We start from the raw sequence: 45,289 nt of genomic DNA on the forward strand, positions 1-45,289 counted from the left end.
TACTCTACCGTTCCCAAGGACGGTACACTGAAGCAGAACCACTCTACATCAAAGCATTGGAACTAAGGCAACACCTGCTAGGAGAAGAGCATCCCTCTGTCGCCACTAGTTACAACAACTTGGCATTACTCTACCGTTCCCAAGGACGGTACACTGAAGCAGAACCACTCTACATCAAAGCTTTGGAACTATACCAACGCCTGCTAGGAGAAGAGCATCCCTCTGTCGCCACTAGTTACAACAACTTGGCTCTACTCTACGAATCCCAAGGACGGTACACTGAAGCAGAACCACTCTACATCAAAGCTTTGGAAATTGCTGAACGCAGCTTAGGGGAGAATCATCCCAACACAATCACTATCCGTGAAAATTTAGAATCCTTGGGTGAGCATCCCCAATCTTAGTACATGATTGCATAAGTTCACGCGCGAAAACTTAAACGAAAATTCTGCGTCACGAATGCGTTTAAAAACATTATGAATTCATGAAATGCTGTACTAAGACAGTTAGCAGTTATCAGTTACCAGTTACCAGTTATCAGTTACCAGTTACCAGTTACCAGTTAGCAGTTTTTTGGTCACTGTTCACTGTTCACTGCGGCTGGTACTGTTTTAAGAGCATTGTCCGTTGAATCTTGGCTCCACAGCAGCCGCATCATCGCATAATCACATTTTCCCACAGCGGTGCTATAGCGGTTCTCGTTTGAGTGCAATACAAATCTTGTGGGGTGGGCTTCTAGCCCGCCCAGATAATAGGACGGGCAGGATGCCCATCCCACAAGAATTTAAAACTGTATTCTATTCAATTGAGAACCGCTATAGTATCAATTAGCTTTATCATAAGAAGCGATCGCTTCTGGAGAAACTTTTTGTCAATACCAGCGATTGCCTCTGGCACTGCGCTTTGCGCAATCGCATCTTAACCTTCCTTTTTCTCGCAATGCATTTATTGTCCATATTGTCAATGCATAACTTCTATATCTAGTACTACGCCCCAAGTGAGCGGCATTTCTGTTTGTAGGCAGATATGTCTTTTTTGGAGTCAAGCCAAGGTTTGTGGACAGTAGCCTAAGGGCGATCGCCTTCAGATCTGATTTATAAAGTAAATCTAAAGAAGTCTGAAAAGATGCGATCGCGAAGACAGAGGAAAAACTTTTATTTATTGTCCATCTGTGGTTCCATTTTCATAAAATTGACTTTTGCACTCTTGTTTAATGGCGTTGCATATTTGCGGGATGAATGGAGATTTTTGTCCAAAACTAAAGATAGATTCTTTGCGTCTTTGCGCCTTTGCGCGAAACAAAATTCATCCCATTAATCAGCAACGCCTGTTTAATGATTCATCTCCTCTGGATAAGAAATAGTGGGAATTTGGGAAAGAGTCTCCAACCAAGGTGGAATAGGAGCAGACGTTCGTTCTTGTGCAGAAGCTATATATCTCAGTAAAGGTTCATGCTTCGACTTTAAAAGTTCTTGCAAATTATCTACAATCTCTTTCAAAGCTCTAGAAAACGAAGATTTTACCTGTTTGGTTAACTGACTCACGTACTGCACAAGATGCAACCCTGCACTTGCAGTTATTTCGTCTCGCAGCCGTAAAACAGCAACTTGGTGATTGAAAGGTCTTGGGGGAACAGAAAACTGTTTATCAGGACTCCAGTCAAAAATTTGACCATTCTGGTGCTTGTCGTCCTTGCGTGCGAGGGGAAATAAAGTGTCAGCATTGATAGGAGTCGCACTATTAGCAAGCCCGCTGTGCTGAATAATGAGGTTTTGCCATTTATTCGTGGGGTCAATAGCACGCAGCAGGTTTCTAAAAAAGCGGACTTGGCTTTTACCAAACTTTTGCTCAATTTGCTTTTCTTTTTCGGCTAGCAAAATTGTACTTAGTTTTTCCCGTTCTAGTTGTACATCAGCAGATAATTTGCCAAACAAATCGGTGACTGCTTCTGTCGTTTGTTCATGGGCGAACGCTTGCATTTCCTGAAGAGTGTTGACAAATGCCGTATAAAAATCATCGCTTTTCGTAGGAATCGAATCGTCAACTTCATCTTCTTCAAAAAAGCTTTCACTTTTTGTCAGGGAGATTGTGCCATTTTTGGTTCTGTCAAAAAGTAAACTCCACTCGCTCCAATCAAAAAAGATTTTATTAGTTAACTCATCCTTAACAATATCGCTCACTGCTACACTGTTGCGGTTCTTCAAAATCGGCTGTTTTTCTAAATCTTCTTGGAATCGTCTGTAGGTCGTAACTAAATTTTCAATTGCTTCGCGCAGCGTGAGAAAAGCAGGGTTTTCCACAACGGGTATGTAAGTCGGGATTTCCTCTAAAATATTTTTTAGGTTATTCTGCTCTTTTCGCAAACCCTCAGCAGCCCTTTGAGTGTCTTCTACAAGTTGCTTCATACCATGAAGAGCAACATGCTCTTTCAATAATGAGCGCAATCTACCAAGACCACCATCTTCAGCATAGTCGCTGAGTTGTTTGTGCAAGGTAGTAGAAGGAGGTAACATTTCACTCAATTGTTGCCATTTGCTTCGCAGTTCAGACTCGTCTGGTTTGTTGGGTTTATCCAAATCAGGTAAGAATTCTGTTGAGCAAACTTGCACTAGAGAAGAAAGTTCTGCTAATTTGGTCAACCCATAAAGTTGCGACAGCAAAACGATATTCTTTTTTTCCGTGGTCAAATTGTTAGCACTGGCGATAGTTAGTTTGAGAATGCTGAGGCGATCAAGAACAACTTCTTCTGAAAGAAAAATCTCATATAAAAGGTCATCAATGGCGCGTTCGTCGCTGCTTGAGAGGGGAATTTGATTGAAGCGCCCCACACCCACAATAATCCGGTCTCTCAGGTCTTGTCCCTTATCCCGTTCCAGCAGAGAGCGGATTTTTGCTGCGGTTGCGCCCCCAGGATATCGACCATTAAGCAGCAACAGGATAGTTTGGACATCTCGCAGTTCCCGCAAAGATAAAAAAGCATCCCTCACGCCAGAATCAGCAGCTCCCAATCCCGGAAAATCTAGGAGAATAAACTCATTTGTTCCTTGTAAAGAAGACAAATCCCAGATTTCTTTTGAAACCTCAACTGTGACATCTATGCGGCGAATCAGCGAGAAGCTATTTTGCAAGTCCTGAACTGAGGGTTGTGCTAAATTTTCCCAGCGTTTAGGAGGCGACGGTAAACGGTCAAAGCTGAGCTCTAAGATATTCATGGGCGGCTCTGCAAGCCTCAGCCCTTTATGAGCAGTCGTATTGTCAATCTCGTAACTTTTACCGCAGATATCTTCTGCGTAAACGCTGTAGGTACGGACGAAAACAACCAGTTCCCTCAGGAGCGAGCGTAATTCTAAGCTTTGGGGTTTCCATGCTTCCTCGCACCATCTTAAGATACCGTTAATGTCAACTTCTCTTTTGGGGTGTAAACTTTTGAGAGCCGCAAGCTGTGCTGAAGAAAGTTCTCCCATTTTTGCTCGTTGTTCGGCTTCCTCCAGCATGAAGCGCAAGCACTCTTTCACTCCTTCACTAGAAAGATATTCAACTTTAAACTTACCAAGCTTCGTTGTCTGAAAGTCTGGTTGTTGAACGAGGTGGATCGCAGTGACGTTCCCTGTAGTAGGGGTTTCACTGACTGGTAAAGCATCAGCGTAGCCAATCAAACTGCCTAAAAGTAAAGTTTTTCCACTACTGAACTCCCCCATGATACCGATTTTGACTGGCGAGGATGCAAGTTGCACCGTTCTTTCGGCAGACTGCTGTAGGCGTTGGATACTTTCATAAAGGCTACTCGGAACCCAACTGTCTTTGGGAGGTGGGTTCTGCGAAACCAACTCAAGGTTTTGGATGACAGATTCCCCATACTCTTTGTAGCGGCGCAATTTTTCGACTGCCATGTCACTTTTCATACAATTTCCTGATTCAGAACCAAAATGATTTTTTCGTACTTCGGTCACCTGAAACTCTAGCTGAATGTCCGTAAATACTAAATTTACAGCATCAACCACAGCGGTATCTTGTTTTTTTGTATCTAAAGATTAAAGTTTAGCAATTTCAGCAATTTGTTCGTTCCTAAATGGCAGTACCTAGAGGTAATTATAAAAGTTAATCTTACATCCGTAGGGAGCGTTAACGAAGTATAACGCATTATCTAGAAGTGGTACGCTGCGGATACTTTGTTAAGATGAATTACCATTACGAATAAGGCTATGACCCGAAATCGAAACCATGAGAGCGTTTGACCAAGAAAGAATCATCCGCTACTAATCATTCGTCAGAATGTTAAACGCGTTTTCTCCTTGCTGAATTAAGAGTTCAGCTTCGGTGAGAACTGGTTCCAAGCCCCCGAATTGATTCGTGGAAAAAAAGAAAGTCTTCCGCGTTGCCATACCCCCGGATTCCCCTTGTGGGGATATTCTGTAACTAGCGTTCTGTGTTCTGTGTTCTTCTTAAAAAAGCATTTTTTATACTCTGTTTAGAAAAAACAATAATCAACTCCTGACAAACTCCTATCATGTTGCACTAGTTTCTGTATTGGCAATCAATCAAAATATTGGTCATTCCCCAACTAATATGTATCATAAATAACAGAATCTTAATTCATATTTTTGCTTTTAATCAAATATTGAATACAACTACCAGATAGTATAACTACTTATGTTTTATTCGCCAATTGCTCTGTTAAAAAATTACGTGAAAAATTTGTAATACCAATTCTCCATGAAGATGCACTTAATATTTATTAAACGAACCGCCAAGACGAGCCAGCGCTGCAGGAGGGTTTCCAACGACAGTTACCTACGGCGGGAAACCCGCCTTCAGTACTGTCTCCTCCGCAGGCGACTGGCGTCGCCAAGCACGCCAAGAGTAAAAGAGCTAGTATTAAGTGCAAGTTTACAGAGAATTGGTATAAGTAGGTTTGTGGAATGAAAATGAACCATCGTAGGATGGGAAGCGCGATGACACGGAGTGTCCGCCATAGGCGATCGCGTAACCGATGCTGAGAAGCGGAATTGATGCGTTAGGGCTGCGCCTAACACATCCTACGTTTAATTATGTCCGCTTACTTATCTAATTCATGATTGAAAGGTCATTTATAAAGTAAATATTAAGTAGGGTGTCCTGCGGCTATCGCGCGGATTTGAGAGTTTGAGAGAGTGAAATAAGAGCCGTAACGCACCACTGTTAGGCGATGCCGTACTCTGGCTTTAACGCATCCTACAATTTAACGTTTACTTTATAAATCATCTCTGAGAAAAAAGGTTTCTAGCCTTTGAAAGCGTCAATCGAAAGAAGTACTAACAAATTCCCCCAAAGACAGACAGCAACTGCCGATTCAGTAAATACTATGAAGGCAAGAGCAGAGTTATTAAGGAATGTAAACAATGAAATCTGGTACCAACGACGCTACTCAATTACCTCCTGTTGCCAAGGCATACAACGGCGCTGATCGCAATGCCTGGATTTTTGGTTGGAATCCCCAACAGGAACTGTGGAATGGACGCTTAGCCATGATTGGCTTTGTGGCTTACCTATTTTGGGATTTGGCTGGCTACAGTGTAGTGCGTGATGTACTCCACCTCATTGGCTAAGCCTTCACTCACGATTTTATAACTTACGTGGAGAAGCAAAAAATAGGGCTTTGTAGAGGGTGTAGGGGCGCAATTCCTTGCGCCCTTGCGAGTATAGGGCAAAACCCCAAATTCTTCACATAAAGATAGAGTAGAAAAATGAAAAAGAATGACTTAGAATATTATGATTTGAATGCAGATAAATGGTGGAAGCAAGGCGAAACATTACATCTATCGAGCCATTTAAACAAGTCAAGATTTGAGTGGTTTAAAAGTTATATCCCATGTTGGCAAGGAATCAAAGTTTTAGACATTGGGTGTGGAGGTGGATTAGCGTGTGAATTTTTAGCCAAACAGAAAGCAAATGTATCAGGTATTGATTTATCTTTAAATTCAATCAAAGTTGCACAAGAACACGCAAGAGAAAGTCTCCTACAAATTGACTATCAATGTGGAGTCGCTGAACACCTTCCTTATAATGAAAACACATTTGATGTCGTTGTGTGTTTTGATGTTTTAGAGCATATTGAAGATTTGAGCAAAGTCATTTCAGAAGCTTACAGAGTTTTAAAGAAAAAAGGATTATTTTTCTTTGACACTATCAATAGAACTTTTCAATCTAAAGTGATAATGATTTGGCTTCTGGAATATGTTGTCAGACAAATACCATGCGGGCTTCACGACTGGAATAAGTTTATTAACCCCCAGGAATTGACTGATATCATGGAAAGCACTGGCTTTGGAGATATCGTCATCAAAGGATTTGACTTAACTGATGGGACTAACTTTAAAACTATCAGAGATATATTCTTGAAGGGTTTGAATAACCAAAGTCAGGACGAAAAAGCAGAATTCTTGAAAATCAGAATTAATGATGACACTTCTGTGTGCTACATTGGCAAAGCTGTTAAAGCATGATGCGAAGTAGGTCATTTAACAGTTACCAGTTACCAGTTATCAGTTATCAGTTATCAGTTTCATCGTTGGGGGAAACACCACACCAAGAGCACGAAAGCGTTGGTGTCAGTACAACCACACCAGCCCGAGAAAGCGTCACTGCGTAGGTAGCTGTTCACTGTTTTAACCACCCTGCAAAGCCGGTTTCTCAGTCATAATCTGCAAAACCTTGTACAAGTTGCCTAACCGAAGCTTGCTTTTGTAACAACAGAGGTTTTTTTCCTGAAAGTTTTTCTGTAAAATATTTGTAAAAATTTAATTTTTCTGTTAAACAAGTTAACATCGGATATTATTTCGCCGATGATGCTAATCTACCTTGAGGCAGAGCAAGGAACCTTCCTTGAGAATCTGCAAATTGTTCGGGGTCCGTATCTACAGGTAGGCACTGAGTCTAGCATAATTATCCGCTGGGCTACTAATGCTGCTGTTGATGGCAAAGTGTGGTATGGCACAAATTCAGACAGACTTGATTTAACGCAAAAAGAAACAACGATTACCTGTGACCACACTGTCAAACTTACTGGACTCACGCCAGACACGAAGTATTATTACGCAATTGGTACAACAACGGGTGTACAAGCGGGGGGGACAGAAGATTACTTTTTTGTCACTGCACCATCACAAAACGTAGCACCAGAAGAAGTTCGACCGCTACGTATCTTAGTTTTAGGAGATGCAGGACGTGGGAATGATATTGCAGCAAGCGTGCGCGATGGCTACCTGAAATTTACAGGGACTCGCCATACCGACCTTTGGCTGATGCTTGGCGACAATGCGTATGATACTGGTACTTATGAAGAGTATCAGCGGGGAATATTTGAGATGTATCCCCAATTCCTGCGTAGTAGTGTTCTTTGGACGGCGATCGGCAATCATGATGCTGGAAATGCTAATTCTCTATTGCAGACAGGACCATACTATGAGCTTTTCACAATGCCAACTCGTGGGGAAGCAGGAGGTGTACCGTCTGGAACCGCCGCATATTACTCATTTGACTACGGCAATATCCATTTTATTTGTTTAGATTCCTATGGTAGCGATGGCGCAGAGCGCCCGCCCCAAGGGGGCGAACGCACACGTCCACCCCAAGCAGGCGATCGCCCTTCGGACAGTTCCCAACAAGAGTATCGCACTCCCCAAGGTGCAATGTTAACCTGGTTAGCACGCGATGTTGCAGCAACCGACAAGGATTGGAAGATTGCTTTTTGGCATCATCCTCCCTACACTAAGGGATCACATGATTCAGATACAGAGATTGAGCTGATTGAAATCAGAGAGCATGCGCTTCCCATTTTAGAAGCAGCAGGTGTAGACCTTGTGTTGGGTGGTCACAGTCACTCCTACGAGCGCTCCTACCTTATTAATGGACATTATGGCACTTCCGACACCTTTACAGAAAAGATGAAAAAAGATGGAGGAAGTGGGCGAGAAGACGAATCAACACCTTACCAAAAACCTCTTGCGGCTTCGCACGCCGGGACAGTGTATATCGTTGCAGGTACATCTGCTTTAGCTGACCAGGTATCTCCGCATCCAGCAATGTATACGTCACTCAGTATTCCTGGGTCACTCGTGTTGGATGTACATGGGAAAAGGCTTGATGTCAAATTTATTGATGATCAAGGGGAGGTTCAGGATTATTTCACTATGAAAAAAACTATAGCTTAGTAGATGAACATAGATGCACACAGATAAATTATCTGCGTGCATCTGCGTGCAGATACGGTTTTAAATCGCACATTAAACGGATTTTTTCAAGAAAATTTGCCAATGAGTCATTAAACGTTAAATTTTGTGTACTCCAATAGTATTAAGTCGTTGTAAAAAATCTTTATGAACTTTTTTTCAAAAAATAAATATTCATTCATCTACCAGAGCAAGTTTGCAAAGTTTTTGCACTACATTTTATAATCAAGCTTAGCTAATATCCTTGCTTTTGGCATTTTTTGAGTAAAAAGCTGAGGTACTAGGAAAATAAGATTTTTGTAAACAAATGTTAAAAATATTACTCTAAATTGCTTCACTTCTTGCACTCATAGTATGAACTCAATAAACTCATCTTTTTATCTTACCCAATGTTTAATTTTTTCTTTACAATTATTTAAAATATAATGGGTTTTTTTACGTAATATTACTGATATAACATTCGATGACACTTGTCTACCATAAGTAAAATAGCCGGAGTATTGCTGTTTAACGGTAAAAACCGAAGGCTAGAAGTTGGGAACAACTGGGTGCAGCTTACCTGTTGGGTAACTTTTTATTAAAGGATATTACGTAATGCAGCCAGGATTTCCAAGCTTTGCGAATATTGCCGAAAGGTTAGCAGTGTTAAGCCAGCAACGAGCAACTGGAGAGCTGATTTTGTCGTCGGGCGATAACCAGTGGCATCTATATTTATTCTTGGGACGTTTGTTATATGCTACGGGAGGAGTTCACCGCGTTCGGCGTTGGCACAGAGCAGTGACGCAAGATTGCCCTAGCGTGAAATTTGATGCTCCTCATAGGCAAGAAGATGAACTATGGGAATATCATTTGCTTCAGGGAGGTATCAATCAAAATCAGTTGACCCTAACGCAGGCAAAAAGGATTATTAGCAAAATTGTTGATGAGGTTTTATTTACCCTAGTAGGTCATTCAAAGTTAAGAAGCTTTTGGTTGCCCAAAAAAGTACATCCAATTGCCTTAATAGAGGTAAAGCAATCGTTACAAGCAGCCGTTGATCTGTGCAAGCAATGGCAAAATATCGGTTTAGGAACGCTTTGCCCTGACATGGCACCGATTTTTAAGTTGCCCATGAATGAGCAAAATTTAACGACTTCTAAAACTTTCTTCACCCTCAGCCAACTCGCCAATGGTGAAAACACCATTTGGGATATTGCCTTACAGATGAGACAAAATTTGACAACCGTGGCAAGTGTCATACAGAATTTGGCTGACCAAGGTATTCTAGAACTCTTAACCATCCCAGACTTACCGACTCCAGTTGCAGGAGCGGTATCCTCGCCCTCATCCGCAAAACAAACCCCAGCTAATGGTGCTATTGATAATAGCAGAATACTGGTTGCGTCATCTCAACGCTTGTCAAAGCCTTTAACAGAAACTCATCCCCTCCTGACTCCACAGTTGACAAAATCCACTAAGGTTGAGGAATACGATTTCGTTCATCCGGTTCAAGCCACTCACTCTCAGTCAACCTTTAACTCTCCACCCGTAAACTTGCTTCAGCCTGAAGAAACTGGTTCGTTGATCGCCCACATTGATGACAGCGATAGCGATAGCCTGAAGATGGGTAACATTCTTGCTCAAGCGGGTTATCGGTTTCTTAATGTTCAAGACCCAGTCACAGCACTGCCGATATTGCTAGAGTACAAACCAAGCCTCATCTTTTTAGACTTGGTTATGCCGATCGCCAATGGATATGAAATTTGTACTCAAATTCGCCGCGTCTCGGCTTTCAAGAACACGCCTGTGATTATTCTTACGGGCAATGACGGTATAGTAGATAGGGTGCGTGCAAAAATGGTTGGCTCTTCTGGCTTTTTAGCAAAGCCCATCACCGCAGAGAAGGTACTCAAAATCCTACAAAAGCATCTACCAACTCCCAAGCCTGTCCAATTGGAAACTCTACAAACAGTTCAAGCTTAGTTTGTAAATGTTCTGATTGACATCCTTTGAGAGTTAACAAGCAGTCATGCATTATTCACTGAAAAAACAAATCTAAGACAAGCAAAACAAAGAATAGCATTCTTATTAACTAAGTCTCTTCTTTGATTGCTAATAGCTAGTATCATGAAAAATTAGCTAAAATCATTTTCCTTGATTTAATGAAAGTTCACGGATTTTCATTAATCTTGTAGAAGATTACTAAAAAATGAATAGTGTTGTATTACGGAAATATTTTTTATGACTACAGTCCTTTTAGTTGAAGATAGCTTAACAGAAATGCAAGTGTTAACGCTTTACCTCAAACAAGCAGGGATAACAGTGCTCACCGCTAAAAGCGTTGAGGAGGCACAGTTAAAACTGCAATTGCAGACACCAGATTTGGTGATGCTCGATGTCATTTTGCCAGGGCAAAGTGGGTTTGAATTGTGCCGTGAACTCAAGACTAATGCCAATACCAAGGGTATTCCAGTGGTGATATGTTCAACCAAAGGAACCGAAGCTGATAAACTCTGGGGTACGATGTTGGGAGCTGATGCTTATATACCTAAGCCAGTAAACCAGCAACACCTAGTTCAAACAATCCAGCAATTGACTTCAGGTTTCCAGCAGTGGAGTGGGCGCATAATTTAGTGTTTCGTAATTCTTTATCTTGTTAATCACATAGAAATTATTAATTAGGAATTATCGCTCTTGAATTTATGCAGACATTTCAATCTGTACTAGCAGTGGCTAGTCTTGACGCATTAGGACTAGACCCGATCCCCCCAGAAACCAACCTTTCTAAATTGCTTCGCTTTCCCCTTGGACTTCAAGAGAGTGCGCTATTACCTTTAGAGCAAATTGCAGAAATTATCCAGGTCAATTTAGCAGAAATTCTACCTGTTCCTGAAATGCCGAGTTGCGTTTTGGGAATTTGCAATTGGCGCACAGAAATGCTGTGGCTTTTAGACTTAAACCATCTTGTTGGTTATCCTCCATTGACTGCTGCGGGAACCCCTGTAGCGATCATCGTTACAGTCAACGAATATGCTGTAGGTCTAGTAGTACCGCAAGTTGATGACATTGAGTTACACGACTTGCAACAACTGCAGCGATCGGCACCGGGCTTATTTCCTCCCAAACTCCTACCTTTTGTTCTAGGCGCTTTGCCGAATGGCAGTACTGTTTTGGATGTCACAGGTATTACTCAGTATCATTTGTGGCAGATACACCGAACAGGAGTTTCTTGAAGTCTTATATCTTTTAAAAAGATTTTAAGAAGATTTTAAGAAGAACTCAGCTTGGGCAGAACGCAGAACACACGAGTTGGGTTCCCAGGGATGAAATTTGGGGAATTTAAGCTGCATAAAGAATTTTTCATGCCCCCGATATGGGCTTGCAAACTTACTGAGAAGCAAAACTTCACTCTCGATACTCAAATACGAAATTGTTTATTCTGCCTCCTGAGTTCTAAGTATTTTTCCGGTTATTTCAATAACCGCAGAAACCAAGTTGATCAACATAAGGATATAAACCCCAAGGATTTAGGTATGGTCTTACAGGATTTTGAGCAAAGCGAGCAAACACTCAATTCCCCATCGCAGAATGGCAATGGCAAAATAGTTGGGTTAAATCCACACCAAGCCTTGGAATTAGTGAGTGCCATCAAAGCAGACCTTGAACAGGTGGAATCGGTCAAACCAGAAGCTCACCAGAAAGTTCTCCATTTGGAAAAGTGGGTTCAAGAATTACAAACACAGTTTAAGGCTAATCTGGCTGTCGCTTGCGAACAAAACTTCAAGCACGAGCGGCAAAAGTTATTCACCATCGTCAGTCGGATGCGCCAAGCAGCAAATATTGACGCTCTGTTGAGAAGCACAGTAACTGAGGTTCGTAAGGTTTTACAAGTGGATCGGGCGCTGATCTTCCGTTTCCAATCAGAAAACCAGGGGACGGTGCTGGCAGAGTCGATGGTGGCTGGTTATACTCCCAGTTTGGGGGAGTCCTTGAGTGCGATCGCCCTTTGGGCGGCTCCCTCTGGGAGCATCGCCTTTTGGGCTGATTCCTCTGGGAGCATCGCCAATGGCTATGAAAATCAACTAAACTACCAGCAACAGCAAGTACTAGCTTTAGATGATATCCACGAAAAAGCTCTGAGTCCCTACCAACTGCAACTGCTCACACAGTTTCAGGTCAAAGCTAGCTTGAGTCTGCCAATTCTGATAGAAAGGACGGACACTTCTTTCAACAACGGTTCGCACACAGGAGTGTCCTCGCAAGTGTGGGGCTTGCTCGTGGTTCATCAATGCTCTGGTTCCCGTCAATGGCAAGAAGCTGAAATCAGCCTGCTTTCCCAGATTGTCACCGAACTGACTGTACTTCTACAGCCAGCAGAATTTCGCGCCCAACAGCAAAAACAGGCGCTGACCGAAAAAGTCATAGCCAAAGCGATAGAGAAGATCCGCCAGTCCTTGAACCTGGAGACAATCTTTAAGACAACGGCTAAAGAAGTCCGACAACTCCTGAACGCTGACCGAGTAGGGGTGTTTCGCTTTGATCCTGAATCCGGCTTTGATGATGGCGAATTTGTATCTGAAGATGTCACCTCAGGCTATAGTTCAGCGCTGGCTACAAAAGTTCACGATCACTGTTTTGGCGAACAGTATGCCGCTCACTACGCCAAAGGACAAATTCAGGCGGTTGCTGATATCTACAATGCAAACTTGAGCGATTGCCATATTGAGGTTCTGTCGCAGTTTCAAGTCCGGGCAAACTTGATTGTGCCGCTTCTTAAAGGAAGTGAACTGTGGGGATTGTTATGCATTCATCAATGCAGTAGCTCACGTGAATGGCAGCAGGATGAAATTGACTTTGCCAAGCAGATTGCAGCTCAGTTTAGCGTGGCGCTACAGCAGGCGGAGTACCTAGAGCAGCTACGGGAGCAATCCTCCGAGATCAGCAAAGTTGCAGAACGGGAGCGAGCGTTGGCGATCGTCTTCGACAAAATTCGGGCTTCCTTAGACATCAACACTATTTTCAAGACGACAATTCATGAAGTCCGAAATCTGTTAAAAGCAGAACGTGTGGTTATCTACCGCTTCGAGCCAGACTGGAGCGGGGAGTTTGTTGCAGAGTCAGTAGCAAGTGGCTGGACACCGCTGATGCGGGAACAATTTGACAATCCAAGCTTGCGAGAGAATGTCAGCGAGTGCAGTGCGAAAATCCTTGGTGACGGAAGAGAAAGAGTTGCAGACACCTATGTGCAACAAACTCAAGGGGGGCTGTTTTCTACGAAAGCAAACTTTCGGGTTGTCAGCGATATTTACAAAGCAGGGTTTTCATCTTGTTACATTGACACTTTAGAGCGGTATCAGGCTAGAGCTTATGTAATCGCTCCAATTATAAAAGGAGAAAAGCTGTGGGGTCTATTGGCTGCATATCAAAACTCTAGTCCCCGTGATTGGGAAGATGGTGAAATTAACCTTTTGATGCAAATTAGCAATCAACTGGGGATAGCCATACAGCAGGCGGAGTACCTGAAGCAACTACAGGACCAAGCCACCCAAATAGCCAAAGCCGCAGAGCGGGAACGAGCAGCAGCCAAGGTTATCGATAAGATTCGCCAGACATCAAATATTGAAACCATTTTCAGGACCACAACGCAGGAAGTCAGGAAACTTCTTGGCGTGGAGCGAGTAACGATTTATAAATTTCGTCCCGATTATTTCGGTGACTTTGTCGTAGAGTCGGAGTTTGGCGGATGGCCTAAATTAGCCGGCAGTGGTTGGGAAGACGCATATTTGAACGAACACCAAGGCGGCAGATTCCGGAACAATGAACCTTATGTTGTGGATGATATTTACAACGCCAACCTGACTGATTGTCATGTAGAAGCCTTGGAGGAGTTTGGAGTCAAATCCTGCGTAGTAGTTTCTATATTGCAAGGGCAGAAGCTCTGGGGTTTGTTGTCGGCATTTCAACACAGCGGACCACGGCACTGGGAAGACGGTGAAGTCAAGGTATTAGCTCAAATTGGCTCTCAACTAGGAGTCGCTTTGCAGCAGGCGGAGTATATTGAGGAACTCCGTGTGCAGTCACAACGATTAGCCAAGTCCGTCGAACAGGGAACAATTTATAGCAAATTGGTCTATAGACTCGGGTTAGCTCTGATTCAGGAAAATTTTTCACTTGATAACCTACTAAAAATGGCTGTTTCGGAATTACGCAGACAGCTAAAAACTGACCGGGTAGGTGTATACCGCTTTGATCCTAACTGGAGTGGTGAATTTGTGGTCGAGGATGTTGGTAGTGATTGGGTCAAAGTTGTGGGAACTGAGCTCGCTCGAGCCGAAGATACATATCTTCAGGAAACCAGCGGCGGTCGGTATCGTCGCAAAGAAACTCTCAGCGTAGACGATGTCCGAGCTTCTGGGCATCAGGAATGCCACATCCAAATGCTAGAACAATGGGGAACGAAGGCTTACATGATTGCGCCCATCTTTAAGGGCGAGCAACTCTGGGGTCTATTAGGAGCTTATCAAAATGATGGACCACGTCATTGGGAGCAGATAGATGTCAACTTGCTAGCTCAGGTAGGCGTGCAAATCGGTCTTGCTTTACAACAAGCAGAATACTTGGAGAAACTGAAAACTCAGGCACAGCAATTGACAGAAGCAAGCGCCAGGGAAAGAGCAGCAAAAGAGCAACTTCAACAAGAGGTTATGCAGTTGCTGTCGGCGGTGCAACCGGCACTGCAAGGGAACCTCACTGTCCGGGCTCCCGTGACAGAAGGAGAAGTTGGCACGATCGCCGACGCCTACAATATTACCTTGCAAAGTTTGCGAAAAATCGTCATGCAGGTGCAGACAGCTTCAAGGAAACTTGCTCAAACCTCTCAGGCAAGCGAATCTTCTGTCATTGGTTTATCAACCCAAGCACAGCAGCAGTTTCAGTCGCTAACTCATGCTTTGGAGCAAATCCAAACGATGGTCAATTCCACGAAAGCCGTAACAACAAACGCTCAACAGGTGGAACTGGCAGTTCAACAGGCAAATCAAACCATCCAGCAAGGAGATGCGGCGATGAACCGCACTGTGGACGGCATTCTTGACATCCGAGAGACAGTGGCGGAAACCAGTAAGCGCCTCAAGCGCTTCTCAGAATCTTCTCAAAAGGTTTCCAAGGTCGTGAATTTGATTAGCAACTTTACGACTCAGACTCAACTGCTTGCCTTGAACGCAGCAATTGAAGCGACCAGAGCCGGACAGTACGGACGCGGTTTTGCCGTTGTCGCTGATGAAGTGCGTTCTTTGGCGCGTCAGTCTGCTGAAGCCGCTACTGAGATAGAACTGCTGGTTCAGGAAATCCAAAAGGGCACAGCAGAGGTTTCCGTAGCAATGGAAAATGCCATTCAGCAAGTTGCAACAGGAACAACACAGGCACACGAAGCGCGTCAGAATCTGAACGACATCGTTGCAGCTACAACCCAAATTAGCCAACTCGTGGTGGGTATTACCCAAGCAACACAGGTACAGAGTCAGCAGATTGAATCAGTAACACAAACCATGACAGAGGTCGCAGCTATTGCTAACCAGACCAAAGAGGGTTCAATTGAAATTTCCACATCCTTTGAGGAACTTTTAACAATGGCTCAAAATCTCCAGGCTAGTGCTAACCAGTTCAAAGTCGATTGATTAATAGTTATTAGTCATTTGTCTTTTGTCTAAGTGCTAAGGGATTTCCAATTAAAAAAATTTCCAATTTGTAGTGACGTAGGAAATAATGGTGGGTTACCGAAGAAGAACTCAGAACTCAGTCGTCAGGAGTCAGAATGACGGAGTGTACGAAGCCGCGGCTTGCCTCGTTCCCAGCCTCAGGCTGGGAATGCATAACTTGAGGCTCTGCCTCCCAATTGAGCGTTACTAGCCGCGCCCACTGCATTTCCTGCTTAGACCACCGAAACGAGATTTTAGAAGGATTTTGGCTTAAGTTGACAGGCATGGCATCTTGCCCGCCCAGTTTATAGGGCGGGCAAGATGCCCACCCCACAAAATTGGATAATTTATTTTTTGGTACTCCCTAATAACTAATGACTAATAACTAATGACTAATAACTAATGACTAATGACTAATAACTTATGACTAACGACCCAAGCATTTACGAGCAAAGCTACCGCTACTTTCTCCAAGAAGCGCCGGAACTGCTGCAAGTTATAGAACAAGAACTGTTTAGCCTTCGAGAAAACTTCAGTATCAACAAAGTTTACACGTTGATGCGTGCGACTCACACCCTTAAAGGAGCAGCAGCCAGCATCGGTTTGGAAACGATTAATACCGTGGCTCACACGTTGGAAGATATTTTTAGAGCTATCTGCAAACCCGACTTGTCGATTGACCAAGAAATTGAAGCTCTACTCTTCAAGGCTTATGAGTGTTTATGCTTACCCTTAACGACTGAACTGACAGGAGGTTTGGTCAATGATACTGAGCTTCTCAACCAAAGTGCTGCTATTTTTGCCGAACTGCAAGAGAAGTTAGGAGACTGTTTTAGTCAGGAAGATCACATTCCCAGTTCCGAAGAATTGGGCTTTGACATGACGCAGTCTATCTTTGAAGTCGGAGTCACCCAAGGATTAGACCAGCTCGCTACTGCCATAGCTACTGGTGATCCCGAACAGATTGCCACTACGCTTAGGACTAAAGCAGAGGTTTTCCTTGGTTTAGCTGAATCTTTGAATTTACCAGGGTTCAAAGCTATAGCTCAGGCGGTGCTTGCTGCCTTAAACAACTATCCTGAGCAAGCCCTGGTTATTGCCCGCGTTGCTCTGGCAAACTTTCAAGAAGCACGAACAGCCGTGCTAAATGGCGACAGAAGTCAAGGCGGTCAACCATCCTTAGCATTACAACAACTGAGCGGACTACACCACAATTCACCCCAACAGTCCCAAGATGCACCCATCGATCCTCAAAAGTCAGTCACTCAAACTACACTTCACACTGAATTACATAGTGAAGAAGAATTACATAGTGAGGAACCAGCACCAAATGAGGAAATGACCAATGATCCAGATCTGTCCTCATCTCCCCATCTTTTGATCTCCCCACCTCCCCAATCTTCCATCTCCTCCTCAACTCGTACCGTACGAGTTAATGTTGAGCATTTAGAACAACTAAATTACTTGATCGGAGAATTGTTAACAAACCAAAATCGCCAATTTCTCCAGAACGAACAACTGTCGGCTACCGTTCGAGTACTCCTGACAAAACTACAGCAGCATCAACAGTTGCTGAATCAGTTACAGGATTTGTCTGATTGCCAGTTCAGTGTCCCAGAACAAGAGTGGTTGGTTAGCAATGGGCAGGATAATGGACGTTTTGATTCTCTAGAGCTATTTCAATCCCTAATAGGAGTTCATACAGTTAACCCCCTGCCCTCGTATAAACACCACATTCTGCCACGCCCGGTGTATGCAAGTCAACAAATGAAAACCTCCATAACGACTCGTTCTAAGGAGTTCCATAATCTCGTTCAGTCGCTTCTAGAAGACGTCGTGCAATTAGGAGAAGCTACCGACGCTATTGAAATGTTTGCTCGCCAGTCTCAAGAGACTTTAGAAAAACAACGTCGGTTGTTAACGAATACCCGTGATTCTCTAATGGAAGCCCGGATGTTGCCCTTGGGACATCTGTTTGAACGCTTTCCCCGTATTTTGCATCAGCTAGAAGTTATACACAAAAAGCAGGTAACTCTCAATTTCCGTGGAAGTGACGCCTTAGTTGACAAAGCAGTGGTTGAAAAACTGTATGACCCCGTGCTGCATCTGCTTCGCAATGCCTTTGACCACGGAATTGAATTGCCCACAAGCCGACAAAAACGGGGCAAGCCAGAGAAAGGTGAGATTGAAATTTGTGCCTACCATCAGGGCAGGTACTTGGTGATTGAAGTTCGCGATGATGGTCATGGATTAGATTTTGAAAAGATTCGTGCCAAGGCGGTAGAATGTCAACTTGTCTCACCAGAACAAGCTCGCAGTCTTAATGAAGCCCAGCTAACGGAGCTGATTTTTGAACCAGGCTTTTCTACAGCTTCTAGTGTCAATGAACTTTCCGGGCGAGGAATTGGTCTTGATGTGGTTCGCACTCATTTGCAAACAATTCGAGGTTCAGTTGCGGTTTATTCTCAACCCAATCAGGGCACAATGTTCAGACTGCAAATTCCCTTGGGCTTAACGATCGCCAACTTACTACTGTGTGAAGCAGCCGACCAAACCTACGCCTTGTTTGTCAATTCCATTGAGGAAATTCTTATTCCTACAGCACAGCAGATTCGCTCTTGGGAAGGAGGCAAAGTCCTCCGGTGGGGTAAGGGCGCTGCTATGAAACTTATTCCAATCTACCAACTTACCAAAGCCCTAAATTATTCCTCATCCGTCACTCAACCCTCAGTGTTTAAGACTAAGCACTCCCGTTCTAAAGAACAGGGGATGCCCGTTATTCTGATTCGTTGTCAGGATAAACTTGTTGGTCTAGAAGTAGACCAGCTCATTGGTGACCAAGAATTGGTTATCCGTCCCTTAGGAGCTATGATTGTACCACCTCGCTACATCTATGGGAGCAGTGTTCTACCTGATGGTCGCCTGGCATTGGTACTGGATGGATCAACATTGATGGAATCTTTGTCTGAACAGCAAACCGATCATCGTACCAATAGCAATTTAGCTAGTTCAACACCCGTCATCCTCACTTCCAGAATAGAGCAGCCGCGATTATTATCCTCAGCTCGTGCTGCGTTACCAGAATCACCAAATTCAGACTATGAGGAAAGACCAAAGATAACCATTCTCTTAGTGGATGATTCAATTACAGTACGCCAAACTCTGGCTTTAACCTTACAGAAAGCTGGCTACCAAGTCCTTCAGGCAAAAGATGGTTACGAAGCGATTGAACAACTTCGATACCATACAAACATCCAATTGGTATTTTGCGATATCGAGATGCCACGTATGAATGGGTTTGAGTTTCTGAAAAATCGTCAGCGAGACCGTGCTTTAGCTGATATTCCTGTAGTGATGGTCACTTCCCGAGGCAGTGAGAAGCACCGCCTACTTGCTTCCCAGTTGGGCGCAAACGCTTATATTACCAAACCTTATTTGGAGCATATGCTGTTGGAGACACTGGCAGATATCTTGCAAAAAAATACTGAAGTTGCTGCTAGGAGACGGTAATGTACGACGAGTCACAAACAGGCAAGTTTATTGTTTTTAAGATTGCAGATTATCTCCTAGCGCTTCCGATTAGCGATGTGCTGAAGGTGGTAAATTTTTCACCTGCAAACACTAAAAACCTAACAACAATGGGGCTAGTTCAGATAGGCAAGTACATGATTAAGGTTTTGGATTTGCATGAACAATTAGGCTTAGATGGTTTACATCACTGCGTCGATAACCCATCTTTTATGGTGGTTACACACGATTCCCAAGGGGAACTCTATGGAATTTCGGTAGATGAACCGCCCGATATTGTGGAATTACCACTCTTAACGATTCGCTCACTACCAAAATCTAGCAGTCATAGCAAACCTATGATGCAGATGGTCAGTCATGTCGCTGTCCTACCCCATAAAGAGGATATAAAAACAATATTTTTGCTGGATTTGAACAGAAATGTTGAGCGCAGTCCCAGCCATAATCTTTGATTTGGCTGGGGTAAGGGTTTCTTTTAAAAAGCCTTCGGGCATATATGGCGCGATCGCCCAAGGGGCGGCTCCAAGAGTGAGCATCGCTGCGAAGGCGGGCTTTGTACGTGCAAATCAAATCCACGTGACGTTCTCCCACCACTGATTCGGAGTACCGAATGAGCGTGGTGGCTTCTACAAGTCGCCTCGTAGAAATTTCCTGCTTCATTGGTCGTTACTCCAGATACCCCAAGGCAAGCCATACAGCAATATCCACGTTTCGATACCTCCACAGGCAGTTTAGAGACTCCTGACGCCCCACGGAGTCTTGTTATGAAGCGAATTTGTTATCAAATTCTATGTTTGTTATACGTTTCCCTACGTATGCCCTTCGGGCACGCTACGCGAACGCACTGTTCACCTGCTAAGCAGTCCGTTTGTGTCGAGTGGATGGTCGTCACCAATGTTTTTTGAGGAGCGCTAAGCTCTAATGTTACTATTCTAAACTTTTTTGTTCGTTTTATAGCAACAGCCAAGGTGGTTAGGACATCAACAGATGATAAAACCTAGACACAAAAAGACTTTTCACCCAGTCCCCAGTCCCCAGTCCCCTGCTATAAGTTCCCGGAGAGTGGAAACTCCTCAGCCATCCCACTCCCTTATTAACCTGACGGTTAACGGTATCGCGGAAGTCCCCACCCTCCACGAAGTAGGGTGGGGATGGACAGCGGTCAATGAAGAAGACATCCCCGACTGATTCAATCCGTAGGATTGAGAGGGAGGGGGATGACTGATGAGTTGACAGTTTTTGCGTTGGGAAGCGAATCTATATAATCTTCTATTACCGCAGTCATTGTTTTATCCGTGAGGACTGCATATTCTCTAAGTATATTAAGTCTCCGGTCTGACAGTCTTAGGTTGAAATATTTCTTTTTCATTGTCGTTATTATGTCGTTATTTCTTTTAATATAAGTATAGCGATAAAAAAAGAGGTATTTCAAGCAGTGGCAACAAGGCGAATGACGTTTCGGTTATACCCAACAAAGCGAATAGAGCAGTCTTTGAGGTATCATCGCAAGCTTCATAAAGAGTTGTTCAATGCTGCTGTATACAACCGATTTACACAGTATGAAAAGTTCAAGCATTCTGTTACCTATATCGAGCAACAGAATTCTTTACCAGCATTCAAAGAAGTTTGGACAGAGTACAAAGAAATAAACTCTCAAGCTTTGCAAGCAACATTGAAACGTGTTGATTTTGCATTTGAACGATGGTTCAAGGGATTAGGAAAGCGCCCAAAGTTTAAGTCTATTCGCCATTACTCAGGGTGGACTTATCCAGCTAAAACTGGTTATTCTGTTGAGTCTAATGGTGAAAACGGGTACTTGAACTTGTCTAAAATTGGGCGTATTCAAATGCGTGGTAAAGCTAAATGCTGGGGGACTCCAACCACTTGCACTATCGTTTATCGTAACGGGAAGTGGTACGCATCTATAACGGTTGATGTATTAGATCAAGTACTTAAACCTCAAGTTTTACCAGTTGGTGCTATTGGTATTGACTTAGGCTGTAAGTCAGCATTGTCCATAACAGATGGGGTGAGTCATCAACACTCTTGTGCTCCCAAATTCTTACGAAATGCTGAACGCAAGATAAAGCAGGCGTCTAAGGAGAAGAGACGCAAACAAGCACCAAATAGGAAGAAAAAAGTTAAAGCTTCTAGAAGATGGAAAAAAGCCCAGTTCAAAGTTAGCAAGCTTATTCGTAAGGTTGCGAACCAGAGACAGGATTGGGTACATCAAGTTGCAGCAGAAATAGTAAGCGGTAATAGCTTCGTTGCAACCGAAAAGCTAGAAGTCACCAAGATGACCCGTAAAGCGCATATTGGCAAACGCAAAAAACAAAAAGCTGGGCTAAACAAGTCAATACTTGATGTTGGTTTTGGAATGCTACGAAGTACCATAAAATATAAGATTGAGCAAATCGGTGGTGTGTTTATCGAAGTTCCAACCAAGAAAGTGAAACCCAGTCAAACTTGTCCTAAATGTGGATATCAGCATAAAAAGACACTTCATGAAAGAATACATGAGTGTCAACATTGTGGATATCTACAAGACAGAGATATTGCGGCAGCCGAAGTAATGCTGTACTGGTCAAAAGGAACTCTACCGGGGTTTGGAACAAGCCTCGTAGACGCTGATGTTGCCAGCGCTACTTCATGCCCCAGCAAAAAAACTGGAAGTATGAAGCAACTGGGACGTGTGAAGTGTCAAAAATCTACAGGTAGCTCACCCAAAAACGAACTGAGGGATGTAGAAACCCACAGTTCAGGCGAAGCCAACTGTGGGTAGTTCATAAAACACCAAGTAAAGCAGAAACTAAGCCTGGAGCACGTTACTTCTATCAAGATAGGAATCAATTACTATGTAGAATGTTTTACTCCTTAAAGATTTTGCAATATGCGATCGCTAATTCGCGCCTTGTAAGGAATGCTCAAAAAATTACAACTCCTTGAGCAGACTTGATAGCAGTTTCTGAGCGGGTGACATTAATCTGTTAAATCGATAACTATATACTTCATTCATCAACTTACAGTTGATCAATAGTATTATCAATACTTTACATAAAACATCCCAACAAACCCACTTTTCCCACTTTCCAAAACAGTATAGTTGTAGTCAAATATACAGCAGATATGTGAGATAGAAAAAAACTGAATTTAATTACTACCTCTGCCACTTAACTCACTCTCTATCCAGAATCGCAACCCTAATTCTTTTCTAAAAATTCTTGAACAGTCAGAATCTCAATTCCCCTCCAGGGATTTAGCACTAGTAGATCATCATCTCCGGTCACAATACATTCTGCTTTTCCACTGAGTGCTAATTCCAGATATTTGTTATCTTTTGGATCTCGACATTCATTAATCTGTTCAGTCACTTTAATGAACTGTACAGTTTCGGACAAATCCACCAGGAAATCGTTTCGTTCTTCTGGCGTGATGTACCGATTAAATTTGGGTCGAGCGAGTACCTGTTCTAGCTCCAGCCAAATGGACTCAGACACCAACAATTCTCCTAAATCTTGAGCTTTTCTGAGTGCGCGATCTGGTTTGCTCCCTGGTAATAACACCGCGCTAATGATGACATTGACATCACACACAACCCGGATTTTATTCGTCGTCATTCAAGATTGACTCCAAAATCTCTGGGGTTAAACCCCTTTGGGCGGCTCGGAAGCCAATTTCATCCATTGTCTGCCTGAGCTTGGCAATGGCTTCAAGCTTGCTTGTCATTGAAGACTTTAGTAACACTGCAATCCGGGCTTCAATTTGTTCCCGTTCTTCTTCCGTGGCATTGCGGTATGCCTGTGCTACCTCAGACGGGACTTTGATAGTAATTTCTTCTTTAGCAATCATGGTTTTTTCGCTGCCATAATCTCTCATATTTAATCATGTTACTTGGTTCCAATATGCAATTCTTGTTCCGAATGATCTCCCCCCGACATTGCCAGCACAATCCTCTCTCGCCGCGCCCACTCAAACCAAACAATCACATCTGATTTAACAATACCTTCGCCAAAATAAGAGCCTACAAAAATTTTGGCAAAACTGGCAAAAGTACCCATACATGAGCGTTTAGCTTACGAGGTAGCTTGGACTCTCAAACCCTTTATACTGTGGGCAATACGTTAAAAAAACCTTGCGGGAAACCTTAAAGGAATTTTTAGGAGTTATTGTTTTTGCCAAGCCTAAAAGAAAAGGGAGCTAATAGTTGGGCTGAAGGACTTTTTCAGGGATTTTTCGGTAAACCAAGGTATTGAATAATCAGTTTGTCAAGCAGGCGATCGGGCAGAATTTTGGCGAGCCAGATATTAATTTGGGCATCCAATCCTACTACATAACGAGTTTTTGGTTTTTTAGCAGTAAGCGCGTGGGCAACAGCGAGGGCTACTACCTCAGCAGGAAAACCATTTTTACCTAACTTGTTTGCTGTGTTACGAGTAGCATCTACAGCTGCTGAGTATAATTTGTGCGCCTGAGGCGGCAATTTGTTCCAGATATCATCGGCTAAAGTTATAGACTTATCCCAAATTGGCGTTGTGACAGTGCCAGGTTCGATGATCGAAACCTCAATACCCCAAGGTTGCAGCTCCATGCGAAGCGCGTCTGTAAGCGCTTCCATTGCAAATTTTGAGGCGCAATAGGGACCCAGAAAAGGCACAGAAACCTTGCCGTTATCAGAACCAATGTTGATAACACGACCCTGAGCCTTTCTTAAAAGTGGTAAAAATGCCTGCGTGACTGCTATCTGTCCTATTACGTTCACTTCGAGTTGCTTTCTAAGCTCAGCGACAGGGAGGAATTCGAGTGGACCTGCAACGACTATACCAGCATTGTTGACTAAACCAGCAAGACCAACAGTGTTCAAAGCCGCACTCACAGTGTTTGCAGCTGCTATAATGGATGCTTCATCTCTAACGTCTAACAAAAGCGGTGTAAGTCTAACTGAGGTTTTGCGTCTTAGCTGCTCACCATCAGCATCCCTGCGTACACCAGCAAATACCTGGTATCCCAACTTATCAAGGTAAATAGCACTGGCTTCACCTATTCCACTTGATGCGCCAGTTATTACCACTGCTCCAAAATTTTGCTTGCTAGCCATTGAGGTAACTTTGCATCCTAAAAGCTTTTTATAATTCCGAGTGAACCTAATTTTTCCCCAAAAAAAATTCTAAATACGAAATAAAGTCGTCACCAATACAAAAGGGCGGAAGCCCCTGTCATTCATGCATGGGGATGAAGCCCGACGGGAAATTTATTTCCCGTCATACTTATCCCTAATTTTCGTTTCCGAGATACCCCATTTCTGGGTAAACGTAGACTGCATAATGTTTAGAGTCGGTACTTTCTGGGTGGCACTGGTTTATTCTCCGTAAGCCTGCTTAACTACCACAGTTCTAGAGCTTGGGACTGGCAAGCATCCCAAGGTAGGAATTTAAACACTTGCCCTAAACGTAGTCCATTCCTGGACTTAAGCGGGTCAGGTAGAGCGAAACGCAGAGCCCCTGCTTTTTAAGCATGGGGTTGCAGATCAACTAGAGAACCCTGACTCAGTATTATACTCAATCAGTAACTATTTTTAATATACGCGCAAGTTGAGTGTAAAGATAGAAGGAAATGCTGTTTTATGCCAAAAGGTGGGTCTAGATGGAAGTGCAAAAACCGTATCTAAGTTTGCCGCTTACTAAAACCCATATCTCAGTAGCACGGTTGACGAACTATTGGTATATTGCGTGCCAGTCAAAAGAGCTACGCGACAAGCCAGTGGCACGTACAGTTCTTGGTATTCCACTGGTTCTTTTCCGTGGGGCAGACGGTAAGGCATCTGCTTTTTTGGATAGATGTCCGCACCGTAATATGCCGCTCTCGCAAGGGCGGATTGTAGATGGCTATCTTGAATGTAGTTACCACGGATGGCAGTTCGACGGTAGCGGTGCTTGTCAAGCTGTGCCAGGTTTGTGCAGTATTCCAGAAAACAATCGCATCAAAGCATCAACCTACTCAGTCGTTGAGCAAGACGGCTTCGTATGGATTTTTGGGAACCCTGACGCAGAGCCAACAACTCTTCCCTACCAGTTTCCTAACGTCAACGAAAACGGCTACAGCACTTGGCGTGAAGAGTTCTGTTACGAGTCCACCCTCCTAGCGGCTCTAGAGAATGTCACGGATATACCACATACTGCCTTTGTTCATAGAGGTTTGTTCCGCAGCGAACCAAAAAAAAAGCAAATCACGGCTGTCATCAGGCGTCAGCCGAATGGTATTGAAACCGAATATGTTGACGAACCGCGCCCCACTGGTCTTGCTGCCCGAATTATTGCACCAGGTGCTGCAGAAGTCAGCCACTTTGATCGCTTCATCTTGCCATCTATTGGACAAGTAGAGTACCGATTTGAAAAAAATTATAGCTTGTTGGTTACTCAAGCTATGACCCCAGTATCCGATTTCCACATCCGGAACTTTGTGGTTGTCACTTACCGTTTAGGATTACCTGGTTGGTTGATGCGACCAATAGTAAAGTTATTGTTATCAAGCATTATCCGTCAGGATGCTGCTGTTCTCAAAGTGCAGTCGGACAACATTCGCCGTTTCGGTGGCGAACAATTCATGACTACAGAAATTGACTTGTTAGGTTCTCAGATTTGGTTAATGCTCCAGCAGGCAGAACGCGGCGAACTGCGCCAACCAAAGGAATTTACTGAAAAGCGTATCCAGATTCATGTCTAGGGATAAGTTTCCCAAGCTCGTAACCTGTTAAAAAGATAGTTTAAATGTTGACAGGACTTATGCAACTGGCAGTGAAGCGATTGGCTCCGCCAGTGCCCCTTGGGCAATCGCTCGTTATAGTACAAATGAACTGAGAAAAACTGAAAAAATGAACAGAGGAAATGGATAAATAATTAGTAAGTTTGTGATTCCAAATATCGGGTGTGACACAAAGAATTGAGGGTTTGTTTGTGTACAATCTTTTGCGTTCTTGGGGTGCGGTATCCCCATTAATATTGAGAATAGCAGGACGAATAGACTCTTAAGTGTATTGCAAAGCCTGTTTCACTAATACTCACGTACTAAAAAAAACAAAAATCCCCACAATTTTGGTAGGGATAGAAAGGTAGGACAATCCCACTTTTTGTAAACGCCAATTATTAGATTTCTTGCAAAAGTTATGATGAATGGATATTTATAACCACTTATGGGACACAGATTAACACTAGTTATTTATCTGTGTCCATCTGTGTCCATCTGTGGTTTCATTATCATCCAATTGTCTTTTGCAACGAGCCTACTGTCTATTAGCTAACGCCTCCCAAGTTTGATTAGCCACGACTCCTGGAGGGTCATTTACAAAATCACGGGAATTTTGGAAGTCTTTGACAGCATTTTCGGTGTTCGTACCAAAAATGCCATCAACTGCAATTGAGTAGCCATGAAAGTTGTCTAAAAGCAGTTGCAAAATCTTGACAGCCTCACCCTGATTGCCTTTACTCAATCTAGGTATATTCACAGAACCTACAGCTTGTCCTGACATAAGTTTTAACTCCTTTGAAAGAAAAAGGTTATCGCGTCAAAATCTCCATTCTAGTTTTAATAGGTGTCAGTAGAATTTACTTATGCACTGTAATTAAAATTTAGACAATGACGGTATTACCTTACTACATTACTGCAAAACCCCCTTTAGGATGGTTTGCTTAGGATGTATATAAATCTTTAAAAATGATAAAAAAATACGAATACGACGTTGCATTGTCTTTTGCAGATGAAGACCGAGAGTACGTTGAAGCAGTTGCAACCACCCTTAAAAATTCTAGTATCGAAGTTTTCTTTAGCCAGTTACCCAATGACAAACCTGTTGTATATAAAATCTTGACCGAAGGGGAGAAAAACAACTACACAGGAGTAGCAAAGAGAGGAAAGGTCTACGTAACTCTTCAACAGCATTTACAGGGTGGAAAGAATTATGTGCCTGGCTCCAAAGTTCGCATTGAGCGAATCGACAGTATCCAGCAGGCTCAACAGAAAGCAGACAGAATCATAACAACAAGCAAGCCGAAGTATAACAAGCCAGCGAAATAATCCGTTACGCATTCACAACTTACTTATAAGGATAATTGAATAGCTTCAAAAGGCGTTATTATTTTGTGCAATATCAGCAGCCATCAGATACACCTTAAATCAAAATTGCCTGAATTCGATTTTACTAATAATTCTAGAAATACGCAGCAAGTAGTGTTGTACCATACCAGCAAAAAGGGCGATCGCATTTCAGTGATCACCCAAAGTATTATCATCATCTCTCATCACTACACAAACCGTCTCAGTACTGAGCAAACTCATCTAATGCTTGCAGGAACCTTGCTCATGTTTGTGTTCATGTTTGTGTCCATGCTTGTGGGAACAGCTTTGCAAATCCTGACTCATGAGATTTTCGCTGATTTCCTTCAATGACTCGTCTACAGGCTGTAAACCGATCCACGCATCAATCAGTTGCACATCGAAACCCACCTCACGGCGATCGCCCACTTCAATCAAAGGACGGCGAATTAATAGCGGATCTCGAAGCATCTGCAACAGAGCGGTGTCAGCATCTATTTGTTCAGGAACTATCTCACCAGATTGTACCCGTCGGGCGGTGCGATTAAACCATTCAGACACAGGGCGATCGCCAAAAAATGAGCGCAAACGTTCAGCAGTCCAAGGTTCAGTAAGCAGATTGTACGCTACCACCTCATGTCCTGCGGCTGTTAACAGAGTTTTTTGCTTAGTACCACCTTTACAGCCAGGTTTTTCATAAAAAATCACTCTTGCCATTTAAGTTTCTCCGTTATTAGTTATTGTAGAGACGCGCCATGGCGCGTCTGTACATCTTTGTCTCCCCCTCATCCCCCCCTCTCTCCCTGGTTTTCTACGAGTTATATCAAATCCGGTTAATTAGTTACTGCATCGATACCTCACCTTGGCTGCGCCACCCCTCTCCTTTGTAAGGAGAGGGGTAGGGGTGAGGTTGAGGGGATATGATAACTAAACAAACGGATTTCATATTAAAAATTCCTAGCCAAATGGCTAACGGTGTCAAACTCAAAACGCTCTTGCATACTAGTTTCGCCATAAATATTAAAAGTCACAGTTGGTTGATCACCTACTGCTTCCACGCTATGAATTGCATTAGGAGCCAAGCTAATAATATCGCCTGGAAATAAGGTTAACTCTCCCGTCCGTTCAATTTTGTCCTTAAATTCTGAATTGGGTGTACGCTGCCAAAATGTATTTTTCTCCTCTCCTTTTAACACGGCGACAACACCCCAAGTTCCGTGGTTGTGAATTGTCGATGGAGTTCCTGGTGCAAATGTTACAGTTTGCACTGTAAATGGAAAACCTAACTCATCATAAAGCAGGACAACTGAAATTCCTGTTTTAGAACAAGGCTCTAAATACCGACTTTGTACCCAATAAGAGTTAATAATCAACCGCCTAACTAGCATCCGAATTTCTGGAAGATGACTGCTTTCATCTTCCGCATCCTTAAGAACATCTTCCACTTCAGTCAGAAATCGATAGAAGCGATAATTATCTCTCAGCAAATCCCATGCTCTTACAGATTTACAGACTTGATACTGTCCGTCTTCAGTAACAAGCCAATCCCTTCCTTTCATAAGTTTTCAACCAGAAAATAAATGATAAATTGAATAGAGAATTCATTCTTCTTCACTTGGTCGTGTTAGAATGTCATATAAAATTGCTGCTCCAAACTGATTTTTATCATCAATTTCCTTCACTTGAGCACTTATTTTTTTAGCCTTGTCTATTTCTCCCAGCTTTGCCAATACCAATCCAGAAGCAGCATAAGCATTTAGATAGAGTCTGATTCTTGGCTCATCTTTACGACTCATCAATATTGGCTTAAGTTGCTCCCAATTATCTGGAAATAGCTCTGATAATTTAATTCTATCTATAACTTTAACTGCTGTTTGCAAAGCCATTAAATAATTATTTTTATAGAAAAAATATCTATAAGCTGCTACCAAAACGTCTGTCGAATCTTCAGTTTTGGCTAAAGCTTGGTTAATATACTTTTCTGATTCTGAAGTATTGTCCCAATTTGCTGCCGCCAACATCAACAACTGTTTGATATCGTCTGGAACCTGAAACCATGAAAATCTTTCTGCATCGACTTGCATAGAAATCTCCTTGAGGGAATGGGTATTGGGGACTAGGGACTAGGAAATACCTACTCCCTAATTGCCAATCCCTAATCGCTAATTCCCAATGTCAAAACTTGGTGAGAATGTACAGCAGGGTGAAGAGAACAATCCAGATGATGTCTACGAAGTGCCAGTAGATTTCTGCCATTTCAATGCCAGTGTGTTTGGTGGCAGAATAGTGACCAGGACGACGGGAACGCCATAACACACCCAAAATCAACAACAGTCCCACAAAAACGTGCAAACCGTGGAACCCTGTCATTAAGTAAAAGCAGTTAGCAAATACGTTGGTAGTCAGACCGTATCCCAAAGTCATGTACTCAACCACCTGACCAAGCAAGAATATTGCGCCCATGATTGCGGTGATTTTGTACCACTTCCGCATTCCTTGGACATCATTCTTTTTAATTGCTGTATCGCCAAAGTGAATAACGAAACTACTGGAAACCAGAATGATGGTGTTGATTGTAGGCAACAATAACTCTACTTCGGTTCCTTCTGGAGGCCAAACTTCAGCACCGCCTCGGAAGAACAAATATGTGGCAAAAAATCCACCGAACATCAGAGATTCGGAGACGAGGAACACTAACAGCCCCAAGACTCGCAAATCTGGATGATGTTCTTCGTGATGAGCTGGACTCGTTGTTGTCGCTATAGCCATATTGTTTATGCTTTTGATTGTTTTGTGGGACGGGCGTCTCGCCCGTCTTGATAAAGGGCGGGCAATCCTCTGCCCAACGCCAGTCGCTGTGAGTTCGGGAAACCCTCCTGCAGCGCTGGCTCCCCCACAAGAACGGGAGCTATGGGCATTTACTTGCCTGGCTAAGCACCTACCTCAGTTGCAGCAGATGGGGGTATTTCAGCACTATGACCATTCAAGCCGTAGTCGTAGGGACCATGAGTGACGACGGGTAACTCTTCCCAGTTTTCCACCAGGGGTGGTGAGCTGGTTGTCCATTCTAAGGTCAAAGCGTTCCAAGGATTATCACCCGCCTTGCGTCCAGCAACCCAACTCCAAAGGATGTTGATGGTGAAGGGAATCACAGACGCAGCCAAGATAAAGGCACCAATGGTACAAATCTCATTCAGGGTGACAAACTGCGGGTCATACATTGCAACTCGTCGGGGCATTCCTTGCAAACCCAACTCGTGCATGGGTAGGAAGGTCAGATTCGTGCCAATGAAGGTGAGGATAAAGTGAATGCGACCCCAGGTTTCATTCAGCATCCGCCCCGTCATTTTGGGGAACCAGTGATAGATTCCAGCGTAAATGCCAAATACAGAACCACCAAACAAGACGTAGTGGAAATGCGCCACCACATAGTAGGTGTCGTGGACGTGAACATCAAAGGGGGCTGTTCCCATTGTCACGCCACTCAAGCCACCCATGACAAACATGGACAACAAGCCAATGGCGAAGAGCATTGCAGATGTGAAGCGAATTTTACCGCCCCAGAGGGTAGCAACCCAGCCAAAAATCTTGACGCCAGTGGGAACGGCAACAATCAGGGTGGAGATAGTGAAGAACATCCGCATCCAACCGGGTGTACCACTGGTAAACATATGGTGTACCCAGACGAACAAACCCACGACGCAGATTGCCAAACTAGAATAGGCGATCGCCTTATATCCAAAAATTGACTTGCGGGCGTGAACCGGAATCACCTCGGACATGATGCCGAAGATAGGCAGAATCATCAGATAAACTGCCGGGTGGGAATAGAACCAGAACAAGTGCTGGTAGATAACAACGTTACCGCCTGCATCTGGTTTAAAGAACGAGGTGCCAAAGTTGAGGTCAAACAACAGCAACACCAACCCCGCCGCTAACACAGGTGTGGAGAGTAGTGCCAGCACGGAGGTTGCCAAAATCGCCCAACAGAACAAGGGCAATTGGTCCCATCTCATGCTGGGAACCTTCATCTTCCAGATAGTGACTACAAAGTTCAGCGAACCCAAAATTGATGAAGTTCCCACCAGGACAATGGCAAGTATCCACAGCGATTGTGCGGTGTTAGCCGTAACCAAACTTAAAGGTGGGTAAGCCGTCCAACCAGATTGCGAACCGCCGAAGAAGAAGCTAGCCCCTAGCAGCAAACCTGCGGGTGGATTTAACCAAAAGGCGATCGCATTCAGCTTGGGAAAAGCCATATCCCGAGCGCCAATCATCAATGGCACCAGATAGTTACCAAATCCGCCAATTGCACTGGGTACGATCCACAGGAAAATCATGATCGTCCCGTGATTCGTCATGAAAGCGTTGTAGAGGTTTGGATCGAGCAGATCTGATTCTGGTGTCGCCAGTTCAGCACGTATGGCAACAGCCATGAGTCCGCCGATCAGATAAAATACAAACGCTGTCACCAGGTATTGGATGCCAATAACCTTGTGGTCAACATTAAACGTGAAGTAGTCGTACCATTTCCACGCCTGATGATGTTGTGCATGAGCAACCACCTGAGTACCAGATTGATTGTCTTCGGGTGGAGTGTTTCGTGGAAGTTCTACTTGAGTCATAAGCTGCTAAACAATTAGTTTGCTCGTTTAGGCTAATAGGGAGGTGAGGAACTCGGAACCCGCAAAAAGTGGGGATTAGGAGCAGTGAGGAGATGGGGAGAATATAGCGCAACTCAAGTTATTTATCTGTGTCCATCTGTGTCCATCAGTGGTTCATTATTTCTTTGGTGTATCTTGCCCAATTACAAACCGCTATAATAACCACTGACTCTTAACTCCTAACTGTTATTTTTGAACCTCGGTGAGAGTTGCTGTGTTCACCCCCATCTGTTGGGCGTAGGGAGCGAGAAACTCTGATGTGGATAAGTCTGCTGGATTCACTGCAACAGCTTGTTTCAAATCTTGCTTTTGGGCAACCCGGTTTTCAGACAGCCAGCTTTCAAACTCTTCAGGCGTGTGGACAATGACTTGTGACCTCATTGAGCCGTGGTAGCCGCCGCAAAGTTCAGCACAAACTACGGGATATGTGCCAGGCTTGGTAGCCACAAATCGTAGTTGGGTGGGTATTCCAGGAATGGCATCTTGCTTCAGCCGGAATTGTGGCACCCAGAACGAGTGAATCACATCCGTTGCAGAAAGGTTGAGTTGCACGTCAGCACCGACAGGAACGTGTAATTCTCCAGCATTCACTCCACTATCCGGGTAGTCGAACAGCCAAGCAAACTGCATTCCTGTGACGTTGACAACCAAGTCGGCTTTTTTGCCTTCCTCTTGAGGAGTCGCGCCAATGCCGATTTTCGGGGCTGCTGCTGGTGCTACTGTTTGCAATTCATGTGGTGAAGCATCAGTCAGGGTAGCAGCGATTGCACTTCCTGGAATTTGGGCAACATGAGCTGGAGAATGAGGCATATGAGGATGACTCCCCGGCTCAAACCCTCCCATTCGGTTAAAAACATCAACACTGTAGATTCCTAAGCAGAGGACGATAAGAGATGGGATAGCCGTCCAAAAAACTTCTAAGGGAAAGTTACCTTCAACATGCACGCCATCCGTGTCATCCCCACGACGGCGGCGGTACTTAACCAAAAAAATCACAATGGTTCCTTCTACCACCAAAAACAGAGCTGTGGCAATGGAGACCATAATGTTAAAAAATCCGTCTACCAAAGGCGCTTGTTGCGATGCTTGCACCGGTAATAGACCGTGATTTTGTCCTACCCAAATGCTGACAATTGTAACTAATATCCCAGCCACTAGAGTCCATAGTGAAACAGGAATTTGTTCCATAAATACCTGCTTTGTGAAACGTCGTTAAAGGTATATTTTTCTGAGTTTTACCCCAGTACACCACATCCTGTACTCTTGATATATACTCTAAGCGAGGAAAGAGAATAGTTGTGTCTCTTGCTTACATGGCTAATTGCTAGTAGCATCCTTGGTCATGTATTTCTTGTCATCTTTTTTTAGTTCTCATGACTAGTCATTAACAGTTATCAGTTATCAGTTATCAGTTATCAGCTACCAGCCTTTGAGTTTACTATTCACTGTTCATTGGTCACTGGTCACTGGTCACTGTTCACTGTTCACTGTTTTAATGACTCATGACGCAATTAGCTATTGTTTTAACCAAATTCATTTTCTATGTTTATTCTAGAAAAGTGGGGGAATTTTAAAATGTTTTAATTCTTCGCTCCCCCAAAAAAATGAAAACTATCTCTCCACTCCTAGTACAGGAGCCTTGCACTTCAAGATAAACTAGTTGCAGAGGCGGCTGTCTGTTATAGCAAGTGATTAGGCTATCTCGGCAGCAATTTTTAATTTGTTAATAGCTGACAATTTGAGATTTACGGATTCGTTTACTATGAACTTTTTGTTCTGAGTTCTTGTAACTTTAAATATTCCCCTTTAGTACCTTCCTCTCTAGTACTTTCCTTCTGAAGAGAGAAACTGCCATTGTACAGCCTTTTACACTTTCGTTGACAGCGCCTTTTTTAACCGACCTCTGAACAACCCAAAAACTTTAGTTATCTAATGCAGAGTGGGTATAGCAATTTTTGGAACAAATCCTAGCGCATGCCTCACAACCCACGCAATTTTCTTTGTTGGCGATTGTCATCACTTTCTTTTCAATTTCATCATCGTCCTCATCCTCGACAAATTCTCCTTCTTCGTTCATTGCTTTTAATACCAGCACATTATGCCCACAGATTTTAAAGCATCTGCCGCAACCGATACATTTGTCCTGGTCAATTTCCTCAACGAATTTAGGTGTCCAAGTTTTGCCACCAAATGTTAATCCTGTTAGCGTTGCCATAATTTACCTTCTGTGCTGACACATCTGTTTCACTTTAAGCTCATACTAACATAACCTAATTTTCCTATTTTTGATTTTTTAATACGTTTTATCATTCAATTAAAGTTTGATGACTTACCAAATCACACTAAGTTAATAGACTTCTTGCAAAACTCTTTTTCTTAGTGTTCTTCTTTGCGCCTTTGCGCCTTTGCGCGAAAAAAATAAGATTTATGCAAGAGGTCTAATTGTTAATATTCAACATTTAAATGCAAATTTTTATTAGTAATTTTTTCAAGAATTGCGAAACTACCTCTTAAGAGAAGTCGTTAGTTATCGATGAACAATAGACTGACATCATCCTTTATCTGGTTTTACCAATAAAATTGACTTGGTTCATTCTCAATGTAAAATTAATAACTCAATGAGTATTTAAGCAAATATTAATATTATTAATAATGTTAATTGCAAGCACTAATAAGAGGATTGATTGTTCAGCAATAACACTTGAATATTTTTTTAAATAAAACTCAAAAATGTTATTCAGTTACCTATTAAAGAGAGTTCAAAAAATATGTTTAGCTCATTGCTAACAAACTGAAATAGAAATTTATGAAATGTTATAAAGTAAGAAATATTAAAAAATAGGCTCGGCTTACAAGCCTTAGATAGCTTCCAATTGGATGCGCGGTCCGAATAAGGATGTGGTTAAGTAGTACGGTCAAGGTTTATTATTACCGTCCAAACAATGTGGTAGTGAGTAGTGAGTAGTGAATCAAGAGGACACATCCAGGGGAGACTTGAGCCAGACATCTCAACGATTAAAGTAGGAAAAAGCCTTATGCCTTATACAATTCCTAATCACAGTTGCGTTGGATGTGACAACTGCCGTCCCCAATGTCCTACTGGTGCCATCAAATTAGAGAACAACGAATACTGGATCGACCCTAGTCTTTGTAACAACTGCGAAGGTTATTATCCAGAACCGCAATGTGTAGTCGTTTGTCCGATTGATTCCCCTATACCCATGCAGGCGAAAAGGGGGAGATGTAAAGTTGATTCCAGAGATGCTACCAGCCCAGATTTATTTGCTAACGGTAAGAGCAACCCATTTGCTTCGGCGATCGTTATCTGGGAAGCTTGCAATGTGTTGGCACAACGAACCTCCCTACCTTGGGAAATTGATGAATACGGCAAGGTGTGTTATCGCCGACAAGTCAATCAGGGGCGAGGGGCGATCGCATTTCACATTACCAAACTCAGCAATGGAAGCGAACTTGCAACAGAATTAGAAGTCATTGAGACGCTTGATATCAGAGCGGCTTGTATGCAATTGATTTTCGCAGCTCATGCGACGGCTTTAGATCAGCCTTGGGTGCAAGAGTTTACCATTGACGATCGCCAAATTGAGAAATATTTGGGGCTGGAGAAACGCAAAGACCTCAGCAAACCCGCCAAGTTGGCTTTAATGAAGAACTTGGTACAGCAAACTTGCTCGCTGATAACCTCTATTAATTGGCCCCAACAAGGTCAAGTCAAAGGATTTTCAGTGGAAGGATGTCGCTTGTGGCACTTGGTAGAAGTTCAGCATCACTTTCAAGAAGATGATCAAGGCTGCAAATATCTAGTTGGACTCACTTTTAAAGTCAAAGCAGGTCTATGGGCGCAGTATTTCTTAAACAAACAAGGATGCAAGGAACGAAATACATTTTATCAATACGGCAGTCTGCCTAAAACCCTGTTAACGACGGTCATGAGTATTTGGCAGCAACACGAAGGAGCAGCGCGACTGATGCTATGGTTGCTGTTTAAAACTAAAATGGGCAAAGAACAGCGTATTACAGTTCCTACCTTGCTGCGTGTTGCTTACGGTGAAGAGAAAGTTTCTCTTGCTTGCAGACAACGGGAGGAACGCAAGCGACTGCTACGAACCTTTGAAAACGATTTGGAAGTTCTGAATCATTATGGTATGAAACCAAGTTTCGACCCAGTAACGTACCCATCAGAAATTCAACCGTTGTGGGCGAAATTGGTGGATATTCCCGAAGATCCAGACGATGCTTTAGAATTTTGGATTCAGGACGCTAGCGGAGACAGACGCCTGACAGATAAAAGTCCCCGTGGTAAATGGAATATGCTGATGAATGCCCGGATTTTATCGTTTACGCTACCTCCAGAATGGCAGCAACAAACCACTGAATCTGAAAAAAAGCGACGAACCACAAAAAACAGAACAAAATCAAAAATCACAACAGGATATCTGCTAGGCGAACAGATTTTGCAGGCAAGAAAAAACCTTAATCTTTCGCAAAGAGAATTAGCGAAACTGGCAGGGAAAAGTCAAAGTTGGATTCGAGACTTGGAAAATGGTCGCCTCAAAGCCAAGTTAGAAGACCAAGTGGTGCTACGGAAAGTCTTGGGTATAGCTTAACTCGGCTTGATTCGGCAGCGTGTTTTTCTCCGCTTTGGATGAGTGATTAGCCCAATAATCCCCTGCGTTCTTCTACGCATGGGGAGTGTCAATTTAACATTTTTTAACGTGAGTTCGATGAATTTAATTTGACCTTGCTTCCATTCCTCTCCCCTATAAAGGACTTCCAAATTAAAAAATATCCAACTTTTTTTTGTGGGATGGGCTTCTAGCCCGTCCTATAAACTGGGCGGGCTTTCCGGCCCACCCCACTGTTAGGGGGTAATTTATTTGTTGGAAATCCCTAAGGCTACGGTGTACACACAAGCCTTGTAGGAGAGGGAGGTTGGGAGGGAGAGGTCAATCGAACTCACGTTTTTTTAGAAACACGTAACAGGGCTGATGTAGATAATAGGGATAAGCCTTGTTGCGTGGTAGTTTATGATGCTGGACTTGCAAAAGTTTTACCAGGCTTGCAACCCAAGTAAGACCTTGGTAGTGAGCAATCCCTTAGATAGACAATACTATATTGATTTCGCCTCGGTGCGGGGTGGCAGGATAATTGAAGAGTTAAAGGAAAATATTACATTTTTTTCTCCGGATGAACCGACGTGCGAACTCTTTACGGGACATATCGGCTGCGGTAAGTCTACAGAATTGTTGCGGCTGAAAGCAGAATTAGAGGAAAAAGGCTTTCATGTCGTTTACTTCGAGTCCAGTCAAGACTTGGAATTGGGTGATGTGGATATTTCTGATATTATGCTGGCGATCGCCCGCCGAGTCGGTGAAAGTCTTGAGAGCCAGGAAAAACTGCAACTCAACGAACCTAAAGGTTTGAAAAGTTTACTGCAGGGTATCGCCAAACTATTCCAGGTAGAATTGGAAGTATCTGCAGAAGCATCACTGGGTATTGCCAAGATTACAGCCAAGGCAAAAGACAGCCCAGAACTCCGCAATAAGTTAAGAGAATATCTCGGACCCCGAACTAAAGGAATTTTAGACTCAATTAACGAAGAACTGTTGCAACCTGCTGTTGAGAAACTGAAGCAACGGGGCAAAAAAGGACTGGTGGTCATTGTTGATAATCTTGACCGTGTGGAGAATTCTCAAAAACCCTGGGGAAGACCGCAACCAGAATATCTCTTTGTAGACCGGGGTGAACAGTTACGTCAACTCAAGTGCCATGTCGTTTACACGATGCCTTTATCGCTAAGGTTCTCAAATGACATAGAAAGATTAACTCAACGATTTATGGTCAACCCCAAGGTACTGCCAATGGTACCTGTGTTGCAACGAAATGGTAGTGTTTGTGAGGAGGGGATGTATCTACTCAAACAGATGGTGCTAGCAAGAGCCTTCCCACGTATACCAGAAGAGTACCGTTTCGATTTAATTATAAATATTTTCGACAGTCCAGAAACTTTAGAGCAATTGTGTCGCGTCAGTGGCGGTCACGTCCGCGAGTTACTCATGTTGCTTTATGATTGGATTAAAAAAGAACGTCGGCTTCCCCTGTCAAAGAACATTTTGGAAACTGTGGTCAAAGCACGTAGCAATCAAATGAAGTTAGCAATTACAGACAATGAGTGGGAATTGCTGCGACAGGTGGAAAAAAATAAGCAGGTGCGGGGAGATGAAGACTATCGCAGTTTAGTTCACAGTCGGTTTGTGTATGAATATTGCGATCGCGACGGTTCTTGGTTTGATATAAACCCGATTTTGGCAGAAGCAGCATCCCACCGCTAGAGCGTCGGTTCAGTCATCAAAAACCTAACCCCCCAGCCCCCTTCCCTAAAAGGGAAGGGGGAGCATTACTCCCCTCACCAAGGTAGGGGAGGGGTTGGGAGAGAGGTTCAATCGAAGATTACTCAATAGATGTTCTAGCTGATGGAAGTAGGGGACAAGGGGACAAGGGGACAAGGGGGCGACTCATGACTAATATTATGAATCAGCAGGGGCAAATCGAAGATATTGCAGCTTTCAACGAAAATTCTCTACAGGAGTTAAATTGGGCTATTGAAAGTTCTGGGGGAGAATTTTCGCTGATTTTGGCACACTGTAATTCTGCCAGTTTGCGACAGCGACTGACACAAGAATTGCAAGCATCGTGTCGTGTGGAAATCCGCAAGATAATTCTGGAGCAGGCTGTTACAACCCTCTACACAACGATTCAAGCAGAACTGGGTAACGAGCATCCCGAAGCAATAATTGTTTCTGGCTTAGAGTCGGTGAAAGCCATTGATTCTATGCTGACGGGTGCAAACCAAGTCAGGGAAGAGTTTCGCAAAAATTTTCCCTTCCCCGCGGTGTTATGGGTAACGGATGAGGTGCTGCAAAAGCTGATTCGCCTAGCGCCCGATCTCCAAAGTTGGACAACAGCAGTTGAGTTTGCCATCCCTACTGAAGATTTAATTCAATATATCCAGCAAACAGCTGATGAAGTTTTTGCCAAAGTTTTAGAAGTGGGTGCGGGGAGATTTCTCGATAACACCGCTCTTAACCTGGGAATTGGTTCCCCAAGGCGCACGGAGTTGGAGTTAGCGCGAGTGGAACTGCAAAATCGCGGCGTAACGTTACACCCAGAAATTGAATCGAGTTTAGAGTTTGTCTTAGGTAGAGATGCTCATGGTTCAATGGAGCAGTCCCGGCAACATTACGAGCGTAGTTTAGCAATTTTGCAGCAAGCAGCAAAGCAGGACAAGGGGACAGGGGAAGGAACATCTCCCCATCTCCCTATCTCCCCATCTCCCCACTCCCCACTACCAAACTTGCTTGAACGCCGCGCTTGTCTCCTCTACTGCATGGGTTTATGGTGGCGTACTTACGCTGTGTTGCATCATACGGAGAGCGATCGCTCTCGTGCTACTGCTAAAGATTATTTTCAAGAATGTATCACAGTCTTTGACCAAGCTAACCGCGAGGATTTGGTAGCTAATTTTATCAACGGTTTAGGAGCAGTACTGCAACGGATGCAGTGCTGGGATGAATTAGAAGCGGTTGCTCGTAGAGCAATATCTCTGCATCAAACCTATCCGCATCCGTTTAGATTAGCCAGGGCTCATGGTTTCCAGGCTGAAGTCGCACTTGCTAAATTGGCTTGGAAAGAAGCTCAAGAAGCAGCACAGCAAGCCCTGGAGATTTTGGACAGTGCAGCATCCACCGCAGAAAATTCTGTCTCATCAGAAACAATTGCCGATTTAGAATGGGAGCAATCGTCTCACCGAGGTTGGTATTTATTTGCCTTAGCGAGGGCGCAGATTGCACTTGGCGAGAAAAAACAAGCTATAGCTACCTTAGAAACTGCTAAGGTACAAACTAAGGCACAGTATGATCCAGAGCTTTACATTGAGATTTTGAGCGAGTTACGCGACTGTTACTTTCAACAAGCTGAATATCTCAAAGCATTCAATATTAAATTAGAACTGCGATCCAGTGAGCAAACCTATGGTATCCGTGCTTTTACCGGTGCAGGACGGTTGCAGCCAAAGCAACAGGTGACAAACCCCGCTTTAGTACTGGTAGAACAGCAAGAGACAGTCGCCCAAGAAATCGCTGCAACAGGAAGAGAGCAAGATATCAAGCGCCTGGTTGAGCGTGTAGCTCGTCCTGATTACAAGTTGACGATTATTTACGGACAGTCGGGTGTGGGCAAAAGTTCGATTTTGCAAGCTGGCTTAATACCAGTATTGAAAAATAAAGCGATCGGCACTCGTGATGTTGTACCAGTTTTGCAGCAAGTTTATCCCGATTGGATTCGGGAATTGGGCGATCGTTTAGCTGAGGCGCTTCCACAGAGGCGAACCTCTCCCCCAACCCCTCCCCTTGTAGGGGAGGGGAGACAAACTCCCCCCTTCCCTAGCAGGGAAGGGGGGCTAGGGGGGTTAGGTCTAAGCGATACCAAAAGTTTTACATCTAACCTCCTCCCCATCAACGGGGAGGGAGCAGGGGATGGGGTCAGCGCTATCCTCAACCAATTGCAAACAAACGCCGACAACGAACTGCTGACAGTTTTAATCTTCGACCAATTTGAAGAATTTTTCTTCGTTTACAAAGACCCAAAACAAAGACTCACTTTTTATAACTTTTTGCGGGAATGCCTAGATGTTCCCCATGCCAGAGTTATCTTAGCATTGCGAGAAGATTATCTCTATTATCTCTTAGAGTGTAATGATCGTCTCACGAATTTAGAAGTCATTAATAACAATATTCTTGACAAAGATATTCTTTATTACTTAGGTAATTTTTCAAGAAAAGATGCAAAAGCATTAATCGAAAGCTTTACTCACACAACAAAATTATTATTAGATGCAGAACTCATTGATGCATTGGTAGAAGATTTAGCTGGTGATTTTGGAGAAATCCGTCCGATTGAGTTGCAGGTAGTAGGGACGCAACTGCAAACAGAGAAAATTACAACGCTAGCACAATATAAGAAACACGGTCCTAAAGAAGAACTGGTAGGGCGATTTTTAGAAGAAGTCGTCAAAGATTGCGGCACGGAAAACGAGCAAATCGCCAAACTTGTGTTGTATTTGCTGACAGATGAAAACAACACTCGTCCCCTAAAAACTCGTGCCGATTTGGAATTGGAACTAGAGGTAAAATCTGAAACACTCGATTTAGTGTTATTAATTTTAGTGAAATCGGGGTTAGTGTTTAAAGTGCCAGCAGTTCCTGCTGATCGTTATCAACTCGTACATGATTATTTAGTTCCCTTTGTTCGTCAGCAGCAATCACAGCGATTAATTGCAGAATTAGAGAAGGAAAGAGAGCAACGCAAGCTGACTGAAGCGAAGTTGAATCAGGTGCTGAGAAAGCAACTGCAAGATGCACGGCGGGCAACATTTACCCTAGCAGGATTAGCAGCAATAGGGGGAGTTGCAGTAACAGCAACATTAGTTGGGATAAATTTGTACCTAAACAATCTCAGTTTATACTCAGGAGATAAAACAAAGCTTGAATCTTTAGTATCCAGTCTTAACGCAGGGAAAAAACTAACACAATTATCTCTTGGAGCAATACCAGGTACTCAGCTAAATGTTCTTACTAGGCTCAATCAAGCAATTTATACAGTAAGAGAAGTCAAGCGTTTAGAAGGACACCAAGAAACAGTCACGAGCGTTAGTTTTAGCCCAAAAGACAAGTTTTTAGCAACGGTTAGTAAAGATAAAACCGTGAAAATTTGGAGTATCGATGGCAAAATTGTTAAAACATTACCCGGACATACAGATATTGTCAATGCTGTTAGTTTTAGCCCTAATGGTAAGTTGTTAGCTACAGCTAGTAAAGACCAAACTGTAAAAATCTGGAGTATTGACGAAGGTAGAGAAATTCAAAATTTAACCGGACACAAAGGAAGTGTAAAAAGTGTCAGTTTCAGCCCCGACGGTAAAATGCTAGCAACTACTAGCGACGATAAAACTGTCAAAATTTGGAGTTTTGATGGCAGAGAAATTCAAACTTTACAAGGACATACAGGAAGTGTCACCAGTATTAGCTTCAGTCCCAATGGTAAAATTTTAGCATCGGCTGATAATGATAGTGTTGTAAAAATCTGGAGTCTTAATCGCAATTTAATTAAAAATATAGATAACTATGGTGCTCTTAGCATGAGTTTTAGCCGCGATGGCAAAAATATTATTCTTACCAATAAAGATAAAAGAATTAAAAGCTATGACCTTAATGGAACTTTACTAAAAAATATTGGTATTTCCGAAGAGATAGATTTAACCAAGTTAAGCCCAGACGGTAAGATACTAGCTTTCGTGCCTCGTGGTTCAAGTACTTTATCTATCAAGAGAAACTCTAATAATGCCCCGGACGCAAAAACTCTAGGTAGCCATAGCGATATTATCACAGACGTAAGTTTTAGTCATGATGGCAAACTGTTAGCCACAGCAAGTAAAGACAAAACTGTAAAACTCTGGAAAATTGAAAACCCAACTTTCAAACTTATTAGCAATAAAGAAAACCAATATGATAACAACAGCATTAGCTTTAGTCCAAAGGGCGAGATAGTAGCAACTGGTTCCTATCAAAACAATGCAGTTAAACTTTGGACTCGCGATCGCCGTTTAATCAGAAATCTTGAAGATGCTACTTCAGTTATAGAATTTAGTCCTGATGGCAAAACTCTTGCCACTAGCAGTGACACTCAATCTGTAGAGCTTTCTAGTCTTGATGGTCGAGATATCACTTTAAAGGGAAAACCTGGTAGAGTTGGCAGTATTGCCTTCAGTCCAAATGGCAAAACTATTGCTTCTGCTATTGATAAAACCGTGAACCTTTGGAGTAAGAGTGACGGTACTTTTCTCAAAAGCTTAACTGAACATAATAAAACTGTTAAAAGCATCAATTTCAGCCCTGACGGCAAAATCATTGCTTCTATTGGCGATGATAATAGAGTGATAATCTGGACTAGTGAGGGCAAGTTAATTAAAATATTGGATGGACATACTGAGAGTGTTGAGGAAGTTACTTTTAGCCCAGATAGTCAAATTATTGCTACACGTGGTGATGACAATGTAGTTAAATTATGGAGGGAAAACGGTACTTTTATTAAAACCTTGACCGGACATACTGGTCAAGTAAAAAGAATCATTTTCAGCCCTAATAGCAAGATTATTGGTTCTGTAAGTGAGGGAGATGACGGTGTAAAACTTTGGCGGCGCGATGGCAGTTTGCTCAACAATATTGAGTACCCAGGCATTAATGACATCCGTTTCAGCCCTGACAATAGTATTATTGCTTCTATCAATCAAGACAAAACCGTTAAACTCTGGAATCTCGATGGCAAGTTATTAAAAAACTTTAAAAAGCATAACGATACTATTAATGACGTTAGTTTCAGTCCAGATGGGGAAACTATTGCCTCTGCCAGTGATGATGGAAAGATTCAACTTTGGCGTAGAGACGGTAGCTTAATCAAAACCCTTCGCGGACATACCAGTGGAGTTAAGAAAGTCCGTTTTATTGACCCTAATCGTGAAAAGATTGTCTCTATTGGGAATGACAATATGGTGCTACTTTGGAGTCGTGAAGGCGAGCTACTCAAAACACTCCAAAAAGGCAGGGAAGAAGTTTCAGTTGACTATAATCACTATAATGACATCAATATCAGTCTAGACAGCCAGATTATCAGCTTTTACAGCTCTTTTTACAGTAGTGCTGAAAACGAGTTTCTCTTCACAGCGACAATGTGGAATCGTGAAGGGAAAAAACTCAAAGATATAGAAAAGCCTTATTATGTCGATTTCTCTAACATTAAAGTCAGTCCAGATGGCAAGACAGTAGCTTTTGCTATAACAGAGAGTCCTGTGAAACTTTGGAATGTTAATAACGGCAGAAGATTAGCGATCCTTAGAGGAAACATAAATATAAGATTTAGTCCTGATAGCAAGACGATTGCCTCGTTTGGTGAGGATAACACAGTTAAACTTTGGAAAATAAACAGCAACGGTGAGTGGGAAACGCGCCCCTACCAAACCCTTAAGGGACATAACGACAAAGTCAACAGCGTCAGTTTCAATCCCGATGGCAAAATTATTGCCTCTGCTAGTGATGACACAACCGTCAAACTTTGGAACAGTGACGGTACTCCCTTAAAAACTCTTAAACATAACGGTAAAGTCAACAATGTCAGTTTCAATCCCACTGGCACAACGATTGCTTCTGCTGGTGAGGATAACACTGTTAAACTCTGGAGGAGGGACGGAACACTGCTTAAGAGCCTTCCACATAGCCGTCCAGTCTACAGTGTCTCTTTCAGTCCAGACGGCAAAATGATTCTTTCTGTTACTGCTAACAACAATGAATCTACAATTGTACTTTGGAATAGCAACGGCACAGAAATTAAAACTTTCCAGGGCAGTACCTTCAGTTTTAGCTCTGACGTTAAGAAGGCAGAAGTACGAAGGCAGAAGGCAGAAGGCGTCCCCACGAATGAATTCGGGGGATTTAATAAAGTTGCTACGCGTTTATTTTTCTCCATAAATAAATTCAGGGGCTTTAAACCTTATGGCAGAGAACAGAGGACTTATTTTTGTATCAAAGCTTACCTTCTTTCCTTCTGCCCTCTGCCCTCTGCCCTCTGCCTTTCTTCGGTAAGATACTAGCCGTAAACGATTCCAATGTTCTCAAGCTTTACATGCCCAACGGTTTTTGGGTCAAAGAAATCCCAATTGAAGGCTTTAATAATGTATCCCAGTTGAGTTTTAGTTCTGATGATAAGGCTCTTGGTATCGCTAGTGTAGATGAAGTATCTGTTTTGAGTTTAGAACCAGATGAACTTATTAAGCATGGTTGCAAGTGGGCACATGATTATCTGAAGAATAAACCTAAAGAGGAGAGCGATCGCACTGTTTGCGACGACATCAAGTAAGCTAGGCTTGAGCATAATTACAAATAAAAAACGGCGATCGCACTGTTTGCGACAACATCAAGTAAATCACTCTTTAGAGCGCATACGAACAAAAAACGGCGATCGCACTGTTTGCGACAACATCAAGTAAATCACTCTTTAGAGC

At 43.1% G+C, this 45,289-nt stretch carries 34 protein-coding genes; 19 read left to right on the forward strand and 15 right to left on the reverse strand.

Going from position 1 to position 45,289, the window contains the following annotated elements; translation table 11 throughout:
- Nucleotides 1-404: tetratricopeptide repeat-containing protein (locus tag ACM0OZ_RS35175; protein ID WP_414587472.1), on the forward strand; the 404-nt coding region annotated here is incomplete at its 5' end.
- A 927-nt stretch (nucleotides 405-1,331) separates the two neighbouring features.
- Here the strand turns inward: ACM0OZ_RS35175 and ACM0OZ_RS35180 are convergent.
- On the reverse strand, nucleotides 1,332-3,902 hold the full coding sequence (locus tag ACM0OZ_RS35180) for a dynamin family protein (protein WP_414587504.1): 2,571 nt from the start codon (nucleotides 3,900-3,902) through the stop codon (nucleotides 1,332-1,334).
- A 1,476-nt stretch (nucleotides 3,903-5,378) separates the two neighbouring features.
- Between ACM0OZ_RS35180 and ACM0OZ_RS35185 the strand changes: the two genes are divergently transcribed.
- The 7 genes from ACM0OZ_RS35185 (at nucleotide 5,379) to ACM0OZ_RS35215 (ending at nucleotide 15,862) form a co-directional block, all read left to right on the forward strand.
- Nucleotides 5,379-5,585, forward strand: coding sequence for a chlorophyll a/b-binding protein (locus ACM0OZ_RS35185; protein ID WP_414587473.1), 207 nt, complete (start codon nucleotides 5,379-5,381; stop codon nucleotides 5,583-5,585).
- A 138-nt stretch (nucleotides 5,586-5,723) separates the two neighbouring features.
- Nucleotides 5,724-6,482, forward strand: coding sequence for a bifunctional 2-polyprenyl-6-hydroxyphenol methylase/3-demethylubiquinol 3-O-methyltransferase UbiG (gene ubiG, locus ACM0OZ_RS35190; protein WP_414587475.1), 759 nt, complete (start codon nucleotides 5,724-5,726; stop codon nucleotides 6,480-6,482).
- A 339-nt stretch (nucleotides 6,483-6,821) separates the two neighbouring features.
- On the forward strand, nucleotides 6,822-8,189 hold the full coding sequence (locus tag ACM0OZ_RS35195) for a purple acid phosphatase family protein (RefSeq protein ID WP_414587476.1): 1,368 nt from the start codon (nucleotides 6,822-6,824) through the stop codon (nucleotides 8,187-8,189).
- A gap of 612 nt (nucleotides 8,190-8,801) precedes the next feature.
- A complete protein-coding gene (locus ACM0OZ_RS35200; protein WP_414587478.1) occupies nucleotides 8,802-10,169 on the forward strand; it encodes a response regulator in 1,368 nt (455 codons plus the stop codon).
- A 258-nt stretch (nucleotides 10,170-10,427) separates the two neighbouring features.
- Nucleotides 10,428-10,820 carry a response regulator transcription factor gene (locus tag ACM0OZ_RS35205; protein WP_096561895.1) on the forward strand — a complete coding sequence of 131 codons (393 nt, stop codon included), beginning with the start codon at nucleotides 10,428-10,430 and terminating at the stop codon, nucleotides 10,818-10,820.
- 68 nt (nucleotides 10,821-10,888) lie between these two features.
- Nucleotides 10,889-11,419, forward strand: a complete 531-nt coding sequence (locus ACM0OZ_RS35210) for a chemotaxis protein CheW (protein WP_414587479.1) — start codon at nucleotides 10,889-10,891, stop codon at nucleotides 11,417-11,419.
- Between the two features lie 300 nt (nucleotides 11,420-11,719).
- Nucleotides 11,720-15,862: a GAF domain-containing protein gene (locus ACM0OZ_RS35215; RefSeq protein WP_414587480.1), complete on the forward strand. Its 4,143-nt coding sequence runs from the start codon at nucleotides 11,720-11,722 to the stop codon at nucleotides 15,860-15,862.
- A 118-nt stretch (nucleotides 15,863-15,980) separates the two neighbouring features.
- Here the strand turns inward: ACM0OZ_RS35215 and ACM0OZ_RS35220 are convergent, their stop codons facing one another.
- Complete coding sequence (locus tag ACM0OZ_RS35220) at nucleotides 15,981-16,169, reverse strand: hypothetical protein (protein WP_414587481.1); 189 nt, start codon at nucleotides 16,167-16,169, stop codon at nucleotides 15,981-15,983.
- A gap of 137 nt (nucleotides 16,170-16,306) precedes the next feature.
- Here ACM0OZ_RS35220 and ACM0OZ_RS35225 point away from each other — a divergent pair, with 137 nt between their 5' ends.
- The 4 genes from ACM0OZ_RS35225 (at nucleotide 16,307) to ACM0OZ_RS35240 (ending at nucleotide 22,193) form a co-directional block, all read left to right on the forward strand.
- The gene (locus ACM0OZ_RS35225) at nucleotides 16,307-19,393 is read left to right on the forward strand and encodes a response regulator (RefSeq protein WP_414587482.1); all 3,087 of its coding nucleotides are present in this window, start codon (nucleotides 16,307-16,309) and stop codon (nucleotides 19,391-19,393) included.
- Nucleotides 19,393-19,863, forward strand: a complete 471-nt coding sequence (locus ACM0OZ_RS35230) for a chemotaxis protein CheW (protein WP_414587483.1) — start codon at nucleotides 19,393-19,395, stop codon at nucleotides 19,861-19,863. The genes ACM0OZ_RS35225 and ACM0OZ_RS35230 overlap by 1 nt, the downstream gene beginning before the upstream one ends.
- Nucleotides 19,864-20,398: 535 nt before the next feature.
- Nucleotides 20,399-20,599 (forward strand): hypothetical protein, encoded by a 201-nt coding sequence (locus ACM0OZ_RS35235; protein ID WP_414587484.1) that lies wholly within the window; start codon nucleotides 20,399-20,401, stop codon nucleotides 20,597-20,599.
- Between the two features lie 262 nt (nucleotides 20,600-20,861).
- Nucleotides 20,862-22,193 (forward strand): RNA-guided endonuclease InsQ/TnpB family protein, encoded by a 1,332-nt coding sequence (locus ACM0OZ_RS35240; protein ID WP_414587485.1) that lies wholly within the window; start codon nucleotides 20,862-20,864, stop codon nucleotides 22,191-22,193.
- Nucleotides 22,194-22,611: 418 nt separating this feature from the next.
- Here the strand turns inward: ACM0OZ_RS35240 and ACM0OZ_RS35245 are convergent, their stop codons facing one another.
- The 4 genes from ACM0OZ_RS35245 to ACM0OZ_RS35260 form a co-directional block, all read right to left on the reverse strand.
- Nucleotides 22,612-23,028 (reverse strand): putative toxin-antitoxin system toxin component, PIN family, encoded by a 417-nt coding sequence (locus ACM0OZ_RS35245; protein ID WP_414587486.1) that lies wholly within the window; start codon nucleotides 23,026-23,028, stop codon nucleotides 22,612-22,614.
- Nucleotides 23,015-23,287, reverse strand: a complete 273-nt coding sequence (locus tag ACM0OZ_RS35250) for a hypothetical protein (RefSeq protein WP_073634324.1) — start codon at nucleotides 23,285-23,287, stop codon at nucleotides 23,015-23,017. Before ACM0OZ_RS35250 ends, ACM0OZ_RS35245 begins: the two co-directional genes overlap by 14 nt.
- Before the next feature lie 11 nt (nucleotides 23,288-23,298).
- Nucleotides 23,299-23,469: a hypothetical protein gene (locus ACM0OZ_RS35255; RefSeq protein WP_414587487.1), complete on the reverse strand. Its 171-nt coding sequence runs from the start codon at nucleotides 23,467-23,469 to the stop codon at nucleotides 23,299-23,301.
- Nucleotides 23,470-23,633: 164 nt separating this feature from the next.
- Entirely contained in the window at nucleotides 23,634-24,506 is an 873-nt protein-coding gene (locus ACM0OZ_RS35260; protein WP_414587488.1) for an SDR family oxidoreductase, read from the reverse strand.
- 545 nt (nucleotides 24,507-25,051) lie between these two features.
- Between ACM0OZ_RS35260 and ACM0OZ_RS35265 the strand changes: the two genes are divergently transcribed.
- Nucleotides 25,052-26,131 carry a Rieske 2Fe-2S domain-containing protein gene (locus ACM0OZ_RS35265; RefSeq protein WP_414587489.1) on the forward strand — a complete coding sequence of 360 codons (1,080 nt, stop codon included), beginning with the start codon at nucleotides 25,052-25,054 and terminating at the stop codon, nucleotides 26,129-26,131.
- Nucleotides 26,132-26,687: 556 nt separating this feature from the next.
- On the opposite strand, the gene ACM0OZ_RS35270 is transcribed toward ACM0OZ_RS35265, so the two are convergent.
- Nucleotides 26,688-26,933, reverse strand: coding sequence for a peptidoglycan-binding domain-containing protein (locus ACM0OZ_RS35270; RefSeq protein WP_414587490.1), 246 nt, complete (start codon nucleotides 26,931-26,933; stop codon nucleotides 26,688-26,690).
- A gap of 185 nt (nucleotides 26,934-27,118) precedes the next feature.
- On the opposite strand from ACM0OZ_RS35270, the gene ACM0OZ_RS35275 reads away from it, so the two are divergent.
- Nucleotides 27,119-27,478: a hypothetical protein gene (locus tag ACM0OZ_RS35275; protein WP_414587491.1), complete on the forward strand. Its 360-nt coding sequence runs from the start codon at nucleotides 27,119-27,121 to the stop codon at nucleotides 27,476-27,478.
- 261 nt (nucleotides 27,479-27,739) lie between these two features.
- On the opposite strand, the gene ACM0OZ_RS35280 is transcribed toward ACM0OZ_RS35275, so the two are convergent.
- A complete protein-coding gene (locus ACM0OZ_RS35280; RefSeq protein ID WP_414587492.1) occupies nucleotides 27,740-28,213 on the reverse strand; it encodes an ArsC/Spx/MgsR family protein in 474 nt (157 codons plus the stop codon).
- 38 nt (nucleotides 28,214-28,251) lie between these two features.
- Here ACM0OZ_RS35280 and ACM0OZ_RS35285 point away from each other — a divergent pair, with 38 nt between their 5' ends.
- Nucleotides 28,252-28,386 carry a hypothetical protein gene (locus ACM0OZ_RS35285; RefSeq protein ID WP_414587493.1) on the forward strand — a complete coding sequence of 45 codons (135 nt, stop codon included), beginning with the start codon at nucleotides 28,252-28,254 and terminating at the stop codon, nucleotides 28,384-28,386.
- Nucleotides 28,387-28,443: 57 nt separating this feature from the next.
- On the opposite strand, the gene ACM0OZ_RS35290 is transcribed toward ACM0OZ_RS35285, so the two are convergent.
- The 7 genes from ACM0OZ_RS35290 to fdxB form a co-directional block, all read right to left on the reverse strand.
- Complete coding sequence (locus ACM0OZ_RS35290; RefSeq protein ID WP_414587494.1) at nucleotides 28,444-29,055, reverse strand: cupin; 612 nt, start codon at nucleotides 29,053-29,055, stop codon at nucleotides 28,444-28,446.
- Nucleotides 29,056-29,097: 42 nt separating this feature from the next.
- Nucleotides 29,098-29,580 (reverse strand): hypothetical protein, encoded by a 483-nt coding sequence (locus ACM0OZ_RS35295; protein ID WP_414587495.1) that lies wholly within the window; start codon nucleotides 29,578-29,580, stop codon nucleotides 29,098-29,100.
- A gap of 91 nt (nucleotides 29,581-29,671) precedes the next feature.
- A complete protein-coding gene (locus tag ACM0OZ_RS35300; RefSeq protein ID WP_414587496.1) occupies nucleotides 29,672-30,265 on the reverse strand; it encodes a cytochrome c oxidase subunit 3 in 594 nt (197 codons plus the stop codon).
- 5 nt (nucleotides 30,266-30,270) lie between these two features.
- Entirely contained in the window at nucleotides 30,271-30,414 is a 144-nt protein-coding gene (locus ACM0OZ_RS35305) for a hypothetical protein (protein WP_414587497.1), read from the reverse strand.
- 12 nt (nucleotides 30,415-30,426) lie between these two features.
- Nucleotides 30,427-32,121 (reverse strand): cytochrome c oxidase subunit I, encoded by a 1,695-nt coding sequence (ctaD, locus tag ACM0OZ_RS35310; protein ID WP_414587498.1) that lies wholly within the window; start codon nucleotides 32,119-32,121, stop codon nucleotides 30,427-30,429.
- Between the two features lie 225 nt (nucleotides 32,122-32,346).
- Nucleotides 32,347-33,348 carry a cytochrome c oxidase subunit II gene (locus ACM0OZ_RS35315; protein WP_414587499.1) on the reverse strand — a complete coding sequence of 334 codons (1,002 nt, stop codon included), beginning with the start codon at nucleotides 33,346-33,348 and terminating at the stop codon, nucleotides 32,347-32,349.
- A 733-nt stretch (nucleotides 33,349-34,081) separates the two neighbouring features.
- Nucleotides 34,082-34,375 carry a ferredoxin III, nif-specific gene (gene fdxB / locus ACM0OZ_RS35320; RefSeq protein WP_041032620.1) on the reverse strand — a complete coding sequence of 98 codons (294 nt, stop codon included), beginning with the start codon at nucleotides 34,373-34,375 and terminating at the stop codon, nucleotides 34,082-34,084.
- 820 nt (nucleotides 34,376-35,195) lie between these two features.
- Here fdxB and ACM0OZ_RS35325 point away from each other — a divergent pair.
- From ACM0OZ_RS35325 to ACM0OZ_RS35340, 4 genes are all read left to right on the forward strand, one after another.
- Nucleotides 35,196-36,785 (forward strand): helix-turn-helix domain-containing protein, encoded by a 1,590-nt coding sequence (locus ACM0OZ_RS35325; RefSeq protein ID WP_414587500.1) that lies wholly within the window; start codon nucleotides 35,196-35,198, stop codon nucleotides 36,783-36,785.
- A gap of 420 nt (nucleotides 36,786-37,205) precedes the next feature.
- Nucleotides 37,206-38,510, forward strand: a complete 1,305-nt coding sequence (locus ACM0OZ_RS35330) for a P-loop NTPase fold protein (RefSeq protein WP_414587501.1) — start codon at nucleotides 37,206-37,208, stop codon at nucleotides 38,508-38,510.
- A 185-nt stretch (nucleotides 38,511-38,695) separates the two neighbouring features.
- On the forward strand, nucleotides 38,696-44,878 hold the full coding sequence (locus ACM0OZ_RS35335; protein ID WP_414587502.1) for an eIF2A-related protein: 6,183 nt from the start codon (nucleotides 38,696-38,698) through the stop codon (nucleotides 44,876-44,878).
- Nucleotides 44,879-44,910: 32 nt separating this feature from the next.
- Nucleotides 44,911-45,144 (forward strand): hypothetical protein, encoded by a 234-nt coding sequence (locus tag ACM0OZ_RS35340; RefSeq protein ID WP_414587503.1) that lies wholly within the window; start codon nucleotides 44,911-44,913, stop codon nucleotides 45,142-45,144.
- Nucleotides 45,145-45,289: the final 145 nt, after the last annotated feature.

The organism is Scytonema sp. PCC 10023, from assembly GCF_963920835.1.
GTDB lineage: Bacteria > Cyanobacteriota > Cyanobacteriia > Cyanobacteriales > Nostocaceae > Kalymmatonema.

What these genes read in the sequence shown, in the direction of transcription:
- ACM0OZ_RS35230 (WP_414587483.1), top strand. Translation starts at nt 19,393, where the DNA reads ATGTACGACGAGTCACAAACAGGCAAGTTTATTGTTTTTAAGATTGCA.
- ACM0OZ_RS35305 (WP_414587497.1), bottom strand. Translation starts at nt 30,414, where the DNA reads ATGCCCATAGCTCCCGTTCTTGTGGGGGAGCCAGCGCTGCAGGAGGGT.
- ACM0OZ_RS35200 (WP_414587478.1), top strand. Translation starts at nt 8,802, where the DNA reads ATGCAGCCAGGATTTCCAAGCTTTGCGAATATTGCCGAAAGGTTAGCA.
- ACM0OZ_RS35265 (WP_414587489.1), top strand. Translation starts at nt 25,052, where the DNA reads ATGGAAGTGCAAAAACCGTATCTAAGTTTGCCGCTTACTAAAACCCAT.
- ACM0OZ_RS35340 (WP_414587503.1), top strand. Translation starts at nt 44,911, where the DNA reads ATGCCCAACGGTTTTTGGGTCAAAGAAATCCCAATTGAAGGCTTTAAT.
- ACM0OZ_RS35210 (WP_414587479.1), top strand. Translation starts at nt 10,889, where the DNA reads ATGCAGACATTTCAATCTGTACTAGCAGTGGCTAGTCTTGACGCATTA.
- ACM0OZ_RS35335 (WP_414587502.1), top strand. Translation starts at nt 38,696, where the DNA reads ATGACTAATATTATGAATCAGCAGGGGCAAATCGAAGATATTGCAGCT.
- ACM0OZ_RS35215 (WP_414587480.1), top strand. Translation starts at nt 11,720, where the DNA reads ATGGTCTTACAGGATTTTGAGCAAAGCGAGCAAACACTCAATTCCCCA.
- ACM0OZ_RS35195 (WP_414587476.1), top strand. Translation starts at nt 6,822, where the DNA reads ATGATGCTAATCTACCTTGAGGCAGAGCAAGGAACCTTCCTTGAGAAT.
- ubiG (WP_414587475.1), top strand. Translation starts at nt 5,724, where the DNA reads ATGAAAAAGAATGACTTAGAATATTATGATTTGAATGCAGATAAATGG.
- ACM0OZ_RS35185 (WP_414587473.1), top strand. Translation starts at nt 5,379, where the DNA reads ATGAAATCTGGTACCAACGACGCTACTCAATTACCTCCTGTTGCCAAG.
- ACM0OZ_RS35270 (WP_414587490.1), bottom strand. Translation starts at nt 26,933, where the DNA reads ATGTCAGGACAAGCTGTAGGTTCTGTGAATATACCTAGATTGAGTAAA.
- ACM0OZ_RS35295 (WP_414587495.1), bottom strand. Translation starts at nt 29,580, where the DNA reads ATGCAAGTCGATGCAGAAAGATTTTCATGGTTTCAGGTTCCAGACGAT.
- ACM0OZ_RS35245 (WP_414587486.1), bottom strand. Translation starts at nt 23,028, where the DNA reads ATGACGACGAATAAAATCCGGGTTGTGTGTGATGTCAATGTCATCATT.
- ACM0OZ_RS35325 (WP_414587500.1), top strand. Translation starts at nt 35,196, where the DNA reads ATGCCTTATACAATTCCTAATCACAGTTGCGTTGGATGTGACAACTGC.
- ACM0OZ_RS35235 (WP_414587484.1), top strand. Translation starts at nt 20,399, where the DNA reads ATGATAAAACCTAGACACAAAAAGACTTTTCACCCAGTCCCCAGTCCC.
- ACM0OZ_RS35255 (WP_414587487.1), bottom strand. Translation starts at nt 23,469, where the DNA reads ATGGGTACTTTTGCCAGTTTTGCCAAAATTTTTGTAGGCTCTTATTTT.
- ACM0OZ_RS35330 (WP_414587501.1), top strand. Translation starts at nt 37,206, where the DNA reads ATGATGCTGGACTTGCAAAAGTTTTACCAGGCTTGCAACCCAAGTAAG.
- ctaD (WP_414587498.1), bottom strand. Translation starts at nt 32,121, where the DNA reads ATGACTCAAGTAGAACTTCCACGAAACACTCCACCCGAAGACAATCAA.
- ACM0OZ_RS35180 (WP_414587504.1), bottom strand. Translation starts at nt 3,902, where the DNA reads ATGAAAAGTGACATGGCAGTCGAAAAATTGCGCCGCTACAAAGAGTAT.
- ACM0OZ_RS35220 (WP_414587481.1), bottom strand. Translation starts at nt 16,169, where the DNA reads ATGCCTGTCAACTTAAGCCAAAATCCTTCTAAAATCTCGTTTCGGTGG.
- ACM0OZ_RS35315 (WP_414587499.1), bottom strand. Translation starts at nt 33,348, where the DNA reads ATGGAACAAATTCCTGTTTCACTATGGACTCTAGTGGCTGGGATATTA.
- fdxB (WP_041032620.1), bottom strand. Translation starts at nt 34,375, where the DNA reads ATGGCAACGCTAACAGGATTAACATTTGGTGGCAAAACTTGGACACCT.
- ACM0OZ_RS35240 (WP_414587485.1), top strand. Translation starts at nt 20,862, where the DNA reads ATGACGTTTCGGTTATACCCAACAAAGCGAATAGAGCAGTCTTTGAGG.
- ACM0OZ_RS35285 (WP_414587493.1), top strand. Translation starts at nt 28,252, where the DNA reads ATGGCGCGTCTGTACATCTTTGTCTCCCCCTCATCCCCCCCTCTCTCC.
- ACM0OZ_RS35280 (WP_414587492.1), bottom strand. Translation starts at nt 28,213, where the DNA reads ATGGCAAGAGTGATTTTTTATGAAAAACCTGGCTGTAAAGGTGGTACT.
- ACM0OZ_RS35300 (WP_414587496.1), bottom strand. Translation starts at nt 30,265, where the DNA reads ATGGCTATAGCGACAACAACGAGTCCAGCTCATCACGAAGAACATCAT.
- ACM0OZ_RS35250 (WP_073634324.1), bottom strand. Translation starts at nt 23,287, where the DNA reads ATGAGAGATTATGGCAGCGAAAAAACCATGATTGCTAAAGAAGAAATT.
- ACM0OZ_RS35275 (WP_414587491.1), top strand. Translation starts at nt 27,119, where the DNA reads ATGATAAAAAAATACGAATACGACGTTGCATTGTCTTTTGCAGATGAA.
- ACM0OZ_RS35290 (WP_414587494.1), bottom strand. Translation starts at nt 29,055, where the DNA reads ATGAAAGGAAGGGATTGGCTTGTTACTGAAGACGGACAGTATCAAGTC.
- ACM0OZ_RS35205 (WP_096561895.1), top strand. Translation starts at nt 10,428, where the DNA reads ATGACTACAGTCCTTTTAGTTGAAGATAGCTTAACAGAAATGCAAGTG.
- ACM0OZ_RS35260 (WP_414587488.1), bottom strand. Translation starts at nt 24,506, where the DNA reads ATGGCTAGCAAGCAAAATTTTGGAGCAGTGGTAATAACTGGCGCATCA.
- ACM0OZ_RS35225 (WP_414587482.1), top strand. Translation starts at nt 16,307, where the DNA reads ATGACTAACGACCCAAGCATTTACGAGCAAAGCTACCGCTACTTTCTC.